We start from the raw sequence: 44,661 nt of genomic DNA on the forward strand, positions 1-44,661 counted from the left end.
GGGATAAGCGCTGAAAGCATCTAAGCGCGAAGCCCCCCCTAAGATGAGGCCTCCCTTGAGGGGCGTTGGAGACTACGACGTTGATAGGCTGTAGGTGTAAAGCTGGTAACAGCAAAGCCGAGCAGTACTAATACCCCGAACGACTTCCGCGGCACCTGCGCCGCCTGCTCTGCGAAAGAACGTCAAAATTATACGGATTAAGCATCCGCAACCGCTTACGGTGGCTATGGCGGCGGGGTTCCACCCCTTCCCATTCCGAACAGGGCCGTTAAGCCCGCCAGCGCCAATGGTACTGCCGAAAGGTGGGAGAGTAGGTCGCCGCCGTTCTTCAATCCCGGTCTCGAAAGAGGCCGGGATTTTTTTGTTTACCCCAAGGAAACGCCTCCGCTCTCCGCTCTTCAGCGCCAAGCCCATTTGCCAACGCTTGGCTCCTACAGAGTCAGTTGATATTGAATTTGTTATAGGCTGATCAAAGGCTGAACCTTACGACATTTGGGTATTGACTTTTCCGCTTGCCTGTTGTGGTAGCTGTGGCGCCACCTACGGGGCGCAAATCGGGTTTTGTATTTTTGTTTCTACCAACGTGTGCCTCCTACGAGCCGGTGGGGTTTTGGCGGTATGTTGCTGTGGTAAATTCGGCAACCGTACATGTTTTCGTGGTTACAATCAGTGCTACTCCCATCTTAAAGTATTTGCAGAACGGTGCCGTAGGCACCACATTATGGTAAAAAAACTGATCTCGTGATCCTTTTTGAGCGCCGTAGGTGCGGTACTCTTTTTTAAGAATGGAAGGCGAGATTGTTCCGAATCCACCGAACTCTATTTCACCGTTCAGCTCCTCGCATGGAACATTTGATGCCCTTTGCCATTATGGCTAAATCGCCTGCGGAAGATTATTGGAGGTGACTAACTGCAAAATCTATGGGTTTAGTTTCCAAACGTTAGTTTCTTCCTATACTTTTTGTATTTTAGCATATAATTTTGAAACAAAAGATCGAATTTTGCGCTATACTGCGTGTCTCTATTGATTGACGTTGTTCTTATAAGTAATTCTAGACGCATGAAAAAATCTTTCCTCTACATTGGTGTTGCGCTGCTAGTGCTATTAGTGGCGTTTTTTATTGCCAAGCCTCGTGTCGCCGAAAACGCCTATCAAAAGGCGAAGGTTTTTGCCGACTCTGCTAATTATGAGACGGCTATGAGCAAGGTAGATTTCGCTTTAATGCTTTCTACTAAGCCGGAGTATCTCGACCTGAAGGGTTTTATTTTACAGAATACGGGTGTGGATAGCACTGCCATTACTTACTTCGATAAGGCTATTGCCCTCGACAGCACGGTGGCCAATCCGTTTCTACATAAGGGAATCTCCCAGAAAAACATGGAGCAGTGGGAGCCGGCTATCCTTTCGCTGGATAAGGCTATTTCGCTCAACGACTCCCTAGCCAAAGCCTACTATACCCGTGGCGTTGCTAAGGCCGGATTACTAAAGTTCGACGAGGCCATTGAGGACTATGTGAAGAGCGCCCAACTCGACGGAACCAATAAGGACGCCTTCTACAAAATGGGTGCTTCGGTGGAGGCTCTTAACGATTTCAACAAGGCTATCTCGGCCTACAGCAAGCTCATTGAGAGCGGTGCTGCCAACGCTGATGCCTTTAAAAAGCGCGGTATCTTCCGTGTAAAGTTAAAAGATTTTAAGGGTGGTGAGGCCGATCTGGCCAAGGCTACCGAAATGAAATCGAATGATGTGGAGGCTTGGTACTACCTTGGCCTTGCCCAAATAAACAGCCAAAAGGTACCTGATGCATTAAAGGCACTCAACCGTGCACTTGCTCTGGATGGTAAGTACACACCTGCCCTTTATACCCGTGGCATGATAGCCCTCCAAAGGGGTGAGTTTAAAAACTCCATTGCCGATCTTACTAAGGCCACAACCCTTAAGCCCGATTACACCAAAGCTGTTCTTAGCTTAGGTACCGCCAAGGCGCTGAGCAAGGACTACAAGGGCAGCATCGCAGCCTTTACCAAGGGGATTGCGCTCGATCCTACCAACGCCGACGCCTACTTCAACCGTGGTATCTCATACGGGATACTCAACCAACACAGGGCTGCCATTGCCGACTACAACCAAGCCATTAAGTTGAATACAAAATATGCCGAGGCATTCTACAATCGTGCGGTCTCAAAGTTTAATCTTAAGGAGGAGAACTCTGGATGTGATGACTTTAAAAAGGCGCTGGAGTTAGGATATGAGCCTGCACGAAATATGATTCGGATTTACTGTCCCGAAAAAAAATAGTTGGACATGAAAGTTTTATATTTAACCGTATTCCTTGTGCTTCTGGGATATCTAGGATATTCCCAGACCAGACCACCTCAAAATGTGCATAGCCAGAGAATTCAGTCCATTTATGAGATCGTTGATGGGGTTACAACAGGTAAATCCTATCTTGAAAAGCAATTTCTACTGGATTCTTTAGGAAGATGCCATACAGAGATTGATTATGACACAACCATGACTATTCTTGGCTTTAAGTGGAATACTTATACCGGCGATAATTTAGTCGTTAGGCAGACTTATTTAAAGGATGAATTGGTAAAAACTGATAGTTTCTCCTACGAACTAGGCAGGCAAATCAAACTGCACTTTCTGACATTTAAGGCTCCTAGGGGACTTGAAACGGTAATTGAGCGTTTTACTTATTTGAACCTTGCTCAAGTTGGTCAAATTGATGCTAAATTCAAGAACGGGAAAGGTGCATATCAAATTCGCTATACTTATGATAGCAAAGGAACTGAGATTTTAAGAAAGGTAAAAGTTAAAAAAGGGTTACCGGCCGACTCAATAATCCTCCTTAAGCGGATACCTACCTACGATTCGGTTGGAAGAATTATTTCGGAAGAAGTTGAGAAAACGATTTTTGGGCAACCAAGTTCTTTCGAAAAAGTTACATCTTCTTACGATAAGAGCGGTAAACTCATTGGTGTAATATCACTTGACCGTGCAGACAACAAAACTTCTCGTTTCGAATATCTTTATAGAGACAATAACACCCTGTGGATTGAAAAGGCATTCAATAGCGCTGGAACTTTAATTAAAATGGAGGCTTGGCGAACAGAGGTGGTGGGAAAGGGCTCTAGTGGTAGGGTTACAACTCCAAGCGATTAGGTGATTCACAACCATCTTTCCCCTAAAATTGGCATATTGAGATGCTGACAATACATTAAAATGTTTTCGGACTTAATTACTGCCCACAATCGGACAATTGCAAGAATAAATTTCGATAATACAACTGTAAGTGGTTCGTTATTAGGTATGTGTGGTATTTGGCATTACAATTGATATGTTTGCAGTAACAAAGTTCACGTTCTTTTTAGCATTGGAGGTTGTTACTTGAAGGTTACAACACTATAACGCCAACCAAATCTCGATATTGTTTTTTTGTCAGTAGAAATGGCGGTTTGGTCAAGATAATGACGATTCTCGTGTAACACTCGGAACGAAAACGAAACTTCGTCGTTTATGAACCTAGCCAAACACAATGTGGCTACTTCGAAACTAGAAAATAAAGACTTTTAAACATTAATCACCTTAATTAAACACGCTATGAAAAAGTTTACTTATTCCGCACTGCTACTTGCTGGTGCAATGATGCTAAGCGCAGCCTCAATGGCTCAATTAAAGGCAGATTTCTCTGCAATTGCTGTTCAAGGAGATCTTACCTATGTTACTCTTGGTAAGGCTGTGCCAGTATATGCTACACCGGATCCAATTTATCATCCAAGTTGGGCTGCTGGTGTAACGACTCCTACTGCTAATTTAACTGTTGGTTTTACTTGGACTTTTACTGTTGCACCTGCAGATCTTGGTAAGGTAACTCTTTCCCAAGTACCAGCAAATCTTAACTATGTTCAGATTACTGGGGTTACTCTTGGAGGACCTTACGCTATTAACGTTAAGGAAATTGCGCCTGCTGCCTTTGGTGGATGTAGCGATCTCGGTATAAACTTTAATGTGCAAGTTACCGGTGTTCCTACTGCAGCTATGACGGGTGGTCTTGTTGCTCCTTGGCTAGTTGATGCTCCTACTGCTACTGGAACTCATGCTCACATCTGTGGAAATACTGCTGCTGAGAATCTTTCTGTTGCTTTCACAGAGGCAGGTGTTCCTGCTGCAACATTAGCTTCCTATGCATACTTTGTACAGAAGAGAATTGTTAATATTGACGTTGCTGACGTGGAGGATGTTCCTTCTATCGTACTTTCTACTCTCGCCGATCGTACAACAACGGCTAAGTATAAAGCTACATCAGGTTTTGAGGTTATTAGCACTGGCCCTCTAAATGTTCTTGCTAACAAAAGAACAAAGTACACCTTCACCATTTCTAAAGCTAGCAATCTTCCTGGTACAACTGCAGACGGTATCGTTTCTGGTATTTCTCAGAAATCTGATTATGTTGCTGCTAATGGTGTTCCAACTTTAACTCAAATCACAACTTATCCTTTTACTGCAGGGTCAACAACAGTTGAGTATATTGTTAACCCATCTCCAGTTACTGGACCAGTTTACCACATCAGCAATATTTTTGCTTACTAGTATTACGTTTGCAAGGAGTTGTTAATCTAATAGTTTCACAAACCAACACACTATCCTGTGCGTAACTTTTACCTGATAGCGTTATTTGTGACTCTGATACTAAGTGCAACGCACAGCGCTGGGCAAGACCTGCCCGGCGCCTGCGTAGGCACTAAAGTAAAATACGGAGTCAAAGGGTTGAATGGAGTCTCCACTTTTCAGTGGACCATTTCGGGACCCGGTACATTCACTGTACCCGCTGCCAGCATACAGAGTTTTGCAAATGGTGATTCCGTAGAGGTTACATGGGACAACGCTTTCCCCGGTGGGGCTTACACCTTTGAGGTTACCGAATCTACCCCCTGGGGTTGCGTGGGTATTCCTTACGATCAAAGCATTATCATCAATTCGCCCGATATTTTTATACCCGTGGGTGCTTTACCCGAATTCTTAAAGCTTTGCCAAAATGGTTCCGTTACAGTCGATCCCGGATCGAACTACACCAACTTCCTGTGGCAGGATAATTCAACAAACCAAACATTTGTAACCAACCAGAGCGGCACGCTTCAAGTAAGGTTAGTAAGCAGCGATTTTAGCTGTTCATACGATACAACTGAGGTAAGGCTATACTCGTTACCTTATATTTATTTAGGCGCGGACACCACGCTATGTGCCGGTCAGGCTCTTATGCTGGATGCCTCCAATCCTACTTTTACTTCCTACCTCTGGAGTTCCGGAGATATTGCACCGAACTTTCCTGTGGGCAGTGGCCCAACACAAGATATTTGGGTTAAGGTAACCGACGAGAACGGCTGCGTAAACTCCGACACCATAAGAATTAACCAGTGTGATCCTGGCAAAATGAGGATTCCCTACGTTTTCACCCCCAACGGTGATGGTGTGAACGATAAGTGGGAAATTCCGGAATACCTATATTTCACGGAGGTTAACATCCGCATATTTAATCGCTGGGGTAAAGAGGTGTTCGCACATAGCGGAACCTACGATGCAGCCGCCGCTTGGAATGGAAGAGACAGAAATGGTAATGACCTCCCTATGGACTCATACCACTATATTATAACGGTTACGCTCGAGGGTAAAACTTCCAGCTACAGAGGTAGTGTAACCATTATCCGATAACCATAAATGTTTAGTTGCCGTGTAATTGCAGGAACTAATTGAAAGAGATACAATGAAGGGTTTAAAAAAGATAAGAGTTGGTTTAGTAGTGCTGGGGATTCTTTCCACGGGCCGAGTTTTTGGTCAGCAGGAGCCTATCTACAGTCAGTATATGATGAACTCATTCTTACTAAATCCTGCCGTAGCTGGAGCCGAAGGATTTACGGCCTTCAATTTAACAGCTCGCCAGCAGTGGGCAGGCTACTCCGAAGGGCCAAGAACTTTTGCCATAAGCGGTCAAACTCGTATCCTAAAGACGAGCTATATGAACCGTTCGCGACGAATCAAGAATAGAGTTCGTAAGCGTCGTCCTAGCGGAAGAGTGGGTTTTGGCTGGTATATGTTCAACGACGTCAATGGGCGCGTTAGCCGAACAGGAGTTCAAGGTACCTATGCTTATCACCTCGATATGCGCCAGTATCAGCTGTCATTTGGTGCTTCGCTAAGTTTTTATCAGTTTAAAGCCGATGTTGCTCCCAGTGGGTTACCTTATCCCGACCAGCAAGATCCATTGGTAATGGCAGGGAAAGCGAATGCTGACTTTTCGCCCGATGCCAACTTTGGGGTAATGCTTTCGAGTGCAAGTGCATGGTATGCTGGGTTTTCTGTATCAAACCTCGTGCAGAGTAGTATCCAGTTTGGGGTTGGAAATAAGGAGAGTGCTTACCGTATGCTCCGCCACTATTACCTTATTGGTGGGTATCGTTACGATTTTCGAAACGATTTTGAGATAGAACCATCGATGAAATTCACTACTACTGAACGGTTGAGCTACACTACCGATATAAACGTAAAGGGTTACTACAAGCGTGATTACTGGGCTGGTCTGTCGTATCGGACATCGGGTTCGGCTATTGTGATGGTTGGTGCTAAGTATAAATCCTACTACATTGGTTACGCCTTCGATTATGGTTTTGGCCAGCTTACGAACTTCAACAGTTTAGGCACTCACGAACTCATGGTAGGAATTAAGATTGGAGATAGCGCTCGTCGTTATCGTTGGTTGAATAGGTTTTAATGATTTGAATATTTCTTGTTCCCAACAATATGGGATAGAAATAGTCGTTATGTTTAACAAATATACTCTTGAAAAAGAATTGAAGAGCAATTTTTCGACATAGCGTGTTGATTTTGCTTATATTTGTTTTTTGATTGGTGCTAGTAAGGGAATTGGTCGCAAGTGCTTGCGGCCATTTCTTATTTTGTCTTGAAGTGATGCGCACTTCCCTTTGCGCTATGCTGTTTGAAGAATATTGCCTTACCTTTACTTTTATTGGATGCTCTAACTCCAAATGGGGTTGATTTTAAGTATGCTTGTTCCCTCTATTGCGATATAAATGCAAAAAGACCGGCGATTAACCGGTCTCTCTTTGATTATGTGTGATTCTCAAATCTACTTCAGTAGCCCTTTGGCGTGCTTGTCGGCAATTACCTTAAGCATATCGTCGGTCATTGTCTCGAGGTTCCAAGTTGGATTCCAACCCCACTCGTTACGAGCACAGGTATCGTCCATGTAGTTTGGCCAGCTTTCGGCAATGGCTTTTTTAATTGGGTCAACATTGTAAACCATCTTGAACTCGGGCATACGTTTTTGTATGGCAGCCAAAATTTGGGAAGGTTCAAAACTCATGGCTGAGATGTTGAAGGAGTTACGATGCTTTAATTTTGAAGGATCTGCTTCCATAAGCTGAACGCAGGCCTTTAGTGCATCGGGCATGTACATCATATCGAGATAGGTTCCCTCTGGAAGTGGGCAGGTAAATTGCTCCCCCTTAACGGCTGCGTAGTAAACTTCTACAGCGTAGTCGGTAGTTCCTCCGCCAGGTAAGGTTTCGTTCGAGATAATGCCAGGAAAGCGCACGCTACGGGCATCAACGCCAAAGCGCTGGTGGTAGTAGTCGCCTAATAATTCGCCGGTAACCTTGCACACACCATAGATGGTGGATGGGTGCATAATGGTGTCCTGCGGCGTTCCGTCGTGGGGTGTGTTATTTCCAAAAGCACCAATTGAGCTTGGGGTAAATAGAGCGGCACCATTTTCGCGGGCAATTTCTAGGGAGTTCATAAGTGCTCCCATGTTGATTTTCCAGGCAAGTTGTGGGTTCTTTTCACCAGTTGCCGACAGAAGGGCCACAAGGTTGAAGATGGCATCAATCTTATATTTCTTAACGATTTCGGCATACTGTTTACCGTCGAGGGCGTCAAGGTTTTCAAGCGGGCCGTTTTCGCCTAACTTCATGCAAGGTGCACAGTTAAGGTCAGCAGCAACCACATGGCTATCGCCATAAATATTCCGAAGGTAAGGAACGAGTTCCGAACCAATTTGTCCACCAGCACCAACAACGAGTATGTTCTTCATATCCTTAATTATGTAGGTTGTATTCTCTTGATATTTTGGAATTCCTTTGGGGAATTGTTGGCACAAAAATAATCTTTTTTCAATTGGCTCTAGTAGGCGATTTGATGATATTTAACAGGAAAACCCTATTATTTGAACAATTGTTACCAGAATACGGATTGTAGTTGTAATCTGTAACAGATAGCTAGACAAATATGATTTTTGGATATTAAGAAGTGGGCGTTTTAGTGATATATAATGGGGCACTAGAACGAATTCTACTGCCCCTAATATTTTTGATTTTAATGTTTGGCTCCTTAAAAAATGTTGTAAGCGAGAATTGTGGTAAAGATTTGAAGTATTCCTTTTGGCGTTAAGGTGTTTTTTTTGACTGTTTTGATTTTTTTTGACTTACAAACCAAGAAGCCACACATTTCTATCTTTGTTCTGGTTGCGTAGTCGGGATAGCTCTTGTAATGCTCTGTTTCTGTTGGTGAAGCTATACATCGAGACCCGGAAAACTGGTCCCTCTTCCGTGAGGATTTCAGGTTTGTAACCATCCTTAGTCATCATCTCTTTTAACTTTTCGGCGTTTTCCATTTTGTTGAAACTTCCTGCAATAATGTAGAAAGTTTTAACTCCACTAGCTGGTGCCTTTGGTTCTTCGTAGTATAGGGCCTTTCTTCTTTCCGTTTGGCTATCGATTTCTTGGGCTACAATCTTTTGTTCGGTAGTATCAATATCCACCGTATCGGCGTAACTTTCGGTAATGGAGGTATCGGAAGGCAGTACATTGCCAATGGATGCTACACCATTTTGAATAACCGGTATTTTTGTCAAAAAGAACCCGTCGAAATATAGATATCCAGCTAAAGTGGCAATAACTACGAATAGACTAAGGAGAACCCAAGGGGTCTTTGATTTTGGCTTTGAGGCGGGGGCAGGCTTTTTGGTGAGTGGGGCCTTGGTCTCGATTGGTTTAGTTGGTTGTGGCTTTGTGCTTGCAACTATTGGCTTCTCGGGTTCAATTGGCTTTTTCTCGAACTGCATGGGCGGTATAAGCATGCTTATGTTTTCGAGACCGAAAGCATCGGGAAGGAGATTTATTCCCTCTTCAATTTCAAAATTAATGCTCCAACCATCCTTTACGAGTTGACCCAAACCAGGAAACGCAAAGTTGCCATTTTTTTGTAGTGCGATTACGATTTCAGCCACCGATTCGGCCACCAATCTCTTGGCCTCCTCTATTGATAGCTCTTCTATCCGTGCAACGAAGTTTTCGAGGAGTTCGTCGTTCCAAGTTTCATCTTTGCTGAAGTTTATTTCCGTATAGGGAGGCGATAAAACTAAGGTTTCTTCGTTTAGCATTGCCGGTTTATAATTGCCTACAAATGCCCCTAAACCGGGTAGCGACACGCGGTTATGTTCGCGAAGAAGATCAGCAATATACTTTCCTAGGTCAAGTGCCATGCGTAATTATTTTATTTTAGTTGGTTTATTATTTCCAACTAAATGGTTGTTGAGTAGTTTCTTTAAAGTCGTTCACGTGGTGTGCTGTTTCCATAACTTAGCCATGCTTGAGAAAAGCAATTGGTGTTCTGAAATCCGAAACCAGACAACACGTATAAGCTCTATAATGCGAGAGTAAAGGTAGAAAAAAAACAATTGATTTTGAAGACAATAGTTTCGGGGTGCGACCAACCGATTTCTATCAATTATTTTGAAACGAGTTTTAATCCTATAAGTGACCCAATGAGAAGTATTATGAAGAGAATTCGCCAAAAATCGGAAGGTTCCTTAAAGAGCATAATACCAATAATAGTAGTGCCAACAGCGCCAATTCCGGTCCAAACCGCATAGCCGGTTCCCATTGGGATGGTTTGCACTGCCTTGTTGAGCAGGAGGAAACTGAGTGTAATGCTAATAAAAAAGCCAATGGACCACTTCAGGTTGGAAAAGTTATGGGACAATTTGAGGCAGGTGGTAAAGGCAACTTCGAAAAGCCCTGCCAAGGCCAAATAAAACCAAGCCATTATTGGTGTTTTAAGTGTTAAAATGGATATGCGTGGTAATAATGGTAATGATTGCCCTTAAAGTTCTTGGTCGGGGGTTGGGTTGTTTTGGTGTACCAAATATATGATGTAAAGGAACCGTAAGCCAACCAAGAGCATCATGGGGAGGAGTAGCATAAGTAGTGCGCGGAACACAAAGTAGTTGAGCGGTCCAAGAAAGATATACACCGTGAGGGCAATGATAATACTGACATCGGTAAGGAGCATCCAACGCCTTCGTTTACCGGAGAAGGGTCCTAGCGAAATTCCGCCAGTTATTAGGTTCTTAGGCAGTTCCTGTATAAATCGGTATACACAAATGGTAAGGAATACTGGGTTTATAAGTCCAAAAACGCCGAGAAGAACGGGTGAAGTGCTAAGCTTAAAAGCATAAGCAACTCCAACCATAGTTATTGCCGAAAGGTTGAAAATAAACCGGCTACTGTTTCCAATCAGTTGGCCAGCCCAGTGAAAAATAGTAGTTTCGGTAAACGGTTTCATGCTAATTCAAATATCAAATTTCTGGAGACAAAGATAGCGTAAAATGTGAGAGGTGAACCGCGCAAAGTGCGTTCGCCGACGGCAATTGTTTTTGGCCGGGCTAAGGACTATTTTTAACGAGAGGATAAACCGAGTAATGATGAATTGTTGGTTGTGGAATAGTATAAATATAGGAGTAGTTACTCCAAACGTTCAATAAGGCGGAGGGTATAGCCAATGGATAACATCTCTTCTTTTGAAAGCACTGCACCTTCGGGAGGGCGTATGTTCAGCTTAATAGCAATAGCAAGTTGGCCGGGTTGTTGAATAAACTGAATTCTATTTTCAGCTACAAAAACACCGAGAATTTCGGAGATTAAATGTGCTGCCGCTTGATGACCAACGGCGGAGGTAATAGCTTGGTTGGAAACGAGAGCGCGAGCCGCTTCTACTGATATTTGTTGAACGCGGTAAAGGCCATCAGTGGTAACTACCGTTCCATTAAAGATTCCGATTGGCAAACTTGCTGGTGTTGTAGATATTGGCTGCATTGGCATTGTCAATTGGTGAGCGATTTTCTGGGTCTTGACATAATCCGATTTAGATCGAACCTTCGTCCATAGTAAACATAGAAGTTGGTTATTAAGAACTTGACATTTTCGCTTTTGGATAAGTTTATTTCGTATGTATCGGTAATGTAGAAGAGACCAAAGTAGTTTAGTTCGCGAGAATATCCTAGAGCCATTCGGCTTGAGAACTTACCTCCAAGCCCATTTATGGTTTCGTTTGGCTTTGTATTTGGCAAATATTTGTAATCAGTATTAAGGTAACCACCACCAATCATGGCTGTTAGGCTAAGTATAAATCGTTTGTAAATAATGAAGTTATGGGAGTAACCAATGCTTACGCCACCTGTGTAAGAGTATACACTCTCCAGACTAAGCGAGGTATTAACCCCATAATCGGTTAAGTTTATGAATGATTCCTCTGCCGCTATCTTTGTAGCGTTAAAGTATGCGCCAAGCAGAAAACTACCTGCGCTGATTTTTTGCCATTCGATTTGTTGAAAAGCAGCCTTTTGGGAATAATCGTTATTGTTGAATATATAGAAGAAGTTCCCGCCGTAGGTCGATCGGGTAAGACCACGGGTTTGAGGAAACGGACTGGTATTTCGCCAATTTGGGATAAGCGACCTAGGATTATCAAGGTAAAAACCCCGGTAACTCAAGAAGTAAACGTCAATCCCGAATTTTTTTGCAAATATGTTTGTTTGGAAATCGAGGGAATTTGTTTTCCCATATTTCCTTTCATTTTCGGTATTTGTGGGTAATACAAACCCGAGTCTAATACCAAACGATTTGGTTGCAATACCTATACCCATTCGGGTTTGAGGGGTTGGCCTAAACTGGAATTTGTTTCCTGAACTATCCTTAATAGTAAATGGAGCCGATTTTGTGCCTAAATAAAAGAAGATGTTTACTTTATCGAACATCGTAATAATGTTGGAATGGAGTGAGTCTCTTTTAGGTTTGTCCAAAGGAAGAAGCACTACTGCCGATACGCTAAATGCCGAGAGCAAGAATACCCCAATTAAAAGGGGGATTATTAGCGTATAAAGACTTTTCAAGGCAAAATTTATTACAGTATTCGTTTGGCGATTATGCTCACTAATTCATCGGGATCAATTGGTTTGCCAATAAAATCGTCACAACCCGATTCGAAGCAACGAATTTTATCTTCGGGCATTACATCCGCAGTTTGAGCAATGATCGGAAGGTTTTTTCTAAAAATCTTTATTTTACGTGTAGTCTCACACCCATCCATAAATGGGAGTTGAATATCCATAAGTACCAAATCAATTTTGGTGTTCATTTGGCAAACTTCTACAGCGTCCTCCCCATTTTTTACGTGGATAAGGGCTGCATTTACATCTCGTAGAATAGATTCCAGATACTGGAAGCTGATGAAATCATCTTCAACAACGAGTATTGTTTTTCCTGTTAAGACATGCTGTAATGGAAGTAGAGGCTCCGCAGGGTTTATGCCATTTGGTTGAAGTTTTACCAATGGGATGGTGAAGAAGAATGTGCATCCACGGCCATTGTTGCCTTCCACCCATATTGTGCCACCGAGCAGCTCTACCAATCCTTTGCTAATGGCCAGGCCTAGGCCGGTACCACTCGATTCGCCATGGGGTGGCGACACCTGGTTGAATCGTTCGAAAATCCTCGCATGGTTTTCGATGGGTACTCCATATCCGGTATCCTTTACCCAAAACAGCAGTTCCTTGTCGTTTGATATTGGTTTATAGCCAAACTCAATGGTTCCCTCTTCGGTAAACTTTATTGCGTTGTCGAGAAGGTTTCCGATTACTTCTTGCAGCCGTGTACCGTCGGTAATGATAGTTGAGTCGGTATCGGCAAAACTCTTTGAGGTAATCAAGTGCAGCTGATCGTTGGCTTTAGATGCAATTGTTTGTTGATATTCCAGCAAAAGGAGATTGAGCAAGTTATTGACTTGGCATGTACTCTTTCTTATTGTAAGTTGTCCCGATTCAATTTTAGCGATGTTGATTATATCGTTAATGATTTGCAGTAAATGCTGACCACGCTCATCGATAATTTCCATGTATTGTTTTCTTATCTCACGGGGAAGGTCATCCTCGAGCATTTTCGAGAAACCAATAATTCCATTTAGGGGAGTCCTAATTTCGTGGCTCATGTTGGTTAGAAATGCCGTTTTTAGCCGATCGGATTCTTCGGCTTTGTTTAGAGCATGGCTAAGTTCTAGCGTTCTGCGCTCAATAGTCTCCTCGAGATTGTGATTAAAACGGTTAAGTTCCTCGTTCATAGAGGCAATTTTCCTTGTTTTTTTTCTCAACTTACGGTATATCCAAAGCAGTATAATGAGCAAGGTCGTAGTAATGGCAGCCCCAAAAAGGAGAAGAAAGATGACGCCCTCCGATTTTACAGTTTTGATTTGGGTAAGGTTGAGCTCTTGGTTGAGAATTTCATTCGCCTGGTTTTGTGACTTTACATCATATTTAACTTGGAATTCAGCCGCCTTCTCGCTTAAACCTTGTGTGAATACGCTGTCTTTAAGTCGAATATACTGGAGAAGATAGATTCTTGATTTGTTGTCGGCACCCTCCTTGTGTTTTATTTCGGCAAGCGTAAGCATCGTTTCTAGTTCAATTTGGCGGATGCTATGTTTCTTTGCAATAGTGTTGGCTTGTTGCGCGTATTTTAATGCTTCACTCAACTTTCCTTGCTTGGATAAAACCGTGCCGAGGTTATTCAGGCCTTGTGCCTCTTGGTATTTTTCATTCAGGTTGTGTGCCATTTGTGCACCCTGAAAGTAGTAAGCCACTGCTTTTTCAAGATTACCCAAGCGTAGGTGTGTCAGTCCAAGATTATCGTAGGCATTAATAACGCCGTATTTATTTCCTTGCCGCTTATGCAGTTCCAATACATGAAGAAATATTGGTAGCGCCTCATCGTAGCGGCCTAAATCGAGGAGAATAGTCCCTAAATTATTTTGAGTAGATGTAATTCCAAGACTATCTTCAAGCTGAATCGCAATCTCCCTCGATTTTTGAAAGAGGGTGAGGGCATGGGAATAGTCTTTTAGATTTCGATAAACAATTCCTAAGTTGTTCATCACTTTTGCAACATTGGCCCGGTCGCCAATTTCTTGCTCTATTGTGAGCGATTTTTGGTATGCTGCAAGCGCCTCAAGGTAGTTGCCAAGTCGATCGTAGCAATTTCCTAGGCGGTTTAGACTATTTGCCATTCCAACCGAATTGTTTTGCGATTTGTATAGTTGGTAGGCATTTTTAAGTAGCTCAATCGAAAGTGGGTATTGAGCCTGAAAGTATGCGGCAAGGGAATAAGCCTCTAATGACTTTGCCTTGAGCAAGGGCGAGTTTATATCATTAGCAATATCGAGTGCGGTTTTTGCATACCCTGCGGCTTTGTCGGCCGAAGAGTTCGTAATCTTCAGGGCCGAGAGTTCGAGGTAAATGTCGATTCTTTTTCGGCTTTGTGCGCGAGGTACCAAGGATAGTAGGCTATCCTCCTTTGCGTTATCGGCAGAAAGAGATCCTGTCAGAAGGAGTATAAATGCGAATAATGATAGGAGTTTACCCATTTCGATTATAAAATATCCCTAAAAATACGCCATTTTGATTATGTGTCAAAAAAACTAGGTCATTTGGTTGTCTTTTTTCGTAAAGTATTTACCAGATAAAGCTATTTTTGTGATCAACATATGAACTGGATAGACAAAAAGATGTCCTCGCTTGGCGGGGCGGTAGAAAGTAACCTAAGAAACCTTGGCCTTTTTTTTCGACGGCACAAGGTTGGGATATATGGTACCATTATTGTTCACTTACTCCTTGTCATTCTCTTTTTGAGTTTGAAGTTGACCACGATAAGTCAGGAAAATAAAAACCCAATTTTAATCTCGTTTGAAAAAGAGCAGATTGATCCTGATATTGTTAAGGAAGAAGTGCTTAGAGAGATGGCAGAACTCAAGCGGCAGATTGCCGCTTTTGACAAGACCGATTTGCGTAACGCTAGTGCGGATATCTCGGACAAATCGAAAAGCGATAACCAACCCCTCTCCGACGATAGGGACACCAAAGCCGATAAACTCTATGATGAGGCAAGGGCGCTGCAGGAAAAGTTAGAGGCAGGAAAAGCAAACCTTGCCAAGTTGGAGGAAGGTGAGGATGCTATTCAGGAGCCCAAGGGACAGGAGAGTGGATCAAAGAAAGGTAAGGTAGCCAGTCCTGGGAAGGTGCTGGTAAACTATGATTTAGGTGGACGAAAAGCCTTTCGACTGCCAGTCCCAGCCTACACTTGCGAGGGTGGTGGCGAGGTAAGGGTAATCATTGAAGTTAATAAGCAGGGTTATGTGGTGAATGCAAGAGTGGAGGGCAAAAGCAGTAATGCCGATGAGTGTTTGTGGACAAGTGCCTTGCGTTCGGCAAAAATGTCGCGTTTTCAGGTAATTGAGAATCCAATAGCAAGTCAAGTTTCAGGGTATATCCTTTACCGATTTGTGCCACAATAAGAGTTAGAAGGCAGCCATAAGTAGGTTAATGTCTGTGGCCGACATATGGTAGAGTTGCCCCATTCTCACGTTGGTTAAAATACCATTGTACATATAAACTCCGTTGCGAAGGCCCTTGTTTCCTTTAAGGGCAGCAGATGATCCTGCCGACTGGCCAATATCCAAGAGAATTGGTACAAAAACGTTGCTAAGCGCAATGCTTGCTGTTCGGGCCACCCGTGAGGTGATGTCGGGCATGCAGACGTGAATAACGCCGTGCTTTACAAAACTTGGTTTATCGAATGGCCTGCATTCGGTGGTTTCGAACGATCCACCCATGGAAACAGTTAGATCAATAACCACGGATCCATCTTTCATCTTCTCTATATAGGATTCCGGAATTAGCGGGGCGAATGAATCTTCGTCGGGAACTGGGGTGCCAATTACCACATCGGCCGATTTAAGTGCTTTCTCAAGGACTTGGGGGTGGAAAATGCTTGTATATAAACGAGTGCCTATCCGATATTGAATCTCGGTTAGCCTTTTTAGCGAAGCGTCAAAAATCTTTACCATTGCACCAAGGCCAAGGGCTGCCTTTGCGGCATATTCGCCAGCAGTATCGGCTCCAATAATCACAACCTCGGTAGGCGAAATGCCGGTGATCCCACCCAGCATAACCCCTTTGCCATTATGGAGGTTGGAGAGGTGTTCCGCCGCCACCAGAATGGAAGTGCTTCCCGCAATTGCACTTAGCGAGCGAACTACGGGGTAGCACTCATCGACATCCTTGATAAGTTCAAAACTTAAGGCGGTAATTTTCTTGCACTGAAGTGCCCTCAGTATACTTTCGGTTTCAGGCGTTTGGTGGAAGGAGGAGATGAGCATACGCCCATCGGGAATAAGTTCTATTTCATCTAAACTGGGGGGCGAAACCTTGAGAATTATATCGGCTTTGTAAGCCTCGGCTGGGGTGCAAATGGTTGCGCCTACTTCCGAAAAAGCTAAGTCAGGGTAGTTTACTTTTATACCTGCGCCTTTCTCTACCAGTACATTGTGGCCGTTGGCAACTAGCAGTTCTACTGCTTCAGGAGTTAGCGAGAGCCTATTTTCCCCTATACGTGATTCCTTAGGTAGACCAATGGTAATGCTTCGTTGCTTACGTTCTACCGCAAGTTTTTCTTCTTGGGGGAATAATCCCTTACCTGATTGGTAAAATGGAGAGATGGATCCTGAACGACTCATGGCAGTAGTATAGAGGGGTATAAAGATATGAAAACCCCGAAGTTTATCGCAAATTATACCGTTGTAATGGTCAAAATGTTTCTACTGAAAATTTCCTTGATCCACTGGAAAGAAGCTCTATTTTAATCATTACGGTGTCCTCCGGGATTAGTTCTTCGATAACTTCGGGCCATTCAATAAGGCAAATTCCTTTGCCAAAAAAATACTCTTCGTAGCCGAAATCGTATGCCTCTTCAATAGTTTTAATGCGATAGAAGTCAAAGTGGTAAACGAAATCGCCAGTGGTGGTGGTATATTCATTAACAATTGCAAAGGTAGGGCTGCTAACCACATCGATCACATGGAGTTGTTTGCAAATCTCCTTAATTAGAGTCGTTTTGCCTGCGCCCATGGCTCCTTGGAATGCAAAGAGACGTTTGCCTTTAAAGCTAGATATTAGTGTTTTGGCTACCATTGGTAGCTCGTTGATGCTATCAATTACAATAGGCTCCATGATTATTTTTGTTGGGGGTCGAGAACAATAAATGGTATGAGCATCTCCTCCACCGAAACACCTCCATGTTGAAACGTATTTTTATAGTATTTGGAGTAGTGGTTATAGTTATTGGGATAGGCAAAAAAGTCTCGGTTTGTGGCAAAGATATAAGTAGAGGTGATATTGGTTTTTGGCAAGTGAACCTCTTCCGGCTTAAGTATTTCAAAAACACTTTTAGGGTCGTAGTTTAGGCTTCGTCCAAGTTTGTAGCGGAGATTTGTCGAGGTATTTTTGTCGCCCACTACTTTCACTGGGTTAGTTACTCGAGTGGTGCCATGGTCGGTAGAAATGACCACTGTGATCGGTAACTCTGCCAACTCTTTCAGTAGGGCGTAGAGATCGGAATGAATAAACCAACCGTGGGTAAGGGTTCGGTAGGCTGCTTCGTCTGAGGCCAACTCTTTAATTAAGTCCATTTCGGTGCGGGCATGCGAGAGCATGTCCACAAAGTTATAGACAATTACGCTTAGGTCATTCTCTGCAAACTGGGCAGTGTTTCCCAAGAGTTTCTTTGCCGAACCTGGGGCGATGAATTTTTCGAAGTAGACCTTGTAGTTCTTGCCTAGTCGCTTAAGCTGGCGATGTAAAAACTCTTCTTCAAACTGATTCTTTCGTTCATCCTCATCGTCGTAAACCCATAACTCTGGATGGTTTTTCTGCATCTCAAGGGGCATCAGTCCCGAGAATATGGCATTACGAGCATATTGGGTGGCTGTGGGTAGAATGCTACAGTAAACTTCTTCTTGGCGCAACCTGAATAGTTGAAGCAGTTCGGGTGCTATTGTTTTCCATTGGTCGAAGCGAAAGTTATCAATGAGGATAAATACAACTTTTTGGCCTGCGTCTACAAGCGGAAACACCTTACTACTAAGTAGATCGTTGGATAGCGTTGGCTTGTCGGTATTTGTTTTATCGAACCAACTCTTATAGTTATGCTTGATCCACTTCACATATTCTTTGTTGACCTCTTCTTTGAGCAGTCCATATACCTCTTTAATACCGGGGTCGGAACTTTCTTCTAATTCAAGATCCCATGCTACCATTTTTTTCAGGATATTAACCCAGTCCTTATAGTTACGTGCGGAGGTAAGCATTGAAGAAATTTGTCCAAAAACCATTCTGAAATCTTGGCTCGATTGCGCATCAACGAGTTTAGTTTTGTGGATGTGCTTCTTTATGGCTAGGAGGAGCTGGGACGGGTTAACAGGTTTTATTAGGTAGTCGGCAATTTTGGAGCCAATAGCTTGGTCCATTATGTCTTCTTCTTCGCTCTTGGTTACCATAACCACCGGCATCTGAGGTCGAATCTCCTTAATCTGAGCGAGAGTTTCTAGCCCGCTCAGTCCGGGCATATTTTCGTCGAGAAAAATAAGGTCGAACTGATTCTCTTTTACAAGTTCCACGGCATCGAGTCCGTTAGATACAAACTGAATGGCGTAGCCTTTGTTTTCCAAAAAAATGGCGTGAGGTCGGAGCAAGTCCATTTCGTCGTCAACCCAAAGGATCGTATTTTTTCCTGTTGCCATTTTATTTGTAGTATTGCTTAAAGAAGATTAGGTAGTTCTGGATGTTTTTCTCGGCCACAAAAAGTGCGTAGTTCTCTTTGGATATTAAGAAGAAGGTGCACTCCTCTGCTGTCGCATTGAGGAACAAATCAGGCTGGGTCTTTATTCGCTGATAGTAATCAAGAGCCTTTGCTTTGTTTGGAAAAACATCTACTACTATTTGGTTAAAACTTTGGTTTAGTTGGGAAGAGGCAATGTTTAAATTGTCGTTGATGTAGTTATCTAAATTAAAGGAGACCAAGTTGAATTTAACACGATTTAGGTCCATCTTATTTGTGATCACAACCATAAAATACTGCTCTCCATCCGAATCGGTATAGGTAATGCTGAGTTTACTTGCATCTGTTTTTGGTGATGTCGATTCCGTATTACCACCCAGTGTTAGCTTTAGTTCCAGCTTGTTCAATGCAGCAACCATCTCTGTCGCTTGCTTGCCCTCCTCTGTGTCGGGGTGTTTTTTAGATACCTCAACAAGTGCATTTCTATAGTCACCAAGATTTCCCGGACCGCCCTTGCAAATAGCCATGAGCAAGTCGTACTTTGGCATGAGATTGCTTTTTGGGTAACGGGTTACCGCTGCGGTAAGCAATCGTTCTGCTTCTGCATACTGGTTGTTGGAAACAAGCGTGTATATGGTTTGGTATCCATTTTCCTCTTCCGCCAGCTGCCGTTTCATTGTATTTAAATAATCAGGGTTCGAAATAGCCATTGCAAATGGACTATTTGGGAATCGGGTAACGAGGAGGTCTCGGTATTTGGTAGTCCGACTATTATCATTGTTCGCTTTCGAAAGTTGGTAGAGGTTAAAATAAACTGCTACTAAGTTTTCGCTAGACTGGAATCGCTGTGCGAATTCCTCATACAGTTTAATGGCGGCAGGGTAGTCCTTCATTTTATTTTGGTAGACTTCAGCCGCTTTAATTAGCGATGACTCAACTTTACTAATTGAGGCTTTCATTGCAGAGTCGGACAGGGGCAAGTCCAAGAGGTAAAACTCTCGCGATTTATTTGATAGGGCAACCTTCTGAACGGCTATGGCTTGCTCTTTAACCTCATCATTTTGTTCGGTAACGATTAACGCAGAAATCCCTTTGTTTTTACGACGCCAGTTATCTTCGAGTTTCCGTTTTCCCCAAAGCATTTGAAATTCGGAAAGGCCTACACCAAGCGTTGCCGAGTTGTAAAAATACCATTTGCCACCTTGTTGTCCTGCTAAGTTTTGGGAGGCTTGCTGCTGCTGGTATAGCGAGGTGTTAAAACGTTGTTCTTCCTCCTCTTTTCTCTTCTGCTGCTCCTCCTCTTGAACCCTTACGATAAGTTCCGCAATAAGAGCATTGCGATCGGGTTCACTCATTAAGGCCACTCGTTGAAGGCTATCTTGGTGGCTAACGATACGTAGGTTTGTGATTAATTCAGTTAGATTGTCGGCTTTTAGTTTTACCTGAGCATAGTCGGGGTAATTTTCGTCGATAACGCTAACGGCAGTGTCGTAGTATGCCTGAGCCATTATATAGTTTGGTCGCTCAAAGTAGAGATCGGCGAGCGTTGTGCTCGATAATCCTTTCTGAAAATCGTTGGAAACACTTTTGCTTACTGAGATGGTTAAGTTTTCAATGGCCGCATTTTTATTTCCCTCAGCCAGATCTATTCTGCTAAGCGCATAGTAAACCAAATCGAGGTATTCTATATTCTTGTCGTCCTTGGCCATTTTGTAGAGCAACTTGCGGAGATCCTTTCCTTTTTGACCCTCTTGGAATAGGTTGGCCAGCTTAATTTGGGCGTTAAAGGCGGTTTCATATGGTGGATTCATGCGAGTTACCCGCTTAAAGTAGGAGATGCTCTGTTCTATTTGCCCAACTTTTTCGTAGAGTTGTCCCAGCAGATAGGTTAGCCGAATTCTCTTGGATTTATGCCAACGGTATTCCATTGCCTTTTCGAGGTATGGAATGGCTTCTCTGTATGATTTCCGCTTAATATTAAGATCGGCAAAGGAGAAATTCAACTCTGGTTTTAACTCTTCTGGCAATTTCTTATCAGTTTCCAAAGAGCGCAGCATCTCTTGCGATTGCTCGTATCGACCCAATAGGGCTTCTATACGAGCGTTCCAAAGTTTTGCCTCAAACAGTATTGGATTGTTTGGGTACTGCGTAAACATAAAATCGAATGTTTGCTGGGCTTTGTCAAAATCGTTGCTGTAAACACTGGCTTTCCCAATTAAAAGATAGGCTTCGGGAACCCATGCGCAGAATTCATTTTGGTTATAAAAAGCCCGATATTTCTTCGAAAGAATACCACTCTTGGGTTTAGGTTTTACCGTCAAGGAGTGACGAGCAATTAATGCCGAGCCTTTTTTTACTGCTCGATCCATATCGCCCGCAAGGGAACCCGCCATTTGCTTATTGCCAAAAGTAAAAACAGGCAAGAGGTTGGTGTAATTTAGGGGATACGTGTTCTCTGCCTTCTCAACGCCTTTCAGGTAACTCTTGTTGCCGTTGAAATAGTAGTTGTAGTAAGCGGTTAAATTATGATAGTTGCGCGAGACTAAAGTGTTTTTTCGAGTAGAGCAGGCAGTGATCAGGAGAACAACGCCTACGGAAAGGATAAGAAACTTTTCGCAGGATGATTTCATGAGTAATTTTTTAAGTAATAAGGAACCATGCAACTTCCATCGTGGCGTATTCATCTTCTTGTTGTAGTGCAACGGCCCAACGAATATGTTACTGCCATCATGCTAATTATTAAAGTATTTCCAAGATTTCCCTTTACATCTGGAACAAAAATAAGCCAGATAACGGAGGGTAACCTTTTTAACAACTATTTATTTGAAGAATTATTTTCTCTCCGTAAAAATAGCGGGATTTTTTGAAACTGAAGTATCATTCTTTAAAACAAAAGAGCCAAGCAATGCGCTTGGCTCTAAATGTATGCTCGTTGCCTCTAGTAAGCGAAGTAATTAAACGGGATGCAAACTAAGTCCGAGAGTTCTTCGCCCGATTCCTTAATCTCATCATCATCGGATTCGTAGTACCAGTTTACCACAATTTTGTTGCCCATATCGTGAACCTTCCTGAGTTCAAAAAGTATGTCGAGTAGAAATTTAGCTGAAGAGGAGTTAAAATAGGTCATGCGGAAGTTCGTGATGATTACGGGCTTGTCGAATTCCTTGTTGTTCGTGAAGGTTTCATCTATGTAATCTTGAATCCAAGTAACCACTGGTTTGTAATAGCCAATAACATTCTCTGGCCTCGAGAATCCTGCGATGTCAAGGGTGTGCTTTGAGGGATTAAAATTCACATCGGGTGTGAATTCTGTTGGTTCGATTATTAAAGGCTTCATAGTCGTCACTCAATTGTTAGTTTACTGGTGACATATGGTAATGTCTATGGAAAACAGCATGTACTTATCGTTGATTTTTTCAAACGAAAAGCCAATCTTATTTTCGGATACCTTAGCAATGTTAATTATTCCTAAGCCTGCGCCACCTCTGTTATTCACGGCATTATGCAAAATTGTGTTTTTGTATAGCTCTTTGAGTCCGGTCCGGTCTAGCGAATTTACTAAGTCAAGGCGCTGCTTCAAGTTTGGAACTTTAGCATTAAGCAAACTATTTGCAGCCGAAATAGTAAAGTTCTTTGAGTCGATACCGAGGTTAAATATAGGTGTGTGCGCTATGATGTCGCCATCTAACACTACATCTTGGTGTCGATAGATGTTTTCGAGGCCTTCTACAATGGCGGCGTACACCTTCTTCTTAATGGTAATATTCATACCATAATCGTCTAAGATGGTTGTCATCTTATTCAAGAGAAGGCCTATTGCTTCATAGCTTAAAGGCCCGTTGTGTGTAAGTAATGTTGTCTCTGTAATCACCTGATAGCTCCTATGTTTTAAGCATCGGAAAGTTAATGATTATTTTCAAAATGCATTAAAAAATATCGACGAATATTTCATCTTGAGTATTTGTTTGCATTTGTCAATTATTTGGCCACATATTTAGAGCGTTTGAATTACGTTTTTATTGTTGACGGCAATAGAAAAATATTGGTCCAATGCTTGGTCCTTTGGAATTGAATGAAAAGAGTTGCCTTTTGGGCAACTCTTCTATTAAACTACAATCAAACGTTTCTCTTATTAATCATCTTCCTCGGCTACGGAACTTCCAGTTTTGAGACCGCTTCGAATAATGCCGCGTTTGGATCCCTTGATGAAGTTCACGATGTAGTCTCGGTCGGGATTGGAAGGGATGTTGTTTTCGATCCACTCAATTCCTTGCGATACATTCAGCCCCTTTTGATAGATTGTACGGAAAATCTCATGGATTTCGGCAACCTGTTCTGGGTTAAATCCTCGGCGTCGTAGTCCAATCGTATTTAAACCAACGTAGCAGAGCGGTTCTTTTCCTGCTTTTACGTAGGGTGGAATATCCTTACGAACCAACGCTCCTCCAGAAACCATTACATGGGAACCAATTCTTACAAACTGGTGCACCAGAACGTGGGCACTTAGTATGGCAAAATCGTCAATTTCCACCTCTCCGGCAAGTTGAGTGCCATTCCCGAGGATTACATTGTTACCCACAATGCTGTCGTGAGCCACATGCACATAGGCCATCAAAAGGCAATTGTTTCCAACTATCGTTTTCACCCTTGCGGCAGTGCCTCTGTTCACGGTAACACATTCGCGGATGGTGGTATTGTCGCCAATTTCCACGAAACTCTCTTCTCCTTTAAATTTAAGGTCTTGAGGAATTGCTCCGATTACTGCTCCTGGGAATATTTTACAATTCTTTCCAATTTTCACATTGTCGAGAATAGTGGTGTTTGGGCCTATCCAAGTCCCTTCTCCAATTTCCACATTTTTACTAATGTAGGCGAAAGGCTCCACAACTACATTAGCCCCAATTTTCGCTTCGGGATGAATATATGCCAGTGGCTGATTCATGGTGTCCTTATTCTTTAAATTTTGTTATTTGGGCTGTGAGTTCTCCTTCTAAAACTAAGGTGTCTCCAACGTAAGCTTGACCATACATGGTAGCAATACCCCTGCGGATGGGCTCTACAAACTCCATCTTAAATATGAGGGTGTCGCCGGGAACCACTTTGCGTTTAAATTTAACCTTGTCGATTTTCAGGAAGTAAGTGAGGTAATTCTCAGGGTCGGGTACTGAATGCAGAACGAGAATTCCTCCAACCTGTGCCATTGCCTCAATTTGGAGGACGCCTGGCATCACCGGTTCTTCTGGGAAGTGACCTACGAAAAAGCCTTCGTTCATGGTTACGTTTTTCACTCCAACCACCGATTTGTCGTCAAGAGCAATAATCTTGTCGATGAGCAAGAACGGTGGGCGATGTGGCAGAATCTTTTGAATCTGCATGATATTGAGCAACGGTTGTTGGTTGATGTTATATTCGGGTGCCGATCCCTTCAAGGCTTCTCTTCGGGCCATTTTCCGAAGCACCTTGGCAAACTCGGTGTTGGCGTGATGTCCCGGGCGAATAGCCACAATTTTCCCCTTGATGGGTTGGCCAAGCAAGGTTAAATCGCCAATGAGATCGAGCAGCTTATGTCGAGCAGGTTCATTTTGGTAGCGAAGGTCAAGGTTGTTAAGGAATCCTTCCGGTTTCACATGGATTCGAGGCTTGTTAAAGAGATCGGCAATTCTGTCGAGTTCCTCCTGAGGTACTTCGTGCTCCATGATCACAATTGCATTCTCCAGGTCGCCCCCTTTAATTAGGTTGTTCTTGAGAAGAAATTCTAACTCGTGGAAAAAGACAAAGGTACGGCATGGGCCAATCTCCTCGTTAAATTCGCTTATGGAGCCCATCCGTGCATATTGGTTCCCCAAAACGCGCGATTTGTAATCAATGAGAACATCCACTTTAAATTCGTCATCGGGGTAGGCAACAATCTCAATATTCCCCTTTGGGTCGGTATAAACAATTTTTTCCTTAATAACGAAGTAGTTCCGATCGGCTGTTTGCTCCACGGTACCCACGGACTCAATAGCCTCAACAAAATATTTGCTACTGCCGTCCATGATTGGTGTTTCGGGAGCATTAATGCGCACAATGGCATTGTCGATGCAGCTGCCAGCCAATGCGGCCATTACATGCTCGATGGTGCTAATGCGAACGCCGTTTTTCTCAATGGTCGTTCCCCGCGAAGTGTCTACTACCAGTTCGGCCGAAGCGTCTAGAATTGGCTCACCTTCCAAGTCGGTACGTAGAAACTTAATTCCGTGATTTTCTTCGGCAGGACAGATGGTTAACTCAACCTGTAGGCCTGTGTGAAGCCCTTTACCGTGCAGTGTAACTGGTTCCTTAATTGTATGTTGTTTATCTGCCATTACGCGGACTTAATTTGTGTTAAAATTGGGCGCAAGATATAAAAAAAAAGAAAACCCGCCATGACGATATATTCTCATTGGCGGGTTTGATAGCATTGTATAATTTATTTCTCTAGGGCTTTGACCTTTTTCTCGAGTTCAATCACTGTGTTTCTAAGGTCTGGAAGATTTTTAAAGACAGCATAACAGCGCTGGTATTTACCAAAGCCAAAGGCCGGAGATCCCTGTACAACATCGCCATCGTTCCGAAGGTTGGATGAGATTCCCGATTGTGCAGCAATCTTCATTCCATCGGGGATGGCAATATGGCCAACAATACCTACCTGTCCACCTATCATACAGCCCTTGCCAACCTTAGCCGATCCTGCAATGCCGGTTTGCGCGGCAATAACCGTATTTTCGCCTATTTCAACGTTATGGGCTATCTGTATTAGATTGTCGATCTTGGCTCCTTTTCGTACGATTGTTGAGCCCATTACAGCTCTGTCGATGGCGGTGTTTGCACCAATCTCAACGTAGTCCTCGAGAATTACGTTGCCCAACTGTGGTATTTTTTTGTAGTTGCCATCTTCCGATGGGGCAAATCCAAATCCATCGCTACCAATTACGGTTCCAGCGTGAATGGTTACATTATTACCGATTACGCAGTCGTAGTATACCTTTACTCCCGGATAGAGGATGGCTTCATCGCCTATCGTTACGTTATCACCAATATATACTTGAGGGTAGAGTTTCACATTGTTTCCAATCCGAGCATTTTCACCAATGTAGACAAAGGCTCCAATGTATGGGTTCTCTCCAATCTTGGCTGTTGGTTCAATCTCTACCTGTTTGCTCACACCCTTTTTCTCGCCGCGAGCTTTGCTTACCATATCGAGTAAGAATGCAAAAGCTTGGTATGCATCGGCCACTCGAATTAGGGTTGCTTTTATAGGCTCGGTAGCTACAAAATCTTTGTTTACGAGCACTACCGACGATTCGGTTGTGTAAATGTATTTCTCATATTTTGGGTTGGCCAAAAACGAAAGGTAACCGGGCTGTCCCTCCTCAATTTTGGCAATATTATTTACCTTAACGTCGGGGTTTCCTTCCACTATTCCTTGGAGAAACTGAGCTATTGTTGCGGCTGTAAATTCCATATGAAATTGTTTCAATTTGTGGCAAAACTAATACTTTAAATCCAACCGACTATCTCTTTCGGATAGCAGAAGAAATATTTTTTAACAGTATTGCCTAATGCCGAGTGGTTTAGCATTTCAGAGGCAGTGTAAATATCCTCTAGTCGGTTATTCTTAAATAAGATTTTTATGGTCTCCTGCTTGGGGTTATAGAAGCTATTGGTTACCTCTCCTGCAAAGCAAAGGTAGCCTGTATGAACATCCGAAAGGTTCATTCTGTTTCGACATATCTCCTTTACTAATGCTACTCGTTCCTGGGAAAATGGTGTTCCCGATAGTTCAACATGGAGCAGACGGCGGTTATTCAATCGGCAGCACATATCCGCTAATGTCGTGTCGGGATGATTCATCCAATCCTTAATGGCAAGCGCAATGTCCGAATCGTCGAGGCTGGCGAACATATCCAGCCACGATTCAATCGGCTCTAGTTCCGTTCTCCCCGAGAGGAAAAAGTGCAGCCTTGGGGAACTGGCAATGGGAATCCGCTGTTCCACTAGTTCTCTGGCACGATGTAGAATGGCGATGAGCATCTGTTCGGCTCCAACTACTGTTTTGTGCAGGTATACTTGCCAATACATCATCCGGCGGGCAATTAGAAATTTTTCAATGGAATATATTCCTTTGGCCTCCACAACCAATTCGTCGGAAGCAACATAGAGCATTTTAATAATACGCTCTAGGCCAATAGTACCTTCGGCTACACCGGAGAAGAAACTATCGCGACGCAGGTAGTCCAATCGATCTACGTCCAGCTGGCTCGAGACCAGCTGATGAAGAAATTTCTTGGAGTATTGATTGCTAAAGATAGCAATGGCCATATCCAGTCGGCCACCCAACTCCCGATTGAGTTGATTCATAAAGGCCATTGAAAGCAACTCATGGCTAGTTTTTTTCGAAAACGAATGCTCAAGGGCGTGAGAGTACGGCCCATGTCCAAGATCATGAAGCAGAATTGCTGCAATTGCGCCCTCTTCCTCTTCCGATGTTATCTCAATTCCTTTCTCCTTCAACACCTGTATCGCCTGGGTCATTAAATGCATTGCTCCGAGGGTGTGCTGGAAACGATTGTGTACGGCCCCAGGATACACCAAATAACTAAGCCCTAGCTGCTTAATGTTTCTGAGCCTTTGCAGCCAGCGATGCTCAATTAACTCAAAAGCGAGAGCGTTGGGTATTGTTATAAAGCCATGAACGGGATCGTTGACGATTTTTTGTTTGAAAGAGGGCATTGTGGACATAAATAAAGATGGATTGCTGGTGTTGTTCTGTGACTCAATTGGCGATTACTTTGTAGGGGTTGGGGGAGGTTAAAGATAACGCATTTGCAACAAAATATTTCTAATTTCTTTAATATTTTTGGGAAGTTAGCTGAGAATGATTACTTTTGCAGAGTTAAGTCGACAGTGGACGGCGGAGGGGGGACTGGAGTCCCCCATTTTATTATGCAAAACTCAGTAATGTTGAAGCAGGAAGAGATCAGAGAACTAGTCAAGCAAGAGGCAATCGCACGGGGACTTTTTTTGGTGGACGTAAAGGTCAATAACCAAAACGTAATCGAAGTGGAGATTGACTCGGAGGGTGGCATTGGCATAAAGGAGTGTATCGAGGTAAATAAGGCAATTGAAGCCTTGCTCGATCGCGAAAAAAACGACTTTGAGTTAACTGTTGCTTCTCCCGGGTTGGGTCAACCATTAAAGGTGTTTGAACAGTATCAAAAAAACATTGGTAAGACGCTCGATATCGTAACTGTAACAGGTGAAAAACTTAAAGGTGTGCTCTTAGAAGCAAGCCTCGAAGAAGGCATTGCCTTGGAGGTTAGTGAGAAGCGAGTTGTTGACGGGACCTCCAGGAAGCGTGCAATGGTTGTTGAGGTATATAAAATGAAATTAGAAGAAATAAAGACAGCGAAAGTTGTTATTTCCTTTAAATAATATTGGCAATTTTTAGGTAAAGCAATGGAAAACTTGAACCTGATTGATACTTTTTCCGAGTTTAAGGAACTCAAAAGCATTGATAGACCTACAATGATGAGTGTTTTGGAAGATGTCTTCCGCAGCATGCTCATTAAAATGTATGGATCCGATGAGAATTTCGATATTGTTGTAAATATCGACAAGGGCGACTTTGAGATTTGGAGAAACAGAACGATTGTTGAAGACGGTAGCGTTGAAGATGTCAACAAGCAGATAGCCTTCACCGATGCGCAGAAAATTGACAAGGAATACGAAGTGGGCGAAGATGTTACCGATCCGGTAAAACTTTCCGATTTTGGTCGTAGGGCCATCCTTGCTTTGCGTCAAAACTTGACTTCACGTATCCTAGATCTCGAAAAAAACAATCTTTACAATAAGTATAAGGATAAAATTGGCGATCTCCTTACGGGTGAGGTTTACCAAGTTTGGAAGAAGGAGATTCTTGTTCTCGACGATGAGGGCAACGAATTGATTTTACCAAAGAATGAGCAAATTCCGGGCGATTTCTTCCGCAAGGGCGACAGCCTCAGGGCTGTAGTGATCCGTGTGGAGATGAAAAACAACAGCCCTATTATTGTTCTCTCCCGTACTTCACCAGTATTCCTTGAGCGCCTCTTCGAATTGGAGGTCCCTGAAATTTTTGACGGATTAATCACCATCAAGAAAATCGTGAGAATTCCTGGCGAAAGAGCTAAGGTAGCAGTGGAATCGTACGATGAGCGTATCGATCCAGTTGGTGCTTGCGTTGGAATGAAGGGATCGCGTATTCACGGAATTGTTCGTGAATTGCGTAATGAGAACATCGATATTATCAACTTTACTACTAATATACAACTCTTCATCACCCGCGCCCTCAGCCCTGCTAAGGTTAGCGAGATTAAGATGGACGAGAAGTTTAAGAAAGCCGAAGTTTACCTTAAGCCTACCGAAGTATCGCTGGCTATTGGAAAGGGAGGTTATAATATACGCTTGGCCAGTCAACTCACCGGCTACGAAATTGACGTTTACCGCGAAACCGAAGAGGAGGAAGAGGAAGATGTTAATCTAGACGAATTTGGCGATGAGATCGAAAGCTGGGTAATTACCGCATTAAAAGGTATTGGATGTGATACCGCAAGGAGTGTACTCGACATACCAATTTCCGAATTGGTGCGCAGAACCGACTTGGAAGAAGAGACCGTGAAAGAAGTTGTGAAAATTTTTAGGGCGGAATTGGAGTAACATTATATTTGCATTTGAAATGGAAACCGACAGGCTGGTTTACCATAACAGTTGAGGACTGATTTATGACACAATTCGAGAAAGCGGCAAGGCTTAGTAAGCTGGCGATAGAGTTTAATGTGGGCATGTCTACTCTGGTGGATTACCTTAAAAAGAAAGGTCACGAGATTGACTCAAGCCCGAACGCCAAGGTTGCTCCCGAGCTTTGCGAAATCATTGCCAAAGAATATGGCAAGGATGCAAACATTAGGGACGCCTCTAAGAAGCTTAGTTTAAAGAACCTTCGTGAGAAGAAGGAAACAATTTCTATTTCCGACAGAGACGACGACGCGTCAAGCGCTGATGATTCTGTTAGAGACAGTGATGAACTATTCATCAAGGTAACGACTGAGTCTCCTGTTGAGAAAAAGGAGAAGTTGGAAGAAGTTGTTTCGCATCAACCCGTTAAGGATATTGAAGTTAAGGTCGTTGGAAAAATCGACCTCAATAGCATGACTGGTAAAAAGAAGACACAAGACGAACCTGTTGCTCCAGTAGTTAAGTCCGTTCCAGTTGTGGAAGAAAAGGCGGAACCCGTTGTAGCGCCTGCACCGGTTAAGGTGGAAAAAGTTAAACCTATTCCTGTAACAGAATTGCCTCGCGAAGAAATTGCTGTGAAGGTTGTTGGGAAAATTGATCTCGATCAAAACCGCAAAAAGCCTGCTGGCGCTGAACAAAATCAGGATAATAGACCTAAGCATAAGCCTCACGCCCCTAAGCAAGAACAGCTAGAGACCGAGAAGAAACCTCATGCGAAATCGCCTGAAAAAGTACAAACACACAAGCCAGAGCAACACAAGCAGAAACCAGTGGCAGCAGAACCAAAGCCGGTTATTGCTTCTGAGCCCGTTACCGAAGAACCTAAAGCAGCAGTATTGCCAGTGGAATTATATAGATCGGCAGTTGAAAAACTGACAGGTCCAACCGTCATTGGTAGAATCGATCTCGATGCTATCCAACCAAAGAAAAAACCCGTTGCCTCTTCCTCCGATTTTGATAAGAAGAAAAAGAAGCGCAAGCGGATCAAGAAGGACATGCCAAACAAGCCTACGGCTGAAGGTGGTGCTCCTAAGCCAGCAACAACAACTGAACATAAGCCCAAGATACCTGTATCTAGTGGCCCAATGCGCTTTATTAAGAAGGATAACCGTGAGCGGACCGCTGCTGGAGTTCCAATTATTGCTGGACCAAATGACAAGAACAAGGGAAAGAAACGTCCAGTTCTACGTCAAGAGGTAAACGTTGTTGACGTTCAAAAGCAAATTAAGGATACCCTAGCTCGTTTAACGGGAAAAGGAAAATCCAAAGGTTCAAAATACCGCCGCGAAAAGCGCGATGTTGTATCGCAGCGGACAATGGCTGAACAGGAGCGTGCTGAGCAAGACAAGAATATTATTCAAATTACAGAATTCGTTTCTGTAAACGAATTGGCTTCCATGATGGATGTTCCGGTTACCGATGTAATCGAAACATGTATGAACATGGGACTTATGGTTTCCATTAATCAACGTCTCGATGCCGAAACATTGGCTCTTGTAGCTGATGAGTTCAACTATAAGGTAGAGTTTGTTTCTATCGAAATTCAAGAGGCCATTAAGTCCGATGTTGATTCTCCAGAGGATCTCATTTCACGGCCTCCAATTGTTACCGTGATGGGTCACGTTGACCACGGTAAAACCTCTTTGCTCGACCATATTCGCCATGCGAATGTAATTGCAGGTGAAGCGGGTGGTATTACTCAGCACATTGGTGCTTATGCCGTAAAGTTAGATGATGGTAGACAAATTACGTTCCTCGATACTCCCGGTCACGAAGCGTTTACGGCGATGCGTGCTCGTGGTGCGAAACTTACCGACGTAGTAATTATTGTAATAGCCGCTGATGATAGCATCATGCCCCAAACGGTGGAAGCTATCAACCACGCAAGTGCTGCCGGCGTTCCAATGATTTTTGCCATCAACAAGATTGATAAAGCAGGCGCAAATCCTGAAAAGATAAAAGAGACTCTTGCAAGTATGAACTACTTGGTTGAGGATTGGGGTGGTAAATATCAGTGCCAAGAAATCTCGGCAAAGAAGGGAACCAATATGGAACTCCTTCTCGAAAAAGTTTTGCTTGAGGCTGAGTTGCTTGAACTAAAAGCAAATCCTAATAAAAAGGCTGTTGGTGGGGTAATTGAATCCTCACTAGACAAGGGACGTGGTTACATGACCACAGTATTGGTGGATGCTGGAACACTCCGTGTGGGTGACTTTATTTTAGCAGGAACCTATACGGGACGTGTAAAGGCTATGTTCAACGAACGTAACAAGAGGATTACTGAGGCAGGCCCAGCAACTCCAGTATTGGTACTTGGGTTGAACGGTGCTCCTCAAGCTGGTGATAAGTTCAACGTTATGGACACCGAGAAGGAGGCTAAGGATATCGCTACCAAGCGTGAGCAATTAATGCGTCTCCAAGGCATACGTTCTCAAAAGCATATTACCCTCGACGAAATTGGCCGACGGATTGCCATCGGAAACTTCCAGGAGATAAATATTATTGTTAAGGGTGACGTTGACGGCTCTGTTGAGGCGCTTACCGACTCGTTGGTAAAACTGTCGACACCGGAAATCCAAGTGAATGTTATTCACAAGGGTGTCGGTCAAATCTCCGAATCGGACGTATCGCTTGCCGCTGCATCCAACGCTATTGTAATCGGATTCCAAGTTCGCCCATCGTCTGGTGCTCGTAAGTTCGCAGATAAAGAAGGTATCGACATACGTCACTACTCAATTATCTACGATGCCATTAACGAACTTAAGGCTGCCATGGAAGGTATGCTCTCTCCCGACTTTAAGGAAGAGATTGTGGCAAACCTTGAGGTTGTTGAAGTTTACGATATCACCAAGGTTGGAACTGTTGCTGGATGTATTGTTCGTGAAGGTAAGATCTTCCGCAACACTAAGATTCGCGTTGTGAGAGATGGAATTGTTATCCATACTGGCGATTTGGGATCACTGAAACGCTTCAAGGATGATGTTAAAGAGGTTGCAAATGGTTACGAGTGCGGCTTGAACATTCATCGCTACAATGATCTGAAAATCGGTGACTTTATTGAAGGATACGAAATGGTTGAGGTTAAGAAAAAACTTTAATCGCTTAAAATATTGCAGTAAAAAGCCGGGTATTTCCCGGCTTTTTACGTTTGATTCAGAATAATTAGGCCGTGAAAGCCAACAATGACCAAATATTTTTAGCATTGCTACCTGTTATCTTTGCGCAAGTATTATCTTTGGTCAATTCAAATACTTATTGCATTGACACTTCCCGAAGGCAATCATACTCCCGACGAACTAAAGTGGTTTAGGAATCTTTTTGATACCTACTACGATAGTATTCGTAATTTTGCCTATTTCAAGGTTGGCGATCCCGATATAGCCGATGATGTTGTTCAAGAGGCTTTCATCAAGGTGTGGAATATGCGCGATGAGATTCGGAGTGAAACGGTGAAAGCACTACTCTACAAAATTGCGGGTAACTTGGCTCTAAATCAATTGAAGCATAGGAAGGTAGTTCTTAATTTCGAAAATAATTACCAGCATGATACCTATGGAGAACAAGCCGATTCACAGATAATAAGTGAAGAGTTCAATACCTACCTTCAGAGTGTAATCGCATCGATGCCCGAAAACTCACGTGAGGTATTTCTCATGAACCGTATGGAGGGCCTTACCTATGAAGAAATTGCGGATAGGCTCGATTTAAGTGTAAAAGCCATCGAAAAAAGGATGTCGGAAGCGCTAAAAATAGTTCGCAGCAAAATCAGCTATAAAGTATGAGTTTAGGAAACGACAATAATCCGTTCTACCCAGAGATGGGTGATGATGAGGCCCTTGATAAAGCATTAAAGGCAATGTCCTCGTGGTCGGCTCCTGCAACAAAAAGTAAGGAGGAAGCGTGGCAGCAGCTGATGGCGGGTATCGACAGGCCAAAAGAGGATCCTACCGAGAAACCATTGGCTCCCGTTGTTACATTTAGGCGGAGATTAGTTATTTATGGTAGTGCGGCTGCCGCTTTAATTGCTATTATTTTAATTTCGACAATCTTACTTAAGCTCACGGGCACAATACAAGTGGTTGCTCCCTTTGGTGCTTTTGCAAATGTAGAATTGCCGGACCGGTCATCGGTTGTATTGAATTCTGATTCTAAGTTGACTTATAGTAAAATAGGGTGGGATAAGCATCGGAAAGTTTCCCTGCAGGGCGAGGCTATTTTTGAGGTTACTACAGGGGAGAAGTTTGAGGTTCATACACCAGTTGGTTATGTTCGGGTACTCGGAACAAAGTTCAATGTTAACTTTCGTAACAAGAATCTTGAAGTGGATTGTCTGCGTGGTAAAGTTGAGGTAGTTCTTGCCAGTGGTCGAAAGGAATTACTTGTTGCCGGTCAAGGACTAAACGTGGATAATGAGCAGCTGGTCGTAAAGAAAGAACTCAATTTGCAAACCGATGCCAAATGGATCGAAGGTGAGTTTTTTCTATAGAGAAGCCCCTCTTTACGAGGTGTTTCAGGAAATCGAGCGGCAGTATAATGTTCGAATCCAATCGATGGGAATCTCTAATAGAACTTATACTGGTTTTTTTCGAAAAGGAAATCTTAAGGAAACACTCGATTTGGTTTGTCAACCTATGAGCCTTACCTATTCCATTCAAGGAAGGATGGTTACTATAAAATAGTGTCCCAGTAGGGTAATATTACCTTTGATTGTATTACTGTAAAGCATTAATCTACGTGAAAAGGGGCGCATTAACAATCCTAATAGTTTTGCTGATGTTGGGGTTTGGTCATGCCCAATCCTTTACTGGTTCGTACTATAATGCTCCGCTAAATTTGGTTCTGGAGGAGGTCTCCTCCCAGTGCAATGTAAAGATGGCCTACGATTTCGACTTAGTAGCCAAGTTTACGGTCACGGCAAAACTCCATAAAGTAACCTTGAGTGAAGCACTGCAGGTTGCATTCGAAAATACACCCTTGACTTTTATCGAGATTAATGGCGTTTTTGTAATTAAGCCAGACCCAGGTAAATTGCAGGTATTGACCATTGCTCCCGCACCTCTGCCGCCAAAGTATAAGGTGATGGGGCTTGTGCGCGAAAAGTTGTCGGGAGAGACACTGCCATACGCCAGTATATCACTTAGCGGGACTCAAAACGGCGTAGCCGCTAATAGTGATGGCTACTTTAGTATAATTACTCAGCAGGCCGATTCGCTACTGCTTTCGATATCCTACCTTGGTTACCTTCCAGCCCAGCTGACGGTATCGCCTGCGAACCAGCGGGGATTGCTAGTGGTGGAATTGGATCGCCAAGTGGAGGTGTTTGATGCAGTGATGATAGCCGCTCCACGATCGGATGTAATGCAGGTGGAGAGCGAGCCCTCTCGGATTCGGTTGAACTCGGCTCGAATTACGGAGTTGCCCTCTCTTTCGGAGTTGGATATTACGGCACCTATCCAGCTGCTTCCGGGAATCGATGGCACAACAGAATCGATGGCTGGACTAAGTATTCGCAAATCGGGACCCGATGAGAATCTTGTATTGTATGATGGATTCACTGTTTACAAAATCGATCATTTCTTTGGGGCGTTTAGTAGCTTTAATGCCAAGGCAATTAAGGATGTTCAGGTTTTCAAGGGTGGGTATGATGCTACATACGGTGGCCGAGCCTCCGGAGTAGTAGAGATCACCGGAAAGAGTGGTAGTATGAATAAAACATCCGTGGATGTGGGGATGGATTTGCTCTCAACCGACGTTACTATAGAAACTCCTGTTGGCAAGAGGGCTTCTTTTATAATTTCCGGCCGACGCTCATTCACCGATAAGATTCAGAGTTCGCTCTACGAATCGCTATTAAAAAGTACTCGAGCCGATTTGTCGTCCTATACTAAGGTTCCTGCTTATGTCTCTAACGAAACTAGCGACCCTTCGTTTTACTATTACGATTTGAATACTAAGTTAACCATTAATCTTTCATCTAGTGATGTGGTTTCGATGAGTGGGTACAAGGGACGCGACAAGCTTACTTTTTTTGATAGTGGAGCAAAATATTCGATCGATGAGAATTCCGACTGGGGAAGTAGCGGTATGAGCCTCCGATGGGCGCGCCAGTGGTCCAGTAGTTTTTCCCAAACGCTAGTTTTTGGCGGTTCGCGTTATAACCTGTTCTATCAGCATCTCGATAGCCTTCGAAAAAGAAAGCCGCTTACCCTCTTCCAGAACGATACTATCCAAAAACAATTTATTTTGGACAGTAGAATAAACGATGTCTCTCTAACCTTGAGCAATAGTTTGAATCTGAATGAAAACAATTCTCTTGATTTTGGGTTTTCAGTTAATAGTGTGAAAACCGATTTTTCGGAATCATCTCTTCATCAGGTCAACCAGAATGTTATTATCGATACAACGCGAATAGTTGCGAATGATTCACGGGTGCTTTCTGTTTACGCTCAGAATACATACTCAAATGGTATTCTTAAGTTATTTAAGACTGGAATACGCGTCAACAGGCATAGTCTGACCAATAAGACATACTTTGAACCAAGGGTTCAAATAGCAATTGCAGCCTCTTCCATACTCCAACTTAAGGCTTCAGCTGGGAGATATCATCAGTTTATAAATCGAATACCGATGGTTTCTGCTACTGATTATAGGAGCGTTTGGGCCGTTTCGGATGGCGCTCGATTCCCTGTCGTAATTTCCGATCACTACATTGCCGGGTTTAGCCTTAAACCTTATAGTTCAATGAGTATTGACGTTGAGGGGTATTCAAAATTCACGGACGGGTTGGCGGCCATTTATAATTCGTACCGGAGAACGGCAACGAACAAGATAACCTTAAATCGCAGTTTCTATAAATATTCTAGCACTGTTTTGGGATTGGACGTTATGCTCAAGCAGAATTTTGGACGATATCAATTATGGCTGGCCTACACGCTAAGCAAGGCGAGTAATGAATCGAAAACTATAAATGGCAGTGATTCCTATCCGGCCTATGACGACCAGCTGCACGAATTAAAAATATTTGGGGTCGCAAAAGTGCGCAGATGGAACTTCTCGCTCGCATGGATTTATGGCTCCGGCAAACCTTGGGATGCCCCAACCTTTACGAATTCCACCGTGTTATCGCCTTCCTATTCAAAGAATTCTGAGCGGTTGCCAGCATACCAACGACTCGACTTAGCAATTGGTTATGCCTATAATATTGGCAAGGTGGACTGTAAGGTGGGCATGAATATCGTTAATGTTTTAGATATTAGCAATATACTCGGACGGCCATACCAGATCAAGGACGATGCCTATGAGCAGGTGTTGCAGGGTATTTCACCCTTAGAGTTCTCCGATATAAATGGGATGGGACGATTGAATACGCTCTACTTCAATTTTTCCTTTTAATCGTTGCATAATTCCGAAAGATATTCTCCTTTATTGACAGTTCACAGACACATTTATTCAGACGAACGAAATATGCTATCTTGAAGTAGGGTATTCATCCATGCGGTTGTATTACTTATGAAAATAACTCTAGGAAACCGTGAAACGCAAGGAAAATAGTGGGCCGACGAAAGAGGAAATGAGGGAGATTGCTCTTTTTAATAATCTTCGCTTTCTAAGAGCACCTGCCACTATCTCTAAAGAGGACGCGTGGCTTCAATTAATGGGTCGATTATCCGAAAACAGAACTGTTGCAACAACTATTTTTACACGTAGTTTAACTTTTCGAGCACTTCTTGCTGCAGCTACAATTGCCATTTTTCTGGTATCGTACTATTTTATTGCGCTGAGCGGTAGTATCACCCTTACTACAGGAAATGGTCAGATGGTCACGGCATATCTTCCCGATAGTTCCGTGGTTTATCTTAACTCGGGCACAACCATTCGCTACAACACCAAACATTGGAATGATCGCAGGGAGATTAAGTTGGAGGGAGAGGCTTTTTTCAAAGTAAAGGCAGGAAGAAGGTTTTCTGTAATCACCTCGGAGTCGGTTACTAGCGTTCTGGGTACAAGCTTCAATGTGTATGCAAGGGCAAATGAGGTAAAGGTCAGCTGCATCACGGGAAAAGTTCTGGTAATGAGTAAATCTAGTGGAGAATCAAAACTTTTATTGCCGGGATATAAGACTAAGGTTCTTAAAGGTGCTCGGGTCCAACGGGAGAAGACCAATATTGATCTAGAAGCCAAATGGGTGGAGGGTAAATTTTATTTCCAACAGGAGAGTATCGGAAGGGTTTTAGAAGAGATTGAGCGGCAATATAATATCAAAATAGAATACAAGGGGAATACAAATAGGACCTATACCGGCTTCTTTACAAACAACGATCTGCCTTCGGCATTGGATCTCGTTTGCATACCCATGCAACTCCGCTATAAAAGGGTAAATGCAATTACAATACAAGTTTACTAGAGGGTATAGTTAAATGTTATAAGGACTGGTTCGTAGTTCCTCAAAGCGCATAATGCGGCTAAATTCACAGTCGGGTAGTTCTAGCAGTTCATACTTTCTATTCCTCAGTTTCGGTTCAAATCCAGCATCGGCAATTGCCTTCTGAATATCGTAGGCATCCATTCGCTTAACTCCGGCAATATTTGGATTATCATCGAGCATAATAGATCCAAAATCGTTGGCCCCTGCATGCAGGCATGCTTGGGCAACTTCTTTACCAACAGACAGGTAAGATGCTTGGATGTTGGTGATATTTGATAGCATAATCCGAGAAATAGCCACGCTTCGAATATAATCTTCGGGCGGCATTTGTAGTAAATTCTGGCCAGCCAATGGCATGGTTTGGAGCCTTGCCCCAGAAACTAAAGGTATAAACTCCTCAAAGCCGGGAGCACCAAGTGGCTTTTTCGATTGAAGGTCCCTTATTTTTACTAGATGTTCTATTTGCTCGTGAGGGCTTTCCATTTGGCTGAAAACAATGGAGGCAGATGTTCCAATTCTTAGGGCATGAGCCTCCGCCATAACTGCCCACCATTCCGAGGAGTCTAGTCGTGTAGGCGACAGATCCAGCCTAACCCTTTCGCAGAGTATTTCGCCACCATGTCCAGGTAAACTATCCAATCCTGACTCGACCAATTGTTCGAGCACCTGCTTGTAAGTGAGGTTCTCCATTTTTGCAAGAAATCCAATTTCGGGAGAGCCTAGGGCATGAATTTTAAGTCGAGGAAAAATGTCTTTTAATTCACTAAATAGTGATTTGTAAAACTCGATGCCCAGCTCTGGATTTAGTCCACTTTGCAAAACAAGTTGCTCACCACCATATTTAAGCAACTCTTCCACTTTTTCGATGTACTCTTCTAATGTGGTGATATATGCCATAGAGCTTTGTGGTTCGGAGTAAGAATCACAAAATTTGCAACCAGAGATGCAGATATTGGTGATATTAATCTTTCGATCAATTTGCCAAGTAACGTAGTTGTGCGCCTTTTTGAGACGAATGAGGTGGGCTAATCCCATCAATTCGCTAAGTGGTGCCGTTGTGAGAAGGATCATTCCCTCTGCGGCTGTTAAAAACTCTAACGAGTAGGCTTTCTGGTATATATTGTCTAAACTCATCGTCATTTTAATCCAACAAGATGTTCGTTCTGCTGCCGTATTTGGCGTTCGATAGTGATGTAAATTTCAACAAAAAAACCGAAGTAAAAAACCCTTGTGCGGTTTTTAGGTGATCCCCCACTTAGCAACAGGGAATTTATTAACTTTACAAACTATATTATTAACTGGCTACAATTATTATGTTGCTGGTATAATTGAAAACGGTTATCTATGAGCGAAGAAAGAGTTAGGGTTGGAATAACCCAAGGCGATATTAATGGTATTGGATACGAGGTGATTATAAAGGCATTACAGGATGCCCGTATCAATGATTTTTGCACTCCAATTGTTTACGGTTCACCCAAAGTTGCTGCCTACCACCGCAAAGCTGTAAATGTTGAGAGTTTTATATTCAACCCGGTTAAGGATGTAGACGAAGCCAATCCAAGGCGTTCTAACTTGATTAATGTAATGGATGACAACGTTCGGGTAGATATTGGGAAAAGCACACCTATGGGTGGACAGGGGTCCATTCTATCGCTCGAAGCGGCCGTGGCTGACCTAAAGGCTGGGAAAATCGATGTTATTGTTACCGCGCCCATAAATAAGAATAACGTCCAAACCGATACATTTCATTTTCCTGGACACACAGAATATTTCGCCAAAAGTTTTGATTGCGATGATGCACTCATGCTCATGGTTTCTGATGTGTTAAAAATAGGTGTCGTTACGGGTCATATACCGTTGGAAAAGGTTTCAGAATCTATTACAATGGAGGTAATCCTTAAAAAACTTACTATACTCAATAAGACATTGATTCAGGATTTTGGCATTAGGAAACCCCGCATTGCTGTTTTGGGACTGAATCCCCATTCTGGCGATAATGGTCTCCTAGGAAAAGAGGAGATCGATGTCATTATTCCTGCTCTGGAAACGGCAAGAAATAAAGGTATCCTTGCGTTAGGACCTTATCCCGCCGATGGTTTTTTTGGCTCCGAAGGCTTTAGCAAGTTTGATGCTGTTTTGGCGATGTATCACGATCAAGGTTTAATTCCCTTCAAGTCGATGGTGTTTGATGAAGGTGTAAACTTTACTGCAGGGCTCCCTATTATTCGAACCTCCCCTGTTCACGGAACAGCGTATGAAATAGCGGGTAAAGATGAAGCAAATGCAAACTCTTTTCGCAGTGCAATTTACCTCGCTTGTGACCTATTTAATAATAGAAAACTTCATAAGGAGATATCTGCAAATCCACTTAAAACCAGTAGAATGGAGACTGAGTCGGGTCGGTAGATCTTTTTAAACTCTAAGAAACGCCGGAACTTTTTTCGGCGTTTCTTGTTTCCTACACACCGTTGTCTATCCAAATCCACAATTAGAGTATGGGTGGCGGAACAATGCGATTTATAATGATTAGCAACAATTTAAAATAGGTATTATGGAGGAAGGATTAAAAAGGGAAGCACTTGATTATCACGCCCAAGGTAGACCAGGAAAAATTGAAGTAGTTCCCACAAAACCAAATAGTTCCCAAAAGGATCTTTCCCTAGCCTATAGTCCCGGTGTTGCTGCTCCCTGTTTGGAAATCGAAAAGAATCCCGAGGATGCCTATAAATACACAGCAAAAGGAAATCTAGTTGCTGTTATCTCGAATGGAACTGCAGTGCTTGGCCTTGGCGATATAGGGGCCCTTGCCGGAAAACCGGTAATGGAAGGGAAGGGATTGCTATTCAAAACCTTCGCCGACATCGACGTTTTCGACATTGAAGTGGATACTCACGACATCGATAAATTTGTGGAGACAGTCCGGCTGATTGCTCCAACCTTTGGCGGCATCAACCTTGAGGATATTAAAGCGCCAGAGTGTTTCGAAATAGAGGAACGGCTAAAGAAATTGCTCGATATTCCTGTAATGCATGACGATCAACATGGAACTGCCATAATTTCCTCGGCAGCCTTGCTTAATGCATTGACTATAAATGGAAAGAAGATAGAGGATTTAATTGTTGTGGTAAATGGTGCTGGAGCAGCCGCAGTGGCATGCGCAAAACTTTATTTCGCGCTCGGTATTCGTGCCGAGAATTTGGTAATGTGCGATTCCAAGGGCGCAATTTCTACTAGAAGGAAAGATATTAACTCCATAAAGGCTCAGTTTGCAACCCAACGAACCGTAGATACCCTTGAGGAAGCAATGGTTGGAGCCGATATGTTCCTTGGACTTTCTGCGGCCAACGTGCTTACCACTGAAATGGTTCAATCCATGGCGAAGGAACCCATCGTTTTTGCTCTGGCAAATCCCGACCCTGAGATTGCATACGATTTGGCCATGAAAGCGCGTCCCGACATTATCTTTGCAACAGGTAGGAGCGATTACCCCAACCAAGTAAACAATGTGCTAGGCTTTCCTTACATCTTCCGAGGAGCATTGGATGTTCGGGCAAAAACTATTAACGAGGAGATGAAGGTGGCCGCTGTTAGAGCCCTTGCATCCTTGGCAAAAGAGGTAGTTCCTGATATTGTGGCCAATGCATATAATAAAAAGACGCTGGCCTTTGGACGCGACTACCTGATTCCAACACCGCTCGACCCTCGGCTTATTTCTACTATATCCGTTGCGGTTGCTCAAGCAGCAGTGAAATCGGGTGTCGCACGAAAAACTATTGAGGATTGGGATGCCTATAAAACTGAGTTAGAGCAACGTCTGGGCTACGATAATGCCATAATCCGTACCGTTAGAGATAGAACACGCAACAGCGGTAAGCGAATTGTTTTTGCTGAGGGTGGACGACTAAAAGTGCTTCAAGCTGCACAGCAAATTCTCCAAGAGGGAATTGCTACGCCAATACTCTTGGGTAGCGCTGAGAAGATTAGAAAAATATCTCTTGATAATAACATCGACCTCAATGGCGCAACTATTATCGAGTTTTATGGCGATGCTGAAGCTTGTCGTAGAGAGGTGTTTGCCAAACTATTCTTCGAAAAAAGAAAGCGGAAAGGGATTACCTATCAAGAAGCGATTGACAGTATGTACGATCGCAACCAATTTGGAATAATGATGGTTGAGGTGGGCGACGCTGATGCATTTATTTCGGGATATTCGTCGAAGTATTCCACAACCATTAAGCCAGCGCTCCAAATTGTAGGCACCGATAATCCCGGGAATCATATTGCTGGGATGTATATGGTAATGACCAAGCAAGGTCCAATTTTCCTCGCGGATACCACGGTGAACGATCAACCTAACGCCGAAACGCTTGTGGCTACAACGCTACTTGTGGATAGAGCCGTGCGTCGTTTCAATATTGAACCGGTAATCGCTATGGTCTCGTACTCTAACTTTGGTTCTGTCCCAACTGGTCAACCTGAAATTTCACGAAGGGCAGTAGAGATTCTACATGCCAACCATCCAGAAATCATTGTAGATGGAGAGGTTCAGGCAAATTTTGCCCTGAATAAGAAGATTCGAATGGAAAAATTCCCTTTTTCTAAATGGGGTGAGAAACGGGTGAATACCTTAGTATTTCCCGACTTGGCTTCTGGCAATATCTCTTACAAACTCCTGCAGGAATTAGGCGGATTTGAGGTGGTGGGCCCTATCCTTGTTGGCATTGCTAAGCCCGTTCACGTAGTTCCTATTGAAAGTTCCGTAAGGGAGATCGTCAATATGGCTACCATTGCCGTATTCGACTCCATCTGTACCCTTGAGGGTAATTGTGGATGTGAATAGGAAATGGAATATTTCTTCATGCCGACTCGTTAATAACCCAGTTTGTCCTGCCTAATAATATAACTCTTAATGATTTGGAGAATTTTCGGTTGTCAACATTAAAAAAAATGATCATAGTGCCTTTAATCGTTGCACCTGCCATATTTGCTCAGGGACAAGATTCGGAAAGCTCGTCATTGTTGTGGAAGGTATCAGGGAATGGGCTCGCCAGTCCATCTTATTTATTTGGAACCATACATGCCTTGCCTCAAAGTCGATTTTTCTTGCCCGATTCGGTTGAAAAGGCGCTAGCCTCTTGTGAGAAGGTGGTCCTCGAGATCGATATGGACGAGCCTGGGATGATGTCGGAGTTGCAGCAGGAGATGCTGATGACCGATAATGCGCTAGATCGTATTTTGTCGCACGACGAATATGAACTGATTGCAAAATTCTTTATCGACTCATTGGGGATACCATTAGCCCCGTTGGCAAACGTTAAACCAATGCTTTTGACCTCCTTTATGCTGCCCAAAATTATTGGACAAAATCCTGCATCGTATGAGGGAATATTTGTTCAGATGGCCGGTGCACTTGGTAAGGAAGTTCTCGGATTGGAAACTGTGCAGGAGCAAATTGGGTATATCGATAAGGTGCCGCTCGACAAGCAGGCAAAAATGTTAGTAGAGAGCATTATCGATTTTAATAAATCGAAAGCCGAATATGATGCCATGCTCACCGCTTACGAAACCCAAAATATTGAGGATATATACCGCTATATGCTTGAGACCTCAAACGATTTTAAGGAGATGGAGGAATTGTTGATTAAGAATAGGAATCATGCCTGGGTACCTAGAATTGGTAAACTAGCAAAAGAGTCGACATGCTTTTTTGCAGTTGGGTCAGGTCATCTTGGGGGAAGCGAGGGGGTTGTTGCTCTACTGCGACAGGCTGGCTACTCAGTAATTCCAGTTTTTTAACTGTTCGAATTACATTAAGTGGACTGGGTTTTTCCGTTGAATTATGGAGTAAAATGTTATATTATTTAGTAAAACAGAAGGGTGTTTTAACGTTGTTGAGACACCCTTTTTGTTGCTATTAATCTTAGTTACCCCAACTGCTTTTTTCTTTTCCTCCAGGCTCATCTAATTATTTGATTCAAAATAGCACTGTTTGTCTTCAATGTTGCGGTGTAAACTAGTTGACTTAGACGGTTATGCAAGGGTTTGTCTTTGAATTTTATTCTGTTTGAAATTAGAAATTCAGGGATAACAGAGCAAGATTCAACTCACAAATGCAACTTGGGTTAACTGATTATATGTTAAGAGGGGAGAGATAAACCCTAGCCTTTTTCTAGGCCGACTGTTAAGAATATCTTCGACCCACTGAACCTGCTCTTGTGTTATCGTTTTAAAGTCCGTTTTCTTCGGGAAATACTGCCTTACCAAGCGGTTTGCATTCTCGTTAGCGCCGCGCTCCCAGCTGTGGTATGGCCGTGCAAAGTAAAAATTTATTTGCAACTTTTCGGCAATAACCTGATGTGCTGCAAACTCCTTTCCATTATCAGCGGTAATAGTGTGCATTTGGTGTGCCAACGGGGATA

At 43.2% G+C, this 44,661-nt stretch carries 36 protein-coding genes and 2 rRNA genes; 19 read left to right on the top strand and 19 right to left on the bottom strand.

Translation table 11 applies throughout. The annotated features are described in order from the left end of the window. The 7 genes from BLS65_RS09725 to BLS65_RS09760 form a co-directional block, all read left to right on the top strand. Positions 1 to 152: ribosomal RNA gene (locus tag BLS65_RS09725) — 23S ribosomal RNA — on the top strand; the annotation flags it as partial. Between the two features lie 64 nt (positions 153 to 216). Further along, positions 217 to 327, top strand: a 5S ribosomal RNA gene (gene rrf / locus BLS65_RS09730). 733 nt (positions 328 to 1,060) lie between these two features. Continuing rightward, the gene (locus BLS65_RS09740; protein ID WP_092438423.1) at positions 1,061 to 2,299 is read left to right on the top strand and encodes a tetratricopeptide repeat protein; all 1,239 of its coding nucleotides are present in this window, start codon (positions 1,061 to 1,063) and stop codon (positions 2,297 to 2,299) included. Between the two features lie 6 nt (positions 2,300 to 2,305). Beyond that, positions 2,306 to 3,169 carry a hypothetical protein gene (locus BLS65_RS09745; protein ID WP_092438425.1) on the top strand — a complete coding sequence of 288 codons (864 nt, stop codon included), beginning with the start codon at positions 2,306 to 2,308 and terminating at the stop codon, positions 3,167 to 3,169. Positions 3,170 to 3,607: 438 nt separating this feature from the next. Further along, the gene (locus BLS65_RS09750; RefSeq protein WP_092438427.1) at positions 3,608 to 4,597 is read left to right on the top strand and encodes a hypothetical protein; all 990 of its coding nucleotides are present in this window, start codon (positions 3,608 to 3,610) and stop codon (positions 4,595 to 4,597) included. Between the two features lie 87 nt (positions 4,598 to 4,684). Beyond that, on the top strand, positions 4,685 to 5,716 hold the full coding sequence (locus BLS65_RS09755; RefSeq protein WP_092438429.1) for a T9SS type B sorting domain-containing protein: 1,032 nt from the start codon (positions 4,685 to 4,687) through the stop codon (positions 5,714 to 5,716). Between the two features lie 52 nt (positions 5,717 to 5,768). Continuing rightward, the gene (locus BLS65_RS09760; protein WP_092438431.1) at positions 5,769 to 6,773 is read left to right on the top strand and encodes a PorP/SprF family type IX secretion system membrane protein; all 1,005 of its coding nucleotides are present in this window, start codon (positions 5,769 to 5,771) and stop codon (positions 6,771 to 6,773) included. 375 nt (positions 6,774 to 7,148) lie between these two features. On the opposite strand, the gene BLS65_RS09765 is transcribed toward BLS65_RS09760, so the two are convergent. The 7 genes from BLS65_RS09765 to BLS65_RS09795 form a co-directional block, all read right to left on the bottom strand. After that, positions 7,149 to 8,114: an NAD-dependent epimerase/dehydratase family protein gene (locus BLS65_RS09765; protein ID WP_092438490.1), complete on the bottom strand. Its 966-nt coding sequence runs from the start codon at positions 8,112 to 8,114 to the stop codon at positions 7,149 to 7,151. 390 nt (positions 8,115 to 8,504) lie between these two features. Then, positions 8,505 to 9,563 carry an HU domain-containing protein gene (locus BLS65_RS09770; RefSeq protein WP_092438434.1) on the bottom strand — a complete coding sequence of 353 codons (1,059 nt, stop codon included), beginning with the start codon at positions 9,561 to 9,563 and terminating at the stop codon, positions 8,505 to 8,507. 245 nt (positions 9,564 to 9,808) lie between these two features. Next, positions 9,809 to 10,126: a DMT family transporter gene (locus tag BLS65_RS09775; protein WP_092438436.1), complete on the bottom strand. Its 318-nt coding sequence runs from the start codon at positions 10,124 to 10,126 to the stop codon at positions 9,809 to 9,811. A 57-nt stretch (positions 10,127 to 10,183) separates the two neighbouring features. Next, positions 10,184 to 10,645: a hypothetical protein gene (locus tag BLS65_RS09780; protein ID WP_092438438.1), complete on the bottom strand. Its 462-nt coding sequence runs from the start codon at positions 10,643 to 10,645 to the stop codon at positions 10,184 to 10,186. Positions 10,646 to 10,824: 179 nt separating this feature from the next. Next, entirely contained in the window at positions 10,825 to 11,175 is a 351-nt protein-coding gene (locus BLS65_RS09785; RefSeq protein ID WP_092438492.1) for an STIV orfB116 family protein, read from the bottom strand. An 8-nt stretch (positions 11,176 to 11,183) separates the two neighbouring features. After that, positions 11,184 to 12,251, bottom strand: coding sequence for a DUF4421 family protein (locus BLS65_RS09790; RefSeq protein ID WP_092438440.1), 1,068 nt, complete (start codon positions 12,249 to 12,251; stop codon positions 11,184 to 11,186). Between the two features lie 11 nt (positions 12,252 to 12,262). Continuing rightward, positions 12,263 to 14,773 (bottom strand): tetratricopeptide repeat protein, encoded by a 2,511-nt coding sequence (locus BLS65_RS09795; RefSeq protein ID WP_092438442.1) that lies wholly within the window; start codon positions 14,771 to 14,773, stop codon positions 12,263 to 12,265. Between the two features lie 120 nt (positions 14,774 to 14,893). Here BLS65_RS09795 and BLS65_RS09800 point away from each other — a divergent pair, with 120 nt between their 5' ends. Beyond that, the gene (locus tag BLS65_RS09800) at positions 14,894 to 15,700 is read left to right on the top strand and encodes an energy transducer TonB (protein ID WP_125869824.1); all 807 of its coding nucleotides are present in this window, start codon (positions 14,894 to 14,896) and stop codon (positions 15,698 to 15,700) included. A 3-nt stretch (positions 15,701 to 15,703) separates the two neighbouring features. Here BLS65_RS09800 and BLS65_RS09805 read toward each other — a convergent pair whose 3' ends face one another. The 10 genes from BLS65_RS09805 to BLS65_RS09850 form a co-directional block, all read right to left on the bottom strand. Continuing rightward, positions 15,704 to 16,921, bottom strand: a complete 1,218-nt coding sequence (locus BLS65_RS09805) for an alanine dehydrogenase (protein ID WP_092438446.1) — start codon at positions 16,919 to 16,921, stop codon at positions 15,704 to 15,706. Between the two features lie 70 nt (positions 16,922 to 16,991). Then, positions 16,992 to 17,414, bottom strand: a complete 423-nt coding sequence (gene tsaE / locus BLS65_RS09810) for a tRNA (adenosine(37)-N6)-threonylcarbamoyltransferase complex ATPase subunit type 1 TsaE (RefSeq protein WP_092438448.1) — start codon at positions 17,412 to 17,414, stop codon at positions 16,992 to 16,994. A gap of 2 nt (positions 17,415 to 17,416) precedes the next feature. After that, positions 17,417 to 18,982: a T9SS response regulator signal transducer PorX gene (gene porX, locus BLS65_RS09815; protein ID WP_092438450.1), complete on the bottom strand. Its 1,566-nt coding sequence runs from the start codon at positions 18,980 to 18,982 to the stop codon at positions 17,417 to 17,419. Between the two features lies 1 nt (position 18,983). Continuing rightward, entirely contained in the window at positions 18,984 to 21,650 is a 2,667-nt protein-coding gene (gene porW, locus BLS65_RS09820) for a type IX secretion system periplasmic lipoprotein PorW/SprE (protein WP_170830066.1), read from the bottom strand. Between the two features lie 308 nt (positions 21,651 to 21,958). Further along, entirely contained in the window at positions 21,959 to 22,357 is a 399-nt protein-coding gene (locus BLS65_RS09825) for a DUF1987 domain-containing protein (protein WP_092438454.1), read from the bottom strand. Positions 22,358 to 22,378: 21 nt separating this feature from the next. Further along, positions 22,379 to 22,891 carry a SiaB family protein kinase gene (locus BLS65_RS09830; RefSeq protein ID WP_212590526.1) on the bottom strand — a complete coding sequence of 171 codons (513 nt, stop codon included), beginning with the start codon at positions 22,889 to 22,891 and terminating at the stop codon, positions 22,379 to 22,381. Positions 22,892 to 23,152: 261 nt separating this feature from the next. After that, entirely contained in the window at positions 23,153 to 23,962 is an 810-nt protein-coding gene (lpxA, locus tag BLS65_RS09835; protein ID WP_092438458.1) for an acyl-ACP--UDP-N-acetylglucosamine O-acyltransferase, read from the bottom strand. Between the two features lie 7 nt (positions 23,963 to 23,969). Beyond that, positions 23,970 to 25,367, bottom strand: coding sequence for a bifunctional UDP-3-O-[3-hydroxymyristoyl] N-acetylglucosamine deacetylase/3-hydroxyacyl-ACP dehydratase (locus BLS65_RS09840; RefSeq protein WP_092438460.1), 1,398 nt, complete (start codon positions 25,365 to 25,367; stop codon positions 23,970 to 23,972). A gap of 104 nt (positions 25,368 to 25,471) precedes the next feature. After that, complete coding sequence (gene lpxD, locus BLS65_RS09845; protein WP_092438462.1) at positions 25,472 to 26,506, bottom strand: UDP-3-O-(3-hydroxymyristoyl)glucosamine N-acyltransferase; 1,035 nt, start codon at positions 26,504 to 26,506, stop codon at positions 25,472 to 25,474. 35 nt (positions 26,507 to 26,541) lie between these two features. Further along, complete coding sequence (locus tag BLS65_RS09850) at positions 26,542 to 27,774, bottom strand: HD domain-containing protein (protein ID WP_092438494.1); 1,233 nt, start codon at positions 27,772 to 27,774, stop codon at positions 26,542 to 26,544. Between the two features lie 228 nt (positions 27,775 to 28,002). Here BLS65_RS09850 and rimP point away from each other — a divergent pair, with 228 nt between their 5' ends. The 8 genes from rimP to BLS65_RS09890 all read left to right on the top strand — a co-directional run bounded on the left by rimP (position 28,003) and on the right by BLS65_RS09890 (position 38,221). After that, entirely contained in the window at positions 28,003 to 28,476 is a 474-nt protein-coding gene (gene rimP, locus BLS65_RS09855) for a ribosome assembly cofactor RimP (RefSeq protein ID WP_170830067.1), read from the top strand. 24 nt (positions 28,477 to 28,500) lie between these two features. Next, positions 28,501 to 29,739: a transcription termination factor NusA gene (gene nusA, locus BLS65_RS09860; RefSeq protein WP_092438466.1), complete on the top strand. Its 1,239-nt coding sequence runs from the start codon at positions 28,501 to 28,503 to the stop codon at positions 29,737 to 29,739. A 65-nt stretch (positions 29,740 to 29,804) separates the two neighbouring features. Continuing rightward, positions 29,805 to 32,915: a translation initiation factor IF-2 gene (gene infB / locus BLS65_RS09865; protein ID WP_092438468.1), complete on the top strand. Its 3,111-nt coding sequence runs from the start codon at positions 29,805 to 29,807 to the stop codon at positions 32,913 to 32,915. Between the two features lie 162 nt (positions 32,916 to 33,077). Next, positions 33,078 to 33,599 (top strand): RNA polymerase sigma-70 factor, encoded by a 522-nt coding sequence (locus BLS65_RS09870; RefSeq protein ID WP_092438496.1) that lies wholly within the window; start codon positions 33,078 to 33,080, stop codon positions 33,597 to 33,599. Then, entirely contained in the window at positions 33,596 to 34,303 is a 708-nt protein-coding gene (locus tag BLS65_RS09875; RefSeq protein ID WP_092438470.1) for a FecR family protein, read from the top strand. Before BLS65_RS09870 ends, BLS65_RS09875 begins: the two co-directional genes overlap by 4 nt. Further along, positions 34,287 to 34,496 (top strand): FecR domain-containing protein, encoded by a 210-nt coding sequence (locus BLS65_RS09880; protein WP_170830068.1) that lies wholly within the window; start codon positions 34,287 to 34,289, stop codon positions 34,494 to 34,496. The genes BLS65_RS09875 and BLS65_RS09880 overlap by 17 nt, the downstream gene beginning before the upstream one ends. A gap of 94 nt (positions 34,497 to 34,590) precedes the next feature. Continuing rightward, entirely contained in the window at positions 34,591 to 37,209 is a 2,619-nt protein-coding gene (locus BLS65_RS09885; protein ID WP_092438475.1) for a TonB-dependent receptor, read from the top strand. A 139-nt stretch (positions 37,210 to 37,348) separates the two neighbouring features. Next, positions 37,349 to 38,221: a FecR family protein gene (locus tag BLS65_RS09890; protein ID WP_092438477.1), complete on the top strand. Its 873-nt coding sequence runs from the start codon at positions 37,349 to 37,351 to the stop codon at positions 38,219 to 38,221. Positions 38,222 to 38,230: 9 nt separating this feature from the next. Here the strand turns inward: BLS65_RS09890 and BLS65_RS09895 are convergent, their stop codons facing one another. Then, the gene (locus tag BLS65_RS09895) at positions 38,231 to 39,376 is read right to left on the bottom strand and encodes a CofH family radical SAM protein (RefSeq protein WP_092438479.1); all 1,146 of its coding nucleotides are present in this window, start codon (positions 39,374 to 39,376) and stop codon (positions 38,231 to 38,233) included. Positions 39,377 to 39,586: 210 nt separating this feature from the next. On the opposite strand from BLS65_RS09895, the gene pdxA reads away from it, so the two are divergent. The 3 genes from pdxA to BLS65_RS09910 all read left to right on the top strand — a co-directional run bounded on the left by pdxA (position 39,587) and on the right by BLS65_RS09910 (position 44,038). After that, the gene (gene pdxA, locus BLS65_RS09900; RefSeq protein WP_092438481.1) at positions 39,587 to 40,648 is read left to right on the top strand and encodes a 4-hydroxythreonine-4-phosphate dehydrogenase PdxA; all 1,062 of its coding nucleotides are present in this window, start codon (positions 39,587 to 39,589) and stop codon (positions 40,646 to 40,648) included. 145 nt (positions 40,649 to 40,793) lie between these two features. Then, complete coding sequence (locus BLS65_RS09905; protein ID WP_092438483.1) at positions 40,794 to 43,082, top strand: NADP-dependent malic enzyme; 2,289 nt, start codon at positions 40,794 to 40,796, stop codon at positions 43,080 to 43,082. A gap of 116 nt (positions 43,083 to 43,198) precedes the next feature. After that, complete coding sequence (locus BLS65_RS09910; RefSeq protein WP_170830069.1) at positions 43,199 to 44,038, top strand: TraB/GumN family protein; 840 nt, start codon at positions 43,199 to 43,201, stop codon at positions 44,036 to 44,038. Positions 44,039 to 44,341: 303 nt separating this feature from the next. On the opposite strand, the gene BLS65_RS09915 is transcribed toward BLS65_RS09910, so the two are convergent. Further along, the coding region (locus BLS65_RS09915) for an IS30 family transposase (RefSeq protein WP_125869826.1) at positions 44,342 to 44,661 on the bottom strand (320 nt) is incomplete at its 5' end.

The organism is Williamwhitmania taraxaci, from assembly GCF_900096565.1.
In the GTDB taxonomy this organism is placed as follows: Bacteria; Bacteroidota; Bacteroidia; order Bacteroidales; family Williamwhitmaniaceae; genus Williamwhitmania; species Williamwhitmania taraxaci.

Excerpts from the sequence above, each read along its gene's own strand:
- BLS65_RS09740 (WP_092438423.1), top strand. The coding sequence starts at position 1,061 with ATGAAAAAATCTTTCCTCTACATTGGTGTTGCGCTGCTAGTGCTATTA.
- BLS65_RS09745 (WP_092438425.1), top strand. The coding sequence starts at position 2,306 with ATGAAAGTTTTATATTTAACCGTATTCCTTGTGCTTCTGGGATATCTA.
- BLS65_RS09750 (WP_092438427.1), top strand. The coding sequence starts at position 3,608 with ATGAAAAAGTTTACTTATTCCGCACTGCTACTTGCTGGTGCAATGATG.
- BLS65_RS09760 (WP_092438431.1), top strand. The coding sequence starts at position 5,769 with ATGAAGGGTTTAAAAAAGATAAGAGTTGGTTTAGTAGTGCTGGGGATT.
- BLS65_RS09765 (WP_092438490.1), bottom strand. The coding sequence starts at position 8,114 with ATGAAGAACATACTCGTTGTTGGTGCTGGTGGACAAATTGGTTCGGAA.
- BLS65_RS09770 (WP_092438434.1), bottom strand. The coding sequence starts at position 9,563 with ATGGCACTTGACCTAGGAAAGTATATTGCTGATCTTCTTCGCGAACAT.
- BLS65_RS09775 (WP_092438436.1), bottom strand. The coding sequence starts at position 10,126 with ATGGCTTGGTTTTATTTGGCCTTGGCAGGGCTTTTCGAAGTTGCCTTT.
- BLS65_RS09780 (WP_092438438.1), bottom strand. The coding sequence starts at position 10,645 with ATGAAACCGTTTACCGAAACTACTATTTTTCACTGGGCTGGCCAACTG.
- BLS65_RS09785 (WP_092438492.1), bottom strand. The coding sequence starts at position 11,175 with ATGCAGCCAATATCTACAACACCAGCAAGTTTGCCAATCGGAATCTTT.
- BLS65_RS09795 (WP_092438442.1), bottom strand. The coding sequence starts at position 14,773 with ATGGGTAAACTCCTATCATTATTCGCATTTATACTCCTTCTGACAGGA.
- BLS65_RS09800 (WP_125869824.1), top strand. The coding sequence starts at position 14,894 with ATGAACTGGATAGACAAAAAGATGTCCTCGCTTGGCGGGGCGGTAGAA.
- BLS65_RS09805 (WP_092438446.1), bottom strand. The coding sequence starts at position 16,921 with ATGAGTCGTTCAGGATCCATCTCTCCATTTTACCAATCAGGTAAGGGA.
- tsaE (WP_092438448.1), bottom strand. The coding sequence starts at position 17,414 with ATGGAGCCTATTGTAATTGATAGCATCAACGAGCTACCAATGGTAGCC.
- porX (WP_092438450.1), bottom strand. The coding sequence starts at position 18,982 with ATGGCAACAGGAAAAAATACGATCCTTTGGGTTGACGACGAAATGGAC.
- porW (WP_170830066.1), bottom strand. The coding sequence starts at position 21,650 with ATGAAATCATCCTGCGAAAAGTTTCTTATCCTTTCCGTAGGCGTTGTT.
- BLS65_RS09825 (WP_092438454.1), bottom strand. The coding sequence starts at position 22,357 with ATGAAGCCTTTAATAATCGAACCAACAGAATTCACACCCGATGTGAAT.
- lpxA (WP_092438458.1), bottom strand. The coding sequence starts at position 23,962 with ATGAATCAGCCACTGGCATATATTCATCCCGAAGCGAAAATTGGGGCT.
- BLS65_RS09840 (WP_092438460.1), bottom strand. The coding sequence starts at position 25,367 with ATGGCAGATAAACAACATACAATTAAGGAACCAGTTACACTGCACGGT.
- lpxD (WP_092438462.1), bottom strand. The coding sequence starts at position 26,506 with ATGGAATTTACAGCCGCAACAATAGCTCAGTTTCTCCAAGGAATAGTG.
- BLS65_RS09850 (WP_092438494.1), bottom strand. The coding sequence starts at position 27,774 with ATGCCCTCTTTCAAACAAAAAATCGTCAACGATCCCGTTCATGGCTTT.
- rimP (WP_170830067.1), top strand. The coding sequence starts at position 28,003 with ATGTTGAAGCAGGAAGAGATCAGAGAACTAGTCAAGCAAGAGGCAATC.
- nusA (WP_092438466.1), top strand. The coding sequence starts at position 28,501 with ATGGAAAACTTGAACCTGATTGATACTTTTTCCGAGTTTAAGGAACTC.
- infB (WP_092438468.1), top strand. The coding sequence starts at position 29,805 with ATGACACAATTCGAGAAAGCGGCAAGGCTTAGTAAGCTGGCGATAGAG.
- BLS65_RS09875 (WP_092438470.1), top strand. The coding sequence starts at position 33,596 with ATGAGTTTAGGAAACGACAATAATCCGTTCTACCCAGAGATGGGTGAT.
- BLS65_RS09885 (WP_092438475.1), top strand. The coding sequence starts at position 34,591 with ATGTTGGGGTTTGGTCATGCCCAATCCTTTACTGGTTCGTACTATAAT.
- BLS65_RS09895 (WP_092438479.1), bottom strand. The coding sequence starts at position 39,376 with ATGAGTTTAGACAATATATACCAGAAAGCCTACTCGTTAGAGTTTTTA.
- pdxA (WP_092438481.1), top strand. The coding sequence starts at position 39,587 with ATGAGCGAAGAAAGAGTTAGGGTTGGAATAACCCAAGGCGATATTAAT.
- BLS65_RS09905 (WP_092438483.1), top strand. The coding sequence starts at position 40,794 with ATGGAGGAAGGATTAAAAAGGGAAGCACTTGATTATCACGCCCAAGGT.